Annotated in this window: 46 protein-coding genes; 34 read left to right on the top strand and 12 right to left on the bottom strand. The window is 43.7% G+C overall.

Annotation, left to right across the window (positions count from 1 at the left end):
• Nucleotides 1-177 precede the first annotated feature (177 nt).
• Nucleotides 178-1,641: a glucose-6-phosphate dehydrogenase gene (zwf, locus tag ELQ35_RS18750; protein ID WP_221884986.1), complete on the bottom strand. Its 1,464-nt coding sequence runs from the start codon at nucleotides 1,639-1,641 to the stop codon at nucleotides 178-180.
• A gap of 361 nt (nucleotides 1,642-2,002) precedes the next feature.
• Here zwf and rnz point away from each other — a divergent pair, with 361 nt between their 5' ends.
• Nucleotides 2,003-2,935: a ribonuclease Z gene (gene rnz, locus ELQ35_RS18745; protein ID WP_126866713.1), complete on the top strand. Its 933-nt coding sequence runs from the start codon at nucleotides 2,003-2,005 to the stop codon at nucleotides 2,933-2,935.
• 186 nt (nucleotides 2,936-3,121) lie between these two features.
• On the opposite strand, the gene namA is transcribed toward rnz, so the two are convergent.
• Nucleotides 3,122-4,138 (bottom strand): NADPH dehydrogenase NamA, encoded by a 1,017-nt coding sequence (namA, locus tag ELQ35_RS18740; RefSeq protein ID WP_126866712.1) that lies wholly within the window; start codon nucleotides 4,136-4,138, stop codon nucleotides 3,122-3,124.
• A gap of 93 nt (nucleotides 4,139-4,231) precedes the next feature.
• Nucleotides 4,232-5,083 carry a pyrroline-5-carboxylate reductase gene (gene proC, locus ELQ35_RS18735; RefSeq protein ID WP_126866711.1) on the bottom strand — a complete coding sequence of 284 codons (852 nt, stop codon included), beginning with the start codon at nucleotides 5,081-5,083 and terminating at the stop codon, nucleotides 4,232-4,234.
• 638 nt (nucleotides 5,084-5,721) lie between these two features.
• Between proC and ELQ35_RS18730 the strand changes: the two genes are divergently transcribed.
• Both ELQ35_RS18730 and ELQ35_RS18725 read left to right on the top strand, forming a co-directional pair.
• Entirely contained in the window at nucleotides 5,722-6,681 is a 960-nt protein-coding gene (locus ELQ35_RS18730; RefSeq protein WP_126866710.1) for an MBL fold metallo-hydrolase, read from the top strand.
• Nucleotides 6,682-6,695: 14 nt separating this feature from the next.
• On the top strand, nucleotides 6,696-7,487 hold the full coding sequence (locus ELQ35_RS18725; RefSeq protein ID WP_126866709.1) for an SDR family NAD(P)-dependent oxidoreductase: 792 nt from the start codon (nucleotides 6,696-6,698) through the stop codon (nucleotides 7,485-7,487).
• 174 nt (nucleotides 7,488-7,661) lie between these two features.
• Here ELQ35_RS18725 and ELQ35_RS18720 read toward each other — a convergent pair whose 3' ends face one another.
• Nucleotides 7,662-7,988, bottom strand: a complete 327-nt coding sequence (locus ELQ35_RS18720) for a YolD-like family protein (RefSeq protein ID WP_126866708.1) — start codon at nucleotides 7,986-7,988, stop codon at nucleotides 7,662-7,664.
• On the bottom strand, nucleotides 7,985-9,250 hold the full coding sequence (locus ELQ35_RS18715; protein ID WP_246026135.1) for a Y-family DNA polymerase: 1,266 nt from the start codon (nucleotides 9,248-9,250) through the stop codon (nucleotides 7,985-7,987). The genes ELQ35_RS18720 and ELQ35_RS18715 overlap by 4 nt, the downstream gene beginning before the upstream one ends.
• 329 nt (nucleotides 9,251-9,579) lie before the next feature.
• Here ELQ35_RS18715 and ELQ35_RS18710 point away from each other — a divergent pair, with 329 nt between their 5' ends.
• Complete coding sequence (locus ELQ35_RS18710; RefSeq protein WP_126866707.1) at nucleotides 9,580-9,924, top strand: iron-sulfur cluster biosynthesis family protein; 345 nt, start codon at nucleotides 9,580-9,582, stop codon at nucleotides 9,922-9,924.
• Between the two features lie 23 nt (nucleotides 9,925-9,947).
• Here ELQ35_RS18710 and ELQ35_RS18705 read toward each other — a convergent pair whose 3' ends face one another.
• Entirely contained in the window at nucleotides 9,948-10,880 is a 933-nt protein-coding gene (locus tag ELQ35_RS18705) for an alpha/beta hydrolase (protein ID WP_126866706.1), read from the bottom strand.
• A gap of 119 nt (nucleotides 10,881-10,999) precedes the next feature.
• Between ELQ35_RS18705 and ELQ35_RS18700 the strand changes: the two genes are divergently transcribed.
• Nucleotides 11,000-11,263 carry a YqkE family protein gene (locus tag ELQ35_RS18700; RefSeq protein WP_126866705.1) on the top strand — a complete coding sequence of 88 codons (264 nt, stop codon included), beginning with the start codon at nucleotides 11,000-11,002 and terminating at the stop codon, nucleotides 11,261-11,263.
• A 231-nt stretch (nucleotides 11,264-11,494) separates the two neighbouring features.
• Here the strand turns inward: ELQ35_RS18700 and ELQ35_RS18695 are convergent, their stop codons facing one another.
• Nucleotides 11,495-12,415, bottom strand: coding sequence for an aldo/keto reductase (locus tag ELQ35_RS18695; RefSeq protein ID WP_126866704.1), 921 nt, complete (start codon nucleotides 12,413-12,415; stop codon nucleotides 11,495-11,497).
• Nucleotides 12,416-12,536: 121 nt separating this feature from the next.
• Nucleotides 12,537-12,701, bottom strand: coding sequence for a Z-ring formation inhibitor MciZ (gene mciZ, locus ELQ35_RS18690; protein ID WP_307365122.1), 165 nt, complete (start codon nucleotides 12,699-12,701; stop codon nucleotides 12,537-12,539).
• 135 nt (nucleotides 12,702-12,836) lie between these two features.
• Here mciZ and ELQ35_RS18685 point away from each other — a divergent pair, with 135 nt between their 5' ends.
• A complete protein-coding gene (locus ELQ35_RS18685; RefSeq protein WP_126866703.1) occupies nucleotides 12,837-13,388 on the top strand; it encodes an NUDIX hydrolase in 552 nt (183 codons plus the stop codon).
• A 279-nt stretch (nucleotides 13,389-13,667) separates the two neighbouring features.
• On the top strand, nucleotides 13,668-14,840 hold the full coding sequence (locus ELQ35_RS18675) for an endonuclease Q family protein (protein ID WP_126866702.1): 1,173 nt from the start codon (nucleotides 13,668-13,670) through the stop codon (nucleotides 14,838-14,840).
• A gap of 94 nt (nucleotides 14,841-14,934) precedes the next feature.
• Here the strand turns inward: ELQ35_RS18675 and ELQ35_RS18670 are convergent, their stop codons facing one another.
• Nucleotides 14,935-15,498 (bottom strand): GNAT family N-acetyltransferase, encoded by a 564-nt coding sequence (locus ELQ35_RS18670; RefSeq protein WP_126866701.1) that lies wholly within the window; start codon nucleotides 15,496-15,498, stop codon nucleotides 14,935-14,937.
• A 150-nt stretch (nucleotides 15,499-15,648) separates the two neighbouring features.
• Here ELQ35_RS18670 and spoIIM point away from each other — a divergent pair, with 150 nt between their 5' ends.
• From spoIIM to lysA, 17 genes are all read left to right on the top strand, one after another.
• Nucleotides 15,649-16,296 (top strand): stage II sporulation protein M, encoded by a 648-nt coding sequence (gene spoIIM / locus ELQ35_RS18665; RefSeq protein ID WP_126866700.1) that lies wholly within the window; start codon nucleotides 15,649-15,651, stop codon nucleotides 16,294-16,296.
• A gap of 112 nt (nucleotides 16,297-16,408) precedes the next feature.
• Nucleotides 16,409-16,867: a ferric iron uptake transcriptional regulator gene (gene fur / locus ELQ35_RS18660; protein ID WP_126866699.1), complete on the top strand. Its 459-nt coding sequence runs from the start codon at nucleotides 16,409-16,411 to the stop codon at nucleotides 16,865-16,867.
• A 192-nt stretch (nucleotides 16,868-17,059) separates the two neighbouring features.
• A complete protein-coding gene (locus tag ELQ35_RS18655) occupies nucleotides 17,060-17,287 on the top strand; it encodes a YqzK family protein (protein ID WP_126866698.1) in 228 nt (75 codons plus the stop codon).
• A 5-nt stretch (nucleotides 17,288-17,292) separates the two neighbouring features.
• Nucleotides 17,293-18,186 carry a site-specific tyrosine recombinase XerD gene (xerD, locus tag ELQ35_RS18650; RefSeq protein WP_126866697.1) on the top strand — a complete coding sequence of 298 codons (894 nt, stop codon included), beginning with the start codon at nucleotides 17,293-17,295 and terminating at the stop codon, nucleotides 18,184-18,186.
• Nucleotides 18,187-18,450: 264 nt separating this feature from the next.
• Nucleotides 18,451-19,635 carry a phosphopentomutase gene (gene deoB, locus ELQ35_RS18645; protein ID WP_126866717.1) on the top strand — a complete coding sequence of 395 codons (1,185 nt, stop codon included), beginning with the start codon at nucleotides 18,451-18,453 and terminating at the stop codon, nucleotides 19,633-19,635.
• Between the two features lie 14 nt (nucleotides 19,636-19,649).
• Complete coding sequence (locus tag ELQ35_RS18640; protein WP_126866696.1) at nucleotides 19,650-20,462, top strand: purine-nucleoside phosphorylase; 813 nt, start codon at nucleotides 19,650-19,652, stop codon at nucleotides 20,460-20,462.
• 46 nt (nucleotides 20,463-20,508) lie between these two features.
• Complete coding sequence (locus ELQ35_RS18635) at nucleotides 20,509-21,813, top strand: pyrimidine-nucleoside phosphorylase (RefSeq protein ID WP_126866695.1); 1,305 nt, start codon at nucleotides 20,509-20,511, stop codon at nucleotides 21,811-21,813.
• A gap of 910 nt (nucleotides 21,814-22,723) precedes the next feature.
• A complete protein-coding gene (locus ELQ35_RS18630; protein WP_126866694.1) occupies nucleotides 22,724-23,890 on the top strand; it encodes a D-alanyl-D-alanine carboxypeptidase family protein in 1,167 nt (388 codons plus the stop codon).
• A 129-nt stretch (nucleotides 23,891-24,019) separates the two neighbouring features.
• On the top strand, nucleotides 24,020-24,370 hold the full coding sequence (spoIIAA, locus tag ELQ35_RS18625) for an anti-sigma F factor antagonist (protein ID WP_126866693.1): 351 nt from the start codon (nucleotides 24,020-24,022) through the stop codon (nucleotides 24,368-24,370).
• Nucleotides 24,371-24,372: 2 nt separating this feature from the next.
• Nucleotides 24,373-24,813: an anti-sigma F factor gene (gene spoIIAB, locus ELQ35_RS18620; RefSeq protein ID WP_126866692.1), complete on the top strand. Its 441-nt coding sequence runs from the start codon at nucleotides 24,373-24,375 to the stop codon at nucleotides 24,811-24,813.
• 13 nt (nucleotides 24,814-24,826) lie between these two features.
• Nucleotides 24,827-25,585 carry an RNA polymerase sporulation sigma factor SigF gene (gene sigF / locus ELQ35_RS18615; RefSeq protein WP_126866691.1) on the top strand — a complete coding sequence of 253 codons (759 nt, stop codon included), beginning with the start codon at nucleotides 24,827-24,829 and terminating at the stop codon, nucleotides 25,583-25,585.
• A gap of 256 nt (nucleotides 25,586-25,841) precedes the next feature.
• Nucleotides 25,842-27,134 (top strand): NCS2 family permease, encoded by a 1,293-nt coding sequence (locus ELQ35_RS18610; protein WP_126866690.1) that lies wholly within the window; start codon nucleotides 25,842-25,844, stop codon nucleotides 27,132-27,134.
• 448 nt (nucleotides 27,135-27,582) lie between these two features.
• A complete protein-coding gene (locus ELQ35_RS18605) occupies nucleotides 27,583-28,203 on the top strand; it encodes a stage V sporulation protein AA (protein ID WP_126866689.1) in 621 nt (206 codons plus the stop codon).
• Complete coding sequence (locus ELQ35_RS18600) at nucleotides 28,193-28,615, top strand: stage V sporulation protein AB (RefSeq protein ID WP_126866716.1); 423 nt, start codon at nucleotides 28,193-28,195, stop codon at nucleotides 28,613-28,615. Before ELQ35_RS18605 ends, ELQ35_RS18600 begins: the two co-directional genes overlap by 11 nt.
• A 93-nt stretch (nucleotides 28,616-28,708) precedes the next feature.
• Entirely contained in the window at nucleotides 28,709-29,311 is a 603-nt protein-coding gene (spoVAEA, locus tag ELQ35_RS18595; protein ID WP_126866688.1) for a stage V sporulation protein SpoVABEA, read from the top strand.
• On the top strand, nucleotides 29,271-30,749 hold the full coding sequence (locus ELQ35_RS18590) for a spore germination protein (RefSeq protein ID WP_126866687.1): 1,479 nt from the start codon (nucleotides 29,271-29,273) through the stop codon (nucleotides 30,747-30,749). Before spoVAEA ends, ELQ35_RS18590 begins: the two co-directional genes overlap by 41 nt.
• Nucleotides 30,750-30,935: 186 nt before the next feature.
• Nucleotides 30,936-32,258 (top strand): diaminopimelate decarboxylase, encoded by a 1,323-nt coding sequence (gene lysA / locus ELQ35_RS18585; RefSeq protein WP_126866686.1) that lies wholly within the window; start codon nucleotides 30,936-30,938, stop codon nucleotides 32,256-32,258.
• Nucleotides 32,259-32,309: 51 nt separating this feature from the next.
• On the opposite strand, the gene ELQ35_RS18580 is transcribed toward lysA, so the two are convergent.
• The gene (locus ELQ35_RS18580; protein ID WP_126866685.1) at nucleotides 32,310-33,188 is read right to left on the bottom strand and encodes a DUF1002 domain-containing protein; all 879 of its coding nucleotides are present in this window, start codon (nucleotides 33,186-33,188) and stop codon (nucleotides 32,310-32,312) included.
• 435 nt (nucleotides 33,189-33,623) lie between these two features.
• Between ELQ35_RS18580 and ELQ35_RS18575 the strand changes: the two genes are divergently transcribed.
• Nucleotides 33,624-33,983: a GNAT family N-acetyltransferase gene (locus ELQ35_RS18575; protein ID WP_126866684.1), complete on the top strand. Its 360-nt coding sequence runs from the start codon at nucleotides 33,624-33,626 to the stop codon at nucleotides 33,981-33,983.
• A 53-nt stretch (nucleotides 33,984-34,036) separates the two neighbouring features.
• Here ELQ35_RS18575 and ELQ35_RS18570 read toward each other — a convergent pair whose 3' ends face one another.
• Both ELQ35_RS18570 and ELQ35_RS18565 read right to left on the bottom strand, forming a co-directional pair.
• Complete coding sequence (locus ELQ35_RS18570; RefSeq protein ID WP_246026134.1) at nucleotides 34,037-34,573, bottom strand: DUF309 domain-containing protein; 537 nt, start codon at nucleotides 34,571-34,573, stop codon at nucleotides 34,037-34,039.
• A gap of 131 nt (nucleotides 34,574-34,704) precedes the next feature.
• Nucleotides 34,705-34,797 carry a YjcZ family sporulation protein gene (locus ELQ35_RS18565; RefSeq protein WP_126866682.1) on the bottom strand — a complete coding sequence of 31 codons (93 nt, stop codon included), beginning with the start codon at nucleotides 34,795-34,797 and terminating at the stop codon, nucleotides 34,705-34,707.
• 215 nt (nucleotides 34,798-35,012) lie between these two features.
• Between ELQ35_RS18565 and ELQ35_RS18560 the strand changes: the two genes are divergently transcribed.
• The 9 genes from ELQ35_RS18560 (at nucleotide 35,013) to rluB (ending at nucleotide 42,093) form a co-directional block, all read left to right on the top strand.
• Nucleotides 35,013-35,777: a segregation/condensation protein A gene (locus tag ELQ35_RS18560; protein ID WP_126866681.1), complete on the top strand. Its 765-nt coding sequence runs from the start codon at nucleotides 35,013-35,015 to the stop codon at nucleotides 35,775-35,777.
• Nucleotides 35,764-36,345 carry an SMC-Scp complex subunit ScpB gene (gene scpB / locus ELQ35_RS18555; protein WP_126866680.1) on the top strand — a complete coding sequence of 194 codons (582 nt, stop codon included), beginning with the start codon at nucleotides 35,764-35,766 and terminating at the stop codon, nucleotides 36,343-36,345. The genes ELQ35_RS18560 and scpB overlap by 14 nt, the downstream gene beginning before the upstream one ends.
• A 290-nt stretch (nucleotides 36,346-36,635) precedes the next feature.
• Entirely contained in the window at nucleotides 36,636-37,046 is a 411-nt protein-coding gene (locus tag ELQ35_RS18550; protein WP_185861828.1) for a hypothetical protein, read from the top strand.
• A gap of 31 nt (nucleotides 37,047-37,077) precedes the next feature.
• A complete protein-coding gene (locus ELQ35_RS18545; RefSeq protein ID WP_126866679.1) occupies nucleotides 37,078-37,566 on the top strand; it encodes a YpuI family protein in 489 nt (162 codons plus the stop codon).
• Between the two features lie 233 nt (nucleotides 37,567-37,799).
• A complete protein-coding gene (locus ELQ35_RS18540; RefSeq protein WP_126866678.1) occupies nucleotides 37,800-38,678 on the top strand; it encodes a superoxide dismutase in 879 nt (292 codons plus the stop codon).
• Between the two features lie 132 nt (nucleotides 38,679-38,810).
• Entirely contained in the window at nucleotides 38,811-39,971 is a 1,161-nt protein-coding gene (locus ELQ35_RS18535; RefSeq protein ID WP_126866677.1) for a D-alanyl-D-alanine carboxypeptidase family protein, read from the top strand.
• Nucleotides 39,964-40,557: a nucleoside recognition domain-containing protein gene (locus ELQ35_RS18530; RefSeq protein ID WP_126866676.1), complete on the top strand. Its 594-nt coding sequence runs from the start codon at nucleotides 39,964-39,966 to the stop codon at nucleotides 40,555-40,557. Before ELQ35_RS18535 ends, ELQ35_RS18530 begins: the two co-directional genes overlap by 8 nt.
• A gap of 10 nt (nucleotides 40,558-40,567) precedes the next feature.
• Nucleotides 40,568-41,095 (top strand): spore maturation protein, encoded by a 528-nt coding sequence (locus ELQ35_RS18525; RefSeq protein ID WP_370873448.1) that lies wholly within the window; start codon nucleotides 40,568-40,570, stop codon nucleotides 41,093-41,095.
• Nucleotides 41,096-41,361: 266 nt separating this feature from the next.
• The gene (gene rluB, locus ELQ35_RS18520; protein ID WP_126866674.1) at nucleotides 41,362-42,093 is read left to right on the top strand and encodes a 23S rRNA pseudouridine(2605) synthase RluB; all 732 of its coding nucleotides are present in this window, start codon (nucleotides 41,362-41,364) and stop codon (nucleotides 42,091-42,093) included.
• The last annotated feature ends 228 nt before the right edge of the window (nucleotides 42,094-42,321 follow it).

The following is a 42,321-nucleotide window of genomic DNA, read 5'->3' as shown; positions in this document are numbered from 1 at the left end:
ATAGTGGTCAAACGTAGTTTTTTTCAGACTTATCCCTCCATCGAAGTCAGGTTTGGTGTAAAAAAGATCACCGCTGTTAGTTTTACCGCAGAAGCAAGAAGTATGCATTAGGATGATAATTATGTTTATATTAAGAGGGAAAACCATAAGGGTCATCCCTTTTATTACTTATCAGTATTAATTTTCAAGGTCCAGGTTTTCGACAGGCCACCAGAAATGTCCGTCACTTTCCAGCAATTCGTCAGCAGGTCGTGGGCCGCTTGTACCAGCTTCATAATTAGGGAAAGAGCTTTCTTTTGTATTTTCCCAGACTTCTGAAATGCTGTCGACAAATTTCCAGGAAAGGGCAACTTCATCCCAATGTGTAAAGTTTGTGGCATCGCCGCGCATGCTGGCGAATAAAAGTTTCTCATATGCTTCAGGCGTATTGAGTTGATCGGTGCTCTTATTGGAATAAGACAGCTGAACTGGTGTCGATTTCACGTCCCCCCCTGTCTTTTTTGCATTGAGAAGAAGGGTGATGCCTTCTTCAGGCTGAATATGAATGACAAGCAGGTTAGGCTGGAGCGTTTCTTCGGTATTGTAATACAAATTCATCGGAATATCCTTGAATTGGACAACAATTTTCGTTGATTTAATATCCATCCTTTTACCGGTACGGATATAGAAAGGCACTCCTGCCCAGCGGAAATTGTCGATCATCAGCTTTCCGGCGACGAATGTTTCCGTGTTTGATTCAGGATCTACATTATGTTCCGTGCGGTATTCAGGTACATTTTCTTGATTCACTGTCCCTGCCCCATACTGGCCACGCACAAAATATTGGTTTACTTCTTCCTTAGTCATCGGACGAAGGGAACGAAGCGCACGCACTTTCTCGCTGCGGATTTCCTCGGTAGTCAAACGGATTGGCGGCTCCATGGCGAGAAGGGCGACCATTTGAAGCATATGGTTCTGGACCATGTCACGTAAAGCGCCGCTGGTTTCGTAATAACGGCCGCGTTCCTCTACACCCAGCGTTTCACTGGAAGTAACCTGGATATTGGAGATGTAACGGCTGTTCCATAGCGGTTCAAAAAGGGCATTTGCGAAACGGATTACCTCGATGTTTTGTACCATTTCCTTGCCGAGGTAATGGTCGATACGATAGACTTCATCTTCTTCAAAAGCAGTACGGATTCGCTTGTTTAGCTCCAGCGCACTTTCAAAGCTGTGCCCGAACGGTTTTTCAATAACAAGGCGTTTATATCCGTTTGTATCAGTAAGTCCTTGTTCCTTCACCTGTTCGGCAATCGTACCGAAGAATTCAGGCGCCATCGCTAGATAGAAAACCCGGTTTCCTTCAAGCTGATAATGGCTGTCCAATCGGTCAGCGATGTCTTTCAATTGTATGTACGATTCTGAACTCGAAACATCATGTGAATGATAATAAAAATGAGAAGCGAATTCGTCGACGTTCTCTTGCTCTTTAGTAAAGGTTAAGATCGATTCCTTCACATTTGCCTGGAATTCGTCATTGGACAGTTCTCTTCTTGCCACGCCGACGACGGCAAATTTATTTATTTTTTCTTTCTGGAATAGACGGTATATGGAAGGGAACAGCTTGCGTTTTGCCAGGTCCCCGGTTGCCCCGAATATCATAATTAATACGGATGGTTGATTCTCTTCAATCACAATTAAAACCTCTTTTCCTGTTTGACAGCTTCACTTGATGCTCTTAAAAAATATCTATTCCAATATATAATTTGTTGCTATTTTAAGCAAACATCTTGCATATATAGATATTCTTTTTCAAAGAAATGGATTATATTCCTCTATTCTTCATGGCTATATAAAAAACACTCCTATACTACCTGAAATCATTGTTTACGGGAATGGGATAAAGGCTAGGGTGTGGTGTTAACGCTCCTATTTTTAAACTCTGAGGCATCTTTAGCCTAGGGGATCCATCCCCGTTATGCTATATTGATTCCATACATATTTACAGTCGGAGGTAGTACACTTGGATTTTGTATTTTTAGGGACCGGTGCCGGGATGCCGGCGAAGGCCAGAAATGTTTCGGCGATTGCTTTGCAGCTCCTTGAAGAAAGAGGAACTGTGTGGCTGTTCGACTGCGGGGAAGCTACACAGCATCAGATTCTAAAGACTCCTGTTAAACCCCGCAGAATCGAGAAGATTTTTATAACCCACTTGCATGGAGATCATATCTTTGGTCTGCCTGGTTTGCTTGGGAGTCGCTCGTTTCAAGGCGGGATGGATGAGCTAACCGTCTATGGACCGATTGGAGTAGAGGATTTCATTATCACAAGCCTGCGGGTGAGCGGAACTCATTTAAAGTACTCGCTAAAAATAGTCGAAATTACTGAAGGCACTGTTTTCGAGGACGAACAGATTACGGTATCAGCCTTGCCGCTTGACCACGGTATTTTTTGCCTTGGATACCGGATTGTCGAACATGACCGCCCGGGAAGCCTGCTTATTGACAAGCTGCGAGCTGAAGGTATAAAGCCCGGTCCTGCCTTCAAAGCTCTAAAGAATGGGGAAATTGTCCGTCTTGAGGATGGAAGAGTTTTACATGGAAACGATTATTTGAGTGCCCCGCAGAAGGGTAGAATTATTACGATTCTGGGCGATACGAGGACATGCGAAAATGCCGTAATTCTCGCCCAAGATGCGGATTATCTTATTCACGAAGCGACATTTTCTCAAGGCGAGCCTGAAATGGCGCATGATTATTACCATTCGACAACCGCACAAGCTGCGGAAACGGCTAAAAGCGCTAAGGCCAAACATTTGATTTTAACTCATATCAGCTCACGTTACACCGGGGAGGATTCGGCAATGCTCGGAACGGAAAGTATGCGGATCTTCCCGGAAACCATCATTGCTGAAGACCTGCTCAGTATCAAAATACCGCTATATCCGGATAAATAGGGGAGAAATGAAATGGTTATTGAGTCTTTGATGAAGCTTTTATAGTAATCCTGACGTTTTCGAAATTCATAGTCGATCATGCACCCTCTGCTAAAAGAATTTGGGGCGAATAAACCATAAAGAAACCATCCCAGAAGTGCTATCGGGATGGTTTCTTTGTGGGCAAGGGAGCCTTTGCTTTTCTAATCACCAGGCTCTTCTGTACTGTACAGGAGCTTCTATTTCATGACGTACTTCTTTTGCAGCGCTTCGGGCCCAGTATGGATCTCTTAGCAGTGCACGGGCAAGGAAAATCAAATCTGCCCGGTTGTTTTGCAGGATTTCCTCTGCCTGGATGCCGGTGGTGATTAAGCCTAGTGCCGATGTATCAATATTTGCGCCATGTTTGATCGTTTCGCTGAACGGAACCTGATAGCCTGGATAAGCTTTGATTTGTGCGGGAACGAGGGCTCCTGAGCTGACATCAATTAAATCGACGCCATCTTCCTTCATCCAGCTAGCAATTTCCACATACAGCTCGGCTGTCATGCCTTCTTCATGATAGTCATGTGCTGATAAGCGGGTGAATAAAGGGCCGTCCCATACTTCTTTAACTGCAGCAATCGTTTCCTTTAAAATACGATAGCGGTTTTGTGCGGAGCCGCCGTATTCATCCGTGCGCTTATTGCTTAATGGTGAAAGGAATTGATTGATCAGGTAACCGTGCGCGCCATGGAGCTCAATTATATCAAAGCCTGCTTTTTTGGCGCGTTCTGCTGCTTTTTTAAACGCTTCAATCGTTTCTTGAATATCTTGCTTTGTCATTTCTCTGGGGGTTTTGTATTCTTCGTTAAATGCTAACGCCGACGGAGCAATGATTTCTTCCCTAACCTCTGACTTTCTTCCGGCATGTGCCAGTTGAATGCCGGTTTTGGAGCCCTGCTCTTTGATTAGCGAAACAAGCTCGGCCAATCCTTCTACATGCTCATCACTCCAAATCCCTAAATCCTGCGGCGAGATTCTACCCTGGGCCGTAACGGCCGTTGCTTCGGTAAAGACTAATCCAACACCGCCGACTGCGCGGCTTGGGTAATGGGTTCTATGCCAGTTTTGAACGAGCCCATCCTCTTCCATGCAGGAGTACATACACATTGGTGACATCACGATCCGGTTTTTCAAAGTTACATTTTTAACGGTATAAGCTGAAAATAGTTTTGCACTCACGTTATCCTCTCCTTGGCTTGTTAATTTTGCACACAAGGTTAGTATAACAGTGAGTGATTTACACATCCAAAAATCTGTTTGGAGTTGATTGTCCTAGGCGTTTCGATGCAGTAACGTTTCAGTTAACTCCTGGCTGATTTGCAGTCCCATTCGTTTGGATTGCTCTGCAGCTTCCTGAATACAGGAAATGAGCGCTTCCTGGACGCCGTGGGCTTCAAGCACTTTGATGCCTGCTTCGGTTGTCCCGCCCGGAGAGGTCACCTCTTTACGGAGCACAGCGGGGGTTTTGTCGGAATTGCTTAGCATTTCAGCTGCCCCGATTAACGTCTGGATGATCAATTGCTTTGCTGTTTCTCCGTCCAGCCCGATTTTCTCTGACGATTTTTCCATCGCCTCGACGAGATAATAAATATAAGCTGGACCGCTTCCGGATAGCCCGGTGACCGCATCTAATTGCTCTTCCGCAACTATTGCGACTGAACCGATTGTCTCAAAAAGCTGTCTTGCAAGCTTAAGATCATCCTGTTGGGTGTACTGGTTGATGGCCAGGGCAGTTGCTGACTTGCCGACTGCCGCTGATGTATTTGGCATTGCCCGGATGATTGGAATTTTCTTCGTAAGAATTTCTTCAAGGCTTAAGATCTGGACGCCTGCCGCTACTGAAATGAGAAGCATATGCTCAGTGACATGAGCCTTCACCGCATCCACTGCTGCAAGCACGTCCTTTGGTTTTACCGCAAGCACGACAATTTCTGCCCCTTCAAGCAGTGTTTCTATAGAACTGCAGACAGTTACACCGTAGTTATTTTGTAAATAAGCCAGCCTTTTTTCGTCAGACCTATTTGTTATATGAATTTCTTCGGGCTTTGTAACACCCCTCGTAATCAATCCTGATATGATTGCTTCAGCCATTGATCCCGCACCAATAAATGCAATTTTCCCCATGAATATCCCTCCTTATTAGAAAAGCGGAAGCGCCTTGTATAAAGGAACGTCGACTAAGATCGCCACGTCCTTATGTCTTCGTCGGCACTAGCACGTCCTGTGCGTCGAGGCTAGGCGTTGGAGCTAAACAAATAGAAAAGCGCAGCGCTACAATTGAAAATAAAAAGACCCTTCATCCAGTAAAGGACGAAAGGTCAAATTCCGTGGTACCACCTTTTTTCATCTCTCCCCTGACACAAGGCCCCGGAAAGATGCAACTCAAAATCCGTTATCGCCGGAATTACGTCAGGTTTCCCTAAAGGCTCATAAGGTAGGTTCAATAAATCGGAGGGCGATGAAGCCTTTCAGCCGTTTGGGCTTCACTCTCTTGCGCCATGCTTTATCTACTGGCCTTATTCAAATGCCGTGCCGTTATAAGTTTACTAGTGATTATGGGGGATGGATGAGTCCAGTGTCAAGCCATTTTTTGAGAATGTCTAAAAAAATCTTATCAAGTTATGCGAAAATAATGACAATTGGAAAGCATAGAGGTAAAATAGTTTATTATCGACTCTATTATTGGATTCTATATGAAAGGCTTTCCAATAGAGAAGAAAATATTTATATAAATATAATAATTCAAGGTGGAAAAAACGACCATGTGGAAAAACAACATTGCAAAAATCTCCCTGCCGACTCCTTTTCCGGTAGGGGACGTAAACGTATATATCATAAAAGGCGATACCCTGACATTGATTGATACAGGCTTACAAACAGAACAAGGAAAAGAAGCACTTGAACAGGGGCTCGAGGATATCGGATTGAGCATAAACGATATCGAACAAATCGTGCTAACGCATCATCATCCTGACCATGCTGGAGGCCTTGGTCTCTTTTCAGAGAATGTTCCGGTATACGGCCATCCTAATAACCAGAGGTTTCTTCATATGACTGATGAATTCATGGACGAACATGAGCAGTTTTATCTTGATTTTGCCTTGAAGCTTGGGGTTCCTTCTGAATATAAAAGAATGATTGCCCAGATCCGCCGCTCGGCACAGTTTATCAGCCAGCGCATGCTTCGTTCTGCTCTATTAGAAGGAGACAGCATTCCAGGACATTCGGAATGGAAAGTAATCGAAACGCCGGGACATGCCCAAAGCCATATTTCACTTTACCGCGAAAAAGACGGCGTGATGATTGGCGGGGACCATCTTCTCGAAAAAATTTCACCCAACCCATTGATGGAGCCGCCCCTACAAAAGGGGAGCGAGCGGCCGAAACCGCTGCTTCAATACAATGCTTCTTTAAAAAAATGGCTTGATATCCCCATTTCGCTGCTGTATACAGGCCATGGCAATGAAGTATTTGATGTGCCGGGACTGATTAAAAAACAGATGGGACGCCAGCATGGCAGAGCGATGAGCGTCAAAAAGATGCTTGAGGAAAAACCGTCAACCGGCTTTGAAATATGCCGGCAGCTTTTCCCTAAAGTCTATCAGAAAGAATTGGGTTTAACGCTGTCAGAAACGGTTGGACAGCTTGACTATTTAGCGAATTTAGGAGAAATTGAAACAAGAGACAACAGCGGTACAATTATCTATTCGGTCCGTCAATGATAGAGGTGAGAGATATGAGCAGACTGCAAGGCAAATGTGTCGTGATAACAGGCGCTTCAGGGGGAATCGGCAGGGAAACGGCGATCCGGGCAGCATGCGAGGGCGCGCGCGTTGTCCTCCTCGCCCGGAGCATCGATAAATTAGACGAGCTTAAACGGCATCTTATCGAACAATATCGAACAGAAGCTTACGCTTTCAGGCTGGATGTTGCTGATACCACACAAGTCAAACGTATATTTGCTGAAATTGTCGCCGTTGCCGGGGAGATTGATGTCCTGATCAACAATGCAGGCTTTGGCGTTTTTAAAGAAGCCCATGAAGCCGATCTGGAGGAAACGAAAGCGATGTTCGACGTGAATGTCCTTGGCTTGATTGCCTGCACACAGATGGTCTTACCATCAATGAAACGGCGCAAAAAGGGACATATCATCAACATTGCCTCGCAGGCCGGGAAAATAGCGACGCCAAAATCGAGTGTCTATTCGGCGACGAAGCATGCAGTATTAGGCTATTCTAACAGCCTCCGTCTCGAATCAATGAGAGACCATGTCTTTGTAACAACCGTCAATCCGGGGCCGATTTCCACAAACTTTTTTAATATCGCCGATGAATCCGGAACCTATGTGAAAAACGTCGAAAGATTCATGTTAAAACCGGACTATGTCGCTGATAAAATCGTTTCTGCGATCTTTACGAAAAGACGGGAAATCAACCTGCCAGGCTGGATGAACCTAGGGAGCATTTTCTATACACTTTTCCCAAGGATAGTGGAAACCGTAGGGAAAAATGCTTTTTTTAAGAAATAGGTGTAAAACGCCGAATATTACATCTGAGGAAATCTCTGCACGGCTGGCACTTGGTAATAAATAAAGACTTGAGTGTGATCCTTGAACGCATGCCTGCGGATACTTCAGAGGTAAGGCATTAAAAAATAAAATATAGCGCTAAAGCCCCTGACGATGTGCCAGGGGCTTTGGCGTTTAATCGATCTCTATATTGACTATATCTTCAAACGGCACGCGATGCTCGGCGGATGAATCATCGATGATTCGAACGATTTTATGAAGCTCGTCAATTTTGGCCACTTGCCCCTTCACGGAATAAAAAGCCTGATGCCGATAAAAGGTAACTTTCACATCCAACGTGTGACCGAGGGCTACTCGGACAATGTCGTTTAATTCTTCTAATTTTTGCTCGTCAAGTGTTGGTTTCGTGAAGTGCTTTTGTTCCTCATAAAGATCGGCAAGCATCTTCTTGTGTTCGGGTAACATCATTGACGTCCACTTAATCGAACCTCTATCCCTCATGCGCGGTGTCCTCCGATCTTTTTGCTGCGGTCAAGCGCGACTCCGGCATCCGTATAGCTGCGTGCCCAAAGAATCGCTGTCGGGCCGTATTTAGCGCGGATGCTGTCCATCACATAGCCAAGCCGATGCTTTTTCTCATTGTTTTCGAATAGGTTGAGCTGGGTGCCGTCATCCGGGCTGAGGTTATTGAGTGAAAGGTGGACGGACCGGATAATTCCTCCGTTATAATTCTCGCGAAACAGATCCATGCAGATTTTATAGACGTCGAGGGTGACGTTTGTCGGGACGTCAATACTTCGTGAACGGCTGAATCCGCCTCCGCCCTCGTAGTTAGAATAACCGATCCCGAAATGAATGGTGCGGCCGCACATGTTAGCGGTGCGGGTGCGCCGGCACACTTCTTCCGCCAGATCGAGCAAGACTGCCCCTACCTCGTCACCGGTATAGTCCCGCAAGAGGGTAATGCCGTGCCCGTATCCTTTTTGTGTGCTGTGGGTGTTGTCATACGGTTGCCCGAGGACTGGGGAAAGGTCAACGCCCCACGCATGATACCACATTTGCTCGCCCATGATACCAAAGCGTTTCTTCAGCATCGAAAGAGGATACCGTGCGAGATCGCCGAGCGTTACAATTCCCTGACGATTCAGGTTTCTTTTCATCCGGCGCCCAATACCCCAGATCTCTTCAACTGGCAACGGCCAAAGTTTTTGTTGAACATCTTCGTACTGGCATTCCGCGATCCCCTTCTTTTTAGCCTCGGTGTCAAGGATAACCTTTGAAAGAAAACGGTTCGGACCGATGCCGATACAGCTTGGCAGACGAAATTCGTCATAAATCACTTGCTGAATCTGTCGGGCCAATTCCCATCGGTCACCAAATAAACCCTCAATGCCATCAGCAGTGATCCAAAATTCATCAATTGAATACTGGTGAATGGCCTCCATAGGAACAAACTTATTCATTAGTTTTGTAATCTCGATCGATGTTTGTAAGTATTGGCCCATGTTCGCTTCGACCACGTGAATGCGAGGGTCGCCGGTCGGGATTTCATATAAACGGCTGCCTGTTTTAATCCGATATTCTTTTTTCATCATCGGTGAGGCTGCCAGGACGATGCTTCCGGATCGTTTTTTATCCCCAATGACTGCAATATAAGCGGTCAGAGGATCGACTGTAAGATTGTAGGCTTCAACGGAAGCAAAAAATGATTTTATGTCCACGCAAAGGACATTATGGCGGGGAAGTGCTGAATAGTCGATCATAGTGCTGCACCAACTCTTTTTACGTGCTGTTGAGATAAACAATCGGATTGACTTATGTAAATGATTTTGATGGTATGCTTATCTCTGTTGAAATTCATGATCATTCACCCCTAAACGGAACTTTTGTTCTTATTATATGCGAACAAATGATCTTTATTCAAGATTTAAAACATGGAAAATAGAACAAATGTTTCATTTGCTGTTTAGTCGTGGGTATATTGGAATGGGCAAATCGAAGTTGCATGTAAATCAGATTGATTAACAGAATCCTTTTCTTTCGGTATAATGGTCATTAGATTTCCCGAGCAAAAGAGAAAGGGGATGTAACGATGAACATAGAGTGGACTGAAAGCGCGATAAAAAAAGTCTCCGAGAAAATAGGCGAAAAAAAGGGCCATATTACATTAAAGTACGACACGGACGGATGCGGCTGTGCCGTTAATGGAGTGACCGCCCTCTGGTTTGCTGATGAGTATGAGAAGGATGCTGAAAAAATCGACACAAATTATCTGCCGGTCTATATGGAGAAGTCCAAACAGATTTTTATGGATGATAGAATGAAAATTGATTTCCTTCCCGAGGTAAACAGCTTTCAATTAAGAAGCGCAAACGGAATTCTTAATCCACGCATGAGCTTTTTTGAAAGGAAGAAAAGCGGAAGCGCCTTTTATTAAATAAATCGAGCTGACCTTTTGCTTCAGGTCAGCTCGATTTTATTCTCTTCAGGAAAAACCAGATCGTTTAGGAACCGGTCAATCACTTCTTCATATTCCTTGTTGTTTTCATTATAGGATTGGGCATGTGCCCCGATTTTGGCGATATAAAGCTGTTTTGGTCCTTCTTTTTCCTTGTAGAGCTCTTTTGTCATCGAGGCGGGAATGAAATCGTCCGGCTCGCTATGAATAAACAACACCGGTTTTTTTATGTTTTTCACAGACGCAATTGGTGATATGTCCTTGACCCGGTAGCCGCCGCGAAGATGAATGAAAGCATTTCCGATCGGCAGCACCATCCAGGCCGGAAGCGGAACCTCTTTTTTTAACTGATGCTTCAACTGCGCTTCAAAATCAGAAAACGGACAATCTGCGATATAAAAATCAGCACCATCCTCGATGGTACCTGCATATAACAAAAGCGTGGCGGCTCCCATTGATTCGCCGTGGATGCCAAGTGTGATATCGCTGCCCTTTTTCCGCTTTAATTCATCCACTACCGCTTTCAAATCAAATTTCTCATAATGGCCATAGCTGCTTGTGCGGCCACCGGATCCGCCATGCCGGCGGTGATCATAAATGACGGCATTAAACCCGTGCTTTATAAAGATATTCATATATTTAATTGAATTGATTTTATTCTCCGTTACCCCGTGGCAGATAATCACCCATTTTTTAGTCTCATGCGGCTCGATGAAAACGCACTTCAATTTATAACCGGACAGTGAGGAAACCCAGTTTTCTTCTTTCGGCAACAGATCAAAATCAGAAACGATAAATCGTCTGGCAGTGATTTCCCTGTTCCGGATAAACTCATCTTCCTTCTTTCTCATATAAAGAACCCTGTGTGAAAAATACATACCTATGCCGATTATGTAAGCGAAAATGCTTCCAAAGATAACAAACCATTTCTTCATGGAAATCCTCCCGTTCTTCTGCAATGACTTCTTTATTTTACCATTACTTTGAGGAGAATATGCTATTTTGGAAAGCATCCATGATATAATGGATCCATGAACACAGGGAGGATATACCGATGAAAAAGAAGCAACCCAAGCATAACAAACAACATCATCAGGACAAGAACAAGCAAGATGATTCATTGAAGCTTGGAGACCGGATTAATGGAGATATAATGGCCCAGCTTCGTGAAAAACAAAAACAGCTTTCAGAGGCGGAAGCGGCAAAAAAAGAAGCAGAGGAAACCAGAAAGAAAGAAGCGCGCAGACAGAAGGAGAAAAATAAATCGTTTGAAGAACTGTTTAATGAAAGCGGGATGGACTGGAAGAACTTTAAGTAAGGGAGAAAAATAAAAAAAAACTCAAAGAGAAAAGGTTTCCTACTAAATAATGGCTTGTCCCCACATTTGCACCCAGGCATTAATGAAATCTTGTCCGGGTGCTTGTTTATTTTTTTCCCTGCTAACGGGTCATTAAAATATTACATAATATTGGTCAAAACCAGTAACGGTTACTATGTAATATCAGATTCCGTCTTCGCTGGAAGTTTCAACATGCTGCATATTAAAACCCTATTCCCTGTGTACCTTATAAATGCTTTCCTTCGTAAGCTCTTTAAGAAGTGTGATTTCCTCCTCTGAAAGCGGGGCAGCATTAAGTGCCCGACAATTTTCACGGAGCTGTCCAATCGAGCTTGCCCCGGGAATCACCGCACCGACAGCATGATGCGATAATACATACTGAAGCGCGATTTCATTCATATATCTAGGTGAAAGCTTGTCTTTTAAAGCAGGCAGCAATTCTTTCAGTTCTGTATAGCTGTAGTCTAAATATCCCTGTTCTTTCACATTCATTGAAGCCTTGTCGAGCATTTTATCGCTTAAGAGCCCTTTGGCAACCGGGCCTCTGGCAACAATTGAAATATTGTTTTCTGTTAAAAGCGGCATCCATTCCTCAGGACGCCTGTCAAGGAGACTGTATTGCATCATAACCGAAACAATTGAAGCTTTTTTTACATATGGTTTAATGACATTCGGGCGTATTGAAGAGATCCCGTAATAACGGATGTAACCTTCGTTCTTCAGCCCTTCAAACGCCGCGATGGTTTCCTCAATATTGTCCTCTGTTGTGCCGCCATGAAGCTGGTAAAGGTCGATATAGTCAGTGCAAAGGCGCTTCAAGCTGTCTTTGACTGCGGTTTTTATGTAAGCAGCCGATGGATCCCAGCTCCAGCTGTCCTTGTTTTCATTCCAGCGGTTGCCGACCTTTGTGGCGATGATGACCCTGTCACGGACGGATTTCAAGGTTTTGCCGACCATTTCTTCATTACCGCCAAAGTCGTATAAATCCGCGGTGTCAAAGTAGTTGATCCCGGCATCTAAAGCCGCTTTAATAATGCTTGCTGCCTCTCTTTGATTCGTTCCAAGCGACATACAGCCAAGTCCCATTTCCGAAACGGACAAATCGGAATTTCCCAGTTTTCTTTTTTTCAATCCATTCACTCCTTTGTTGCTATGTGTTTATATTGTATAGCAGGGAATGGTCGATTACCAAAGATCCAGGTCTCAAGTATAAAATTTGGATTTCGGGGCATAAATCCAAAAGCAGTTAAATTCACTTGACCCGTTTTAATGCTGGCAATGAGCCCTGACCCTGCACATCCTGAATCCAATCGTTTACATATACATACCGGTCCTGATATTCCTTCAGCTTTTGTTTGATCTCCCAGCCTTTTCCGGCCAGCACGACTCCTTTATCCAATACATATATCTTCATCATCACAACCTCCAATATTTATCCGAAATTTACGGTAAAATGGCAAATATTCACCTAATGCTCCCAAGAGTGCAGTTTCACTGTATTATGGTAAAATGTATGAACAATTATCCTTACCTTAGAACAGGGAGTGTAAAAATGAAGAAATTTGAAGAGAAAACAGTATCGACCGAAAAGATATTCGAAGGAAAAGTGATAAGCCTGCAGGTGGATGTAGTCGAGCTCCCTGACGGAAACAAAAGCAAAAGAGAAATTATTAAGCATCCCGGTGCGGTTGCAATCATTGCGATTACGGCCGAAAATAAAATCATCATGGTTGAGCAGTACAGGAAGGCAATGGATCGCAGCATCGTCGAGATACCTGCCGGGAAACTTGAAAAAGGGGAAGAGCCGGTTCATACAGCTGTTCGTGAGCTTGAGGAAGAAACCGGGTATGAGTCTGAATGGATGGAGCATATCACTTCCTTTTATACGTCTCCCGGATTTGCCGATGAAATTGTCCACCTGTATTTCGCCCACAATCTTCGCAAGAAGGAAAATGCCGCTCCGTGTGACGAAGATGAATTTGTGGAAGTGTATGAACTTTCGCTTGAAGAAGCAGAACTATATATGAAGGAAGGCAGAATTTGCGATGCAAAAACGGCTTACGCTGTTCAATATTTGCAGCTGAGAAAGGCGCTGGAACTATAAGTCAATAACCCGCCCACTTAGCCTCTAATGTGGCTTGAAGTGGGTTTCAGTTATTTGACAAAGTGCTTTACAAAGGACAGGAGTGCTTTATATTTGGCAGACGAACGAGTGGCTATTTTGATGTACGATTACTGGATGGCACAAAAATTCACGCATCCTCAAGCTACAAAAAGCTGAAACGAGTCGAATACGCAAGTACACTGCTAATCGAAAGGAGAGAAGGCGATTCCTCCCCGACTTACGCTTTCGCTTAGAAGTCGGGGTTCCTCGCCTAAATTGATGAATTCTTATTATGTCGATCTCCACATCCATATCGGCAGAACCAAGACGGGAAAAGCAGTAAAAATTACAGGTGCAAGAACATTAACACTCGAAAATGTCCTGAACATATCACGTGAACGAAAAGGACTTGATATGATTGGGATCATTGATTGCCATTCACCGGAAGTGCTGGCAGAAATTGATGATCTGATGACGAAAGGAGACATATACGAGAATCCGGAAGGCGGCCTCCAATATGGCAAAACCGCGTTCATTCCCGGCTCTGAAATTGAAATTTATGATGAGAATTGCAAAGGGCCGATTCATGCGCTCGCTTATTTTCCATCGCTAGCAACCATGAAGGAATTTTCAGCCTGGATGAGCGGCTACGTCAAAAACATTACCCTGAGTTCGCAAAGAATATACTGTGACGCAAAGACGCTGCAGCAGACAGTCAAAGCGCTGGGCGGCCTGTTTATCCCGGCCCACGTCTTCACCCCTTTTAAGAGCCTTTACGGAAAAGGCGTAAACAAAAGCCTCGAGGAAGTGCTTGATCCTGCACTAATAGATGGAATCGAGCTTGGGCTCAGTTCGGACACGGCCATGGCTGAGGGGATAAGCGAGTTGAATCAGTTTGTATTCCTCACCGATTCCGATGCCCATTCACTCGGAAAAATTGCCAGGGAGTATCAGGAAATGAGACTTGAAAGCCCTAATTTTACCGAGCTTGAAAAGGCATTGAAAGAGAGGGACGGGAGAAGAATTTCAGCCAATTACGGGCTAAATCCCCGGCTTGGCAAGTACCATCGTACCGTTTGCCAGATATGCTTACACCCAGCGGAGATTGAGGACAGCATTTGTCCGCATTGCGGCAGCAAAAAACTCATTAAAGGCGTATCCACCCGGATTCAGGAACTCTCGGCAGTATCGGTACATTCCGACCGAAGAGAGCGCCCCCCGTACGTTCATCAGGTACCGCTTGAGTTTATCCCCGGACTCGGGCCGAAATCGATGGATCGTTTGCTTCAGGCGCTGGGGACGGAAATGGATATTTTGCACCGGGCGAGCATCGAGAAAATAAAAGAAATCGTCCCGGACAAAATCGCCGCGTATATCGATTTAGCAAGAAAAGGGGAGATGGACATTGAAGCCGGCGGCGGGGGGAAATACGGGAAAGTGAAAACGAATTAGGTGTTTGGATAGTAAACGAAGTGATTTGACGTGGATATTTGTTTGCATGGCTTAAGCAAGCCCGTCCCTATAGATAGGGGACGGGCTTTTCTGCTTACTTCTCAACTTTAGCAAATACACAAGTATTCCTGATATCGTTGCCGTCCGCGCTCATACTGCTATTCTGCAGAACACCTTCCAGCGTAAATCCTAATTTTTCTGGAATGCGCCGGCTGTTTTCGTTGGCAGGATCGCAGCGGATTTCAACCCTTTTCGCTTCGTAATAGTCGAATGCAAACTCGGTAAGAGTCTCAACAGCTTCGGTGATATATCCTTTTTTGCTGTATCTTGTATCTACCCAGTAGCCAATCTCGAATTTTGGGAGACCCCAATCGATTCTGTGAAGACCTGTCGAGCCCACAAGAATATCATCTTCCTTCCGGTAAATATGCAAGCGGAAATTCTCTCTTTCGATGAATTTTGCATATGATTTCCGGACTCCCGCTTCTGTTTCCTCTTCGGTTGAATCCTGATTGGCAAAAGGGAGCCACTTTTTTAATTCTTCCTTTGAATATGTAATCGCCTCATGGACAGCTTTGCCATCGCCTGGCTGGCAAGCCCTAATATAAAGCCTCTCCGATTCGATACGATCAGGGAATTCCTTTAATATGGGATTCAACTCATTACCCCCTTAGTAAATATTTGTGGAGAATCATAACACATTTTGAATGAAAGAGGATGATTTTTTCATCGGGGACATAAGTTTTTTACAGTCATAAAATACTCTCGCAAACATAGACTCTAGTAACGATAATTGGGAGGATATAAGATGAAAAAAAGATCTGTCATCCAAAACGCAGCAATAAACCATATTAGCGAACATTCCTCATTGTATGGATTCATAACCGTATTGTTTTTAATGGGCGTCATTTTTGGTGCTATCCTTGTGAATTCCTTGAGCTTTACTCAAAAAGAGGATTTGTTTTATTATCTATCCCAATTTTTTGGACAGGTTTCACAGGGTAAGATTATATCCGATCATGACATGTTCACACAGAGTGTGGCCCATAATGTAAAATATATTGGCCTCATATGGATTCTCGGCATTTCGATCATCGGCCTGCCGGTTATTCTGATTCTACTATTCTTAAAAGGAATGGTAGTCGGATTTACAGTCGGTTTTTTAGTGAATCAGATGGGCTGGAACGGCTTTTTGCTGTCCTTTGTATCCATTTTGCCGCAAAATATCTTTATTGTTCCCATTTTTATCGTCATTGCAGCGCTTTCCGTATCGCTGTCGATGAAAATGATCCGCAGGGTGTTTTTAAAGCAGGATCGCGAACCGCTGAAGCCGATCATCTCCCGTTATATATTTTCCTTGGCACTTTCCATCGTCTTTCTGGCAGCAGCCGGGGCGATTGAGGCATATATATCGCCTTCCCTGATGAAGGGTGTGATAAGTTTCCTTGGAAAATAAAAAACCTTCCCTGACTCCGCAATATTTTTTTCCCGCGCTGCTTTAAATGTATTTTGACACTTTTCCTGCATTTGATATAATAGTAAAGATAGCGGCGCGGGAGGGAAAAGGGATGGAAACCAGAATTGATAGAATAAAAAAGCAGTTGCACTCGTCAAGCTATAAACTTACACCTCAGCGTGAGGCAACCGTCCGCGTATTACTTGAACATGAAGAGGATCATTTAAGCGCCGAAGACGTTTACCTCCTTGTCAAAGAAAAGTCGCCGGAAATAGGTTTGGCAACTGTATATCGTACGCTGGAATTGCTTACCGAATTGAAGATAGTAGACAAAATTAATTTCGGTGATGGAGTTTCCCGCTATGATTTAAGGCAGGAAGGCGCGGCCCACTTTCACCACCACCTTGTGTGCATTGAATGCGGCGCGGTGGATGAAATCCAGGATGACTTGCTTGAAGACGTGGAGGCTATCGTGGAACGGGACTGGAATTTTAAAATAAAAGACCATAGATTAACCTTCCATGGCATTTGCCATAGATGCCATGATAAATTAAAGGATGAAACTGAGTGATGACACTGCCTTTTCCATGTTGGAAGAGGTTTTTTTATCGTTGTATATATAGCTTTGATGGTCAATCTTATAATATTAACCTTTCTCTTCGTTATTATGTATAAAACTTGTCCTGTCTGGCATAGATTGAAATAGGCAGAAGAGTGATCCTTGCGCTTTTCTTGGAGCAAGGTGTAAAACGGAGGGAAAGACATGAAACCATCAATTAGGCTTGTTTTGCATACAGGAAAAGTTTTCATTCTATTTGTGAGCTTTACTGTTCTTTTTTATTTCGGAATGATATGGTTAAATCAGGAGTATGAGAGTTATCATCGTTATGACGAACCAAAGGGAGCGGCAATCAAGGTTACAAAAGCTGTGGAGTCTCCTAATGATTCCTGGTTTGACCGGTTAATGCTTTTGTATTTAAACGGGGAGTAATGCAAATGGAAGACCGACTAAGAGACTTTATTCATTTTTTAACAGTGGAAAAAGGATTAGCGAAAAATACGCTTATTTCCTATGAGCGGGATTTGAAATCTTATATGGCTTATTTGAAGAATGTGGAGCAGCTGTCCGACTGGAATAAAGCCCGGAGAGTCAGCATCATCCATTTTTTATCTCATTTAAAAGATCAGGGGAAATCCTCAAAAACGCTAGCGCGGCATATCGCATCGATCCGGTCCTTTCATCAATTCCTGATCCGCGAAAAGGTATGTGACCAGGACCCATCGGTACATATTGAAACACCCCAGGCAGAGAGGAGTCTGCCGAAGGTGCTAAGTCTGGAGGAAGTCGAGGCCTTGCTTGAAGCTCCCAAATCGAATGATGGATATGGCCTTCGGGATAAAGCGATGCTTGAGCTGCTTTATGCAACGGGCATGCGTGTGAGTGAGCTGATTAACCTGGATGTGAGCGACATCCATGCGACGATGGGATTTGTCCGCTGTCTCGGAAAAGGGAGCAAGGAACGGATCATTCCTATTGGAAAAACAGCACTCGCTGCGATTGAACAATATTTGAATCGGGGCCGGAGGAAATTTGCTACCAGTAAGAACAAGACAGAGTCGCTTTTTTTGAACCATCATGGAAACCGGCTGACTCGCCAAGGCTTTTGGAAAATCCTCAAAAAGCTTGCAAAAGAAGCAAATATCGAAAAAGAGCTTACCCCGCATACATTAAGGCACTCGTTTGCTACACATCTATTAATGAACGGAGCGGACCTTCGGGCTGTACAGGAAATGCTGGGCCACGCCGACATCTCCACAACACAAATCTATACGCACGTAACCAACGTCCGTTTAAAAGATGTCTATTCCAAGTTTCATCCGCGCGCCTGATTATACTAGATTCCCAGATTAGAAGCTGACTGAACTTAAAAGGCCGAATCCGCATAGGGTTGGCTTATTTTAGTCAGCTTTTTTATCAACAGAAATGCAATTAATATTTGTCATCATGGAAATAAATCGTTTACAATATAGATGTCAGACATCTGACATCAAAAGTGGCTACATGAGAGTAAAGATTATTTGGTTATTTTGAGGGTAAAATGAAATATTATAGAGCTTTACAGAGTTTTCATTATCATAGGAGGGAAAAGTGTGATGAAAAAATCTGATTTTAAACGGGTCTTTTTGCTTGTGATGGACTCTGTCGGAATAGGGGAAGCGCCCGATGCCGAACTATTTGGTGACGAGGGAGCCGACACACTTGGACATATCGCGGAAAAAATGAATGGATTAAACATGCCCACGCTTGGAAAATTGGGGCTAAGTAATATCCATGAAGTGAAAGGCATCGAAAAGGCTGATCAACCGAACGCCTATTATACAAAAATGAAAGAAGCTTCAAAGGGCAAGGATACGATGACAGGGCACTGGGAAATCATGGGCTTGAACATCAGCACTCCGTTCCGGGTATTTCCGGATGGCTTTCCGGAGCTATTAATCCAGGAACTTCAAGCTAAAACAGGCCGCAGCATCATTGGCAACAAACCGGCAAGCGGAACGGAGATTATCGAGGAGCTTGGCGAAACGCATATGAAAACAGGCGCCTTGATCGTCTATACCTCCGCTGACTCCGTGCTTCAGATTGCTGCACATGAAGAGGTCATCTCTTTGGAGGAGTTATATAAAATTTGTGAAGTGGCACGGGAGATTACGATGGCTGATGAATTTAAGGTTGGCCGTGTGATAGCCCGTCCGTTTGTTGGAGAACCGGGAGGCTTCAAAAGAACGCCAAACCGCCACGATTACGCTTTAAAGCCATTTGACAGAACCGTTATGAGTGAATTAAAGGATGGTGGGTTTGACGTACTGGCCATCGGAAAGATCGCCGATATTTTTGATGGTGAGGGAGTGACCAAATCATTACGGACGGTATCCAATATGGATGGCATGGACAAATTGCTGGAAACGATCGAGATCGACTTTACCGGTTTAAGCTTCCTTAATCTTGTTGATTTCGATGCTTTGTACGGGCATCGCCGTGATCCGGAAGGCTATGGCAGGGCACTGGAGGAATTTGATGCCCGCATGCCGGAAGTGCTTGAAAAGTTGACAGAGGATGATTTGTTGATCATAACAGCAGACCACGGAAACGACCCTGTCCACCACGGTACAGACCATACTCGTGAATATGTGCCGCTGCTTGTCTATTCCAAGCGTTTTGAAACTGGAAAAGAGCTTCCGGTACGGGATACTTTCGCTGATATCGGCGCTGCCGTGGCTGCTAATTTTCATGTAAAAATGCCTTCTTTTGGCAAAAACTTTTTAGGAGATATTAAATAAGGAGAGCTATTGACATGTTTGAAAAACTAGAAAAAGCAGCCGGATTTATTGAGGAAAAGCTTAACGGAAGACCGGAAATCGGATTAATTCTAGGATCAGGCCTCGGGGTGCTTGCTGATGAAATCGAAAATCCTGTAAAAATCCCTTATCAGGATATCCCTGAATTCCCAGTCTCGACTGTGGAAGGCCACGCCGGCCAGTTGGTGCTAGGTTCGTTAAGCGGCAAGAAAGTGGTGGCCATGCAGGGGAGATTCCATTTCTATGAAGGTTACTCGATGGATAAAGTGACGATTCCGGTCCGTGTTATGAAACTTTTAGGTGTCGGAACGTTGATTGTCACGAACGCAGCCGGGGGTGTCAATGAAAGCTTTCAAGCGGGCGATTTAATGCTGATAACCGATCATATCAATAATACGGGGACAAATCCGCTGATCGGTGCGAATGATAAGCGTTTCGGTCCCCGTTTCCCCGATATGTCAGAAGCCTATAGCAGAGAGTTGCAGACTGTTGCCAAAGCTATCGCCGGAAAGCTGAACATTGGCTTGAAAGAAGGCGTTTATGTCGGGAACTCCGGTCCGACTTATGAAACACCTGCAGAAGTCAAGCTTGCACGAGTGCTTGGCGGCGATGCCGTCGGGATGTCCACCGTTCCGGAAGTGATTGTTGCCAGGCACTGTAGCATGAAGGTTCTCGGAATTTCCTGCATCACAAACATGGCAGCCGGAATTCTTGATCAGCCGCTTTCCCATGAAGAAGTAATCGAAACAACTGAAAAGGTGAAAAGTAGTTTTCTAAGCTTAATTAAAGAAATCGTTAAAGCAATATAAAAGCAAACAATCCTCTATTCAAAACCTTAAAGAGTGGTGAATCGAAATGAGAATGGTAGATTTAATCGAGAAAAAACGGGACGGCCTGGCATTAACAACTGATGAAATTCAATATATTATTAGCGGATTTACAAACGGCTCGATTCCTGATTATCAAATGAGTGCACTATCGATGGCAATTTATTTTCAGGGGATGACGGAACAGGAACGTGCGGATCTAACGATGGCAATGGTTAACTCCGGTGATCAAATTGACCTTTCCGGGATTGAAGGCATTAAAGTCGATAAACACAGTACAGGCGGCGTTGGTGACACGACTACTCTCGTGCTCGGTCCTCTTGTGGCGGCAGTCGGTGTCCCAGTGGCAAAGATGTCTGGCCGCGGCCTTGGCCATACCGGGGGAACGATTGATAAATTGGAATCAGTGGCCGGATTTCACGCTGAAATTGAAAGTGAACAATTCATTGAGTTAGTTAATAAAAATAAACTTGCAGTCATCGGCCAGAGCGGAAACTTGACGCCTGCCGATAAAAAGCTTTATGCGCTGCGCGACGTAACAGCGACTGTTAATAGCATTGCCATGATTGCAAGCTCAATCATGAGCAAAAAGATTGCCGCCGGTGCAGATGCAATCGTGCTTGATGTTAAAACGGGTGCAGGAGCTTTCATGAAAACCCTTGCAGATTCAGAGGACCTGGCGAGGGCGATGGTGGACATCGGCAACAATGTCGGCCGAAATACGATGGCTGTCATCTCGGATATGAGCCAGCCGCTTGGCTTTGCGATCGGAAATGCACTGGAAGTGAAGGAAGCCATCGACACGCTGAAAGGAGAAGGCCCTGAAGATTTAACCGAGCTTTCGCTTACGCTTGGAAGCCATATGGTGTATCTCGCTAAAAAGGCGGACACACTCAAGGAGGCTCGTGGATTGCTTGAGAATGCGATAAAAGACGGGTCTGCCCTCCATGCTTTCAAGGTGTTTCTCGAGGCACAGGGTGGAGACGCTTCTGTTGTTGATGAACCAGCGAAACTTCCGCAGGCCCAATATTCATTCGAGCTCGAAGCGAAGGCAGAAGGTTATGTGTCTGAAATCGTAGCCGATGAAATCGGGACCGCGGCAATGCTGCTCGGAGCAGGCCGCGCAACAAAGGATTCCGTCATCGACTTAAGCGTAGGTCTTGTGCTGCGCAAAAAAATTGGCGATCAAGTGAAAAAAGGTGAATCGCTTGTCACGATTCACAGCCATTTTGAAAATGTCGCCGAAGTGAAAGAAAAGCTATATGCAAACATTAAAATCTCCATAGACAAAGTCGAAAAGCCAACCCTGGTTTATAAAGAAATCACTAAGTAATGAATGCTTCGGACAGTTGCTCCCTGCATGTTTAGGGGGCCGCTGTCCGAGAGCTTAGGAAATGGAAGGTTATTGATCTTTTAGCCAACGCTCATAAAAGTCATCCATCGCTCTTAAAATCAGAGTAACGCTCATAAATATCGGTAATGGCTCACAAATCTGAATCATAGCTCTTAAAGTTCGACTAATGGCTCATGTTGCAAAAAGGAGCCGCTAAGCAGTCGAGATGATAGTAATAGAATCCATGAAAGGCTCCTCTTTTACAGCTAAAGCTCATAAAAATCAGCCATCGCTCTTAAAATCAGAGTAACACTCATAAATATCGGTAATGGCTCATAAATCGGAATAAAAGCTCTTAAGGTTCGACTAATGGGCTCATAAGTGCAAAAAGGAGCCGCTAAGCAGTCGAGATGATAGCAAAGAATCCATGAAAGGCTCCTCTTTTACAGCTAAAGCTCATAAAAGTCATCCATCGCTCTTAAAATCAGAGTAACGCTCATAAATATCGGTAATGGCTCATAAATCTGAATGCTAGCTGAGAGTTGTTTCGTACCAAAGTCAATGCAAAGAAGAACCCTCCATAATTTCTGTGTCAGTTTTCACTTATTTGTGATTTTTCGACAATGAAAAAGCTGGTCCATCAGGATGAAAATCCTTTGGATCGGCTTTTTTTTCGTATCCTTTGATTCCATGAACCTCCGTTTTATTACATTTTTTGTCAGCATTAAAAATATTTCTTTTTATTCTTCTTTTTTTAAAAACATATCTGTATAAATATGGTTTGGTTGGAAATGCTGTAGCAATATAGTAAAACTTTCGGCATTTGAAAAGATAAGAAAGTACAACATTTTCAATGTTATCGGTAATTATGATTACCAGGTGCGTTATTAAGATTAGGAGGGGTTTGGGAATGAAGCGATTTCTGTTTCTTTGCTTTGCGTTATTGTTAGCAGCAAGTGTAGTTGTTCCAAATGCTTATGCTGAAGGGGAAAAGGGTGTCAATTTGGCTGATAATTCGAAATCGGCCATCTTGATAGAAAGAGATACGGGAGCTGTTTTGTATGAAAAAAACTCAAATGAAAAACTCCCTCCTGCAAGCATGACAAAGATCATGACCATGGTTTTGATCATGGATTCCCTTGACAAAGGTGAGCTTACACTCAAGGAGAAAATCCGCACAAGCGAATATGCTGCGTCGATGGGCGGCTCGCAAATCTTTCTTGAGGCGGGGGAAGAAATGACCGTTGAACACATGCTTCAAGGTATCGCAATCGGTTCCGGAAACGATGCGTCTGTGGCGATGGCCGAACGACTGGCTGGCTCTGAAGAGGAATTTGTGAAGAAGATGAACGAGAAAGCCGCGGAACTTGGCTTGAAACATACGAAATTCCAAAATGCAACCGGTTTGCCTGTCGAAGATCATTACAGCACTTCCCATGATATGGCCATCATGGCAAAAGAGCTGCTCAAATACGATATGATCACCAAATTTACAGGCACCTACGAGGCTTATTTGCGTGAAGATACCGACAAAAAGTTCTGGCTTGTTAATACAAACAGACTGGTTAAATTTTATCCAGGCGTAGATGGACTGAAAACCGGTTTTACAAACGAGGCAAAATATTGTCTCACCGCTACCGGGAAAAAAGGGAACATGAGGGTCATTGCAGTTGTCATGGGAGCGCCTTCTCCTAAAGAGCGAAATGCAGAGGTGACGAAAATGCTTGATTATGCCTTCTCTCAATTTACCACACACCCTATTTATAAACGCGGTGTCGCGTTAAAGTCTGTTCCAGTCAGCAAAGGAAGCAAAAAAACGATAATCGGTGTAACCAGCGAACCGATTTCCGTCCTGACGAAAAAAAGCGGCAGCTCCAAAGATTTTACCCAAAAAATCAGCATGCACCAAAATCTGAAAGCCCCGATAAAGCAGGGCGATAAGATCGGAATGTTAAAGGTTATCAAGGATGGAAAGACCGTGGTCGATTCACCGATTGTTGCAAAGGATGACATGGAGAAGGCCAGCTGGTGGGAAATGTATAAACGCGCATTTGGAAAGATTACCCAATCAAAATAATTCCTTCTGTCAAAAAAAAGCAAATAGCAACTACTTTCGGCGAATCGGCACTAGTTTTGTCACCAAGAAGGAAATCGCATCACAAAAATAGAATTTGACTCACTATACGGCAGATAAGGAGGCTATATAGTGAGTCTTGTCATTGATATGGAAGCAAGGAATGCTGTTCTTTGCATCCGATTAAAAGGAGAGCTGGATCATCACGCATCGGAAGAACTGAAAAATCGCGCGAGCGCGGCTATTGAAAATGATGGCATCAAGCATATTGTATTGAACCTGGAGGAGCTTTCCTTTATGGACAGCTCAGGACTTGGAGTGATTCTGGGACGCTATAAACAGATCAAACACAATCATGGTGAAATGGTAGTCTGCGCAATCTCGCCTTCAGTGAAGCGGTTATTTGAAATGTCAGGATTGTTTAAGATCATTAAACTGGAACTTTCCGAGGAAAACGCTTTACAAAGATTGGGGGTTGCGTAGTTATGAAAAATAAGATGGAAATTCAATTTTCAGCGTTGAGCCAGAATGAATCTTTTGCCCGTATTACGGTGGCTGCTTTTATCGCCCAGCTTGACCCCACCCTGGATGAATTGACTGAGCTGAAAACAGTTGTGTCAGAAGCTGTCACTAACTCAATTATTCATGGCTATGAAAATGATCCGGATGGGATTATCTATATTTCCGTGATGATTGACGGTGACATTGTTGAGATGACAATCAGAGATGAAGGCATGGGAATTGAAGATGTGGATGAGGCCGTTCAGCCATTGTATACAACAAAACCGGAATGGGAGCGTTCCGGAATGGGATTCACAATCATGGAAAATTTCATGGATGAAATGAAAGTCATTTCCCATAAAGGCGAGGGAACGATCATTCGATTAAAAAAGCACTTAACAAAAAGTAAAGCTTTGGCGAATTAAGGGAGTTTTGCATATGGATGTGGAGGTAAAAAAGAAGAAAAACCAGGTCCATTTAAAAGATGATGAATTACGGGATTTAATCCGGCGCAGCCAGAGTGGGGACCAGGAAGCAAGAGACAAAATTGTCAGCAGCAATTTAAGACTGGTATGGTCAGTCGTCCAGCGTTTCTTAAACCGCGGGTATGAGCCTGATGACCTTTATCAAATCGGGTGTATCGGACTGTTGAAATCAGTTGATAAATTTGACCTGTCATTTGAAGTGAAGTTTTCAACCTATGCTGTCCCGATGATCATCGGCGAAATCCAGCGATTTATCCGCGATGACGGAACAGTCAAGGTGAGCCGTTCATTAAAGGAAATGGCGAATAAGATCAGGCGGGCGAAGGAAGAATTATCGAAAACACTGGGAAGGGTGCCAACCGTGAATGAGCTTGCCGAATATCTGCAGCTTTCGCCGGAGGAAATCATCATGGCCCAGGATGCAAGCAGAAGCCCCTCGTCCATTCATGAAACCGTATATGAGAATGATGGCGATCCGATTACCCTTCTTGACCAGATTGCCGATACAAATGAGTCCAAATGGTTTGATAAAATAACGCTGAAAGAAGCCATCTCAGATTTAGATGAACGCGAAAGGCTTATTGTCTATCTGCGGTATTATAAGGATCAGACCCAATCCGAAGTGGCCGTGCGTCTGGGTATATCACAAGTACAGGTGTCAAGGCTTGAAAAAAAAATACTTCTGCAAATGAAGGACCACATGAATCAATGATTCGTGTGGTTTTTTGTGTCTAAAAAAAGTCAACAAGTGGAAAAGAGATTATTGCTTTTAAAAATGAATGAACCGCCAACTATGGATGGCGATAACTCAATAAAAGAGATTTAGTAAACAACTATTTTTGAAACAGGCACATTTTTCAATGAAGGAATGTGTTGACTATTGTTGATTTATGTCTTAAAAACGAATATTATAATAAATGGCTTTTAATTTATTCGGCTTTTACACGAATTTGGAGGTTTTTCAGATCATGTTTGAACGATATTTTTCACTGCAAAAGAACGGCACTTCAGTGCGCACGGAAGTGTTTGCCGGTATTACGACCTTTCTGACAATGGTCTATATCATCATTGTAAACCCTGCCATCCTGAGTTCAATCGGGATTCCATTTGAACAGGTATTCATGGCTACGATCATCTCAGTCATCACTGGGACGTTAATCATGGGGATTTTTGCGAAGCTGCCAATTGCGATTGCACCGGGCATGGGCTTGAATGCCTATTTTGCAAGTGTTGTCGGAGCACAGGGCCTATCTTATCAAACGATATTTGGCACGGTATTCATCGCAGGTTTGTTGTTTATTCTGCTAAGTGTGACTAAATTTCGTGAAACGATCATTACGTCTATCCCAGCTTCTTTAAAATATGGAATCACCTCTGGGATCGGTTTATTTATTGCCTTTCTTGGCTTAAAGCAAAGCGGGATAGTCGTGCCAAATAATTCGACGATGATCACGCTTGGCGATCTGCATGAGCCGGTTACTGTTTTATCGATCATCGGACTATTTTTGACACTGATTTTAATGGCCAGAAACGTTAAAGGCGCTTTATTTTTTGGGATGTTGTTAACCGCTGTTATCGGTTATTTCATGGATTTGCTAATATTCAAGGATATCATCTCAAGCCCGCCGATTCCGGTTTTTTACGATATTGACATTGCTGGTGTTTTTTCAAACAGCTTATACGCAGTTGTTTTCGCTTTTTTGCTTGTCACACTCTTTGATACAACCGGGACGATGATTGCGGTCACCGAACAGGCTGGGCTAATGAAAGATGGGAAGTTTCCAAGAGCGAAAATGGCTTTTCTTGGCGATGCGATTGCGACTACAGTTGGTGCACTATTCGGGACAAGCCCGTCATCAGCGTATGTGGAATCAAGTACAGGGGTTGCAGTCGGGGGAAGAACTGGATTGACGGCGGTGGTTACCGCGATTTTATTTGCGGTTTCGATGTTCTTTTCACCGCTGATTTCAGCGATTTCCTCCCTTCCCGCGATAACAGCACCGGTTTTAATCATAGTTGGCTGTTTTATGATGGAAGGATTGGCAAGAATTGATTGGAAGCAATTTGATGAGGCGTTTCCGGCATTTGTGATCATCCTTACCATGCCTTTGACCTCAAGTATTTCCACCGGGATAGCGATTGGCTTTATCACTTATCCATTAATGAAAGTCTTTAGCGGAAAAGCGAAACAAGTCCACCCGCTCATCTACTTTTTTGGTGTCGTCTTCCTAATTCAAATGATTTTCTTCCCAACACACTGAAAAGCGGAAGCGCCTTGTAAAAAGGAACATCGACTAAGATCCGCCACGTCCTGTGGCGAACGTCGATGTCAGCGCATCCTGCGCAAGTCCGACAAGCATAAGACAGATCCCGAAAGAAGGCGCTTTTTGCCTTCTGTAGAGAAGAGGCTTATGACTCGAGGCCGACTAAGTACGCCACGTCCTTATGTCTTCGTCGGCACTAGCACGTCCTGTGCCTCGGGGCTAGGCTGCTGGAGCTAGACACCACTGAAAAGCGGAAGCGCTAAGTTATACTTTCTGGCTTATCTTTTTAAAAAACGTATCACTGTACCACTGCCTCTTTGGGCTGTGGTACTTTTTTTTACAAAAAATCCTGGAAGTTTATGGTCTTTTTGTTTGATTTGTATGTTAATGGCCAACAAATACATACTACACATAAAAGGAAATTGACGTACGAGGTGTGTGAGTGATGGACAATCTGGTGTATGTAAGAATGCGTCACCGCGTGCAGGTAAGGTCAAATCAAATAGTGAAAATCAAGGATATTGCCAAATTACTGGGACAGCCGGTCCTGGTCAAGGAGCTTGAGGAGACGGTTTTATTAAAAGTCACCAATGAAGATAATAACATTATTATCGTTGACTTGGTCCAACTGGTTAAAGAAATTCTGGACCAAAATGCTGATATTGAAATTCAGGCAATCGGGCCTTCCCAGACGATCATAGAGGTGGTCTACGAGAAGAAAAAGGTTTCTTGGCCGCTGTTTATTGCAGTCTGGATTCTGTTGTTTGTCGGGGCCGCGATTACGATTATGAATTTTCATGTAGATGTCAGCATGCAAACCGTTCATCAAAAGCTGTTTAAAATCATTACCGGCAAAGAGGACAGCAAGCCGCTGCTCATCCAAATACCGTACAGCTTCGGGCTCGGGCTGGGGATGATCTTATTCTTTAACCACTTTTTTCGAAAGCGATTTAATGAAGAACCGAGCCCGCTAGAAGTCGAGATGTTTAACTACCAGCAGGATTTAGATCAATATGTCATCATGAATGAAAATAAAGAGAGCATAAAAAAAATTGATGACAATTAAAATTATTTTTACTGTGTTTGTCGGATTTGCTGGTGGTCTGGCAGTCGGGGCCGGGTTTGTAGCTTTCCTGACGGTACTCAAGGTCATTCCGAGGCTGACCCAGCTCACAAAAACGATGAAGATGATTCAGCACTATGAATGGGCGATTGTGCTGGGGGTAATTACCGGAGCCTGGTTAGGCCTTCAAAATAATATTCTCTCACTGAATAAAGCTTTCCTCGTTCCGATTGGATTAGCGGACGGGATCTTCAACGGATTGCTGGCCGCTGCATTGACAGAGGTTTTGAATGTCTTTCCGCTCATTTCAAAACGGATCGGCATTCAGGAAAAGATCGTTTATTTGATTATGGCGATCGTGTTTGGGAAAATTGCCGGCTCTTTATTCCAATGGATTTACTTTGTGGATATATGAGGCCTGTACCTGCTTTTTTGCAAGACGATAATCGAGTGGCCTCCTAAATCGTGCGTAAAACGCAGGCTGTTCCTCGAAAGGAAAATGATGATTATGGCAGAAAAACGGAAAGTCATTTTTATAACGGATGGTGACGAATATGCAAGGCGTGCCGTGGAAATCACAGCCAAAGAAATCGGGGGCAGGTGCATTTCAATGTCACAGGGGAATCCATCCGTTCTTTCAGGGGCAGAGATCGTATCATTGATAAAACAATCCCCATACGACCCGGTCCTGGTGATGTTTGATGACAGCGGTTATATGGGGGAAGGATCCGGGGAAATGGCGATGCGCTACGTTGCAAACGATCGCGATATTGAGGTTTTGGGAGTGATTGCAGTTGCTTCCAAGAGCAGACATGAAGAATGGACAAAAGTAGATGTAAGCATTGATCGGGACGGCGAGCTTACACCTTACGGGGTGGACAAATATGGCGCTGTGGAATACGAATTGGGCCGGATTACCGGAGATACCGTTTATTGTGTGAATGAACTACATGCGCCAATCGTAGTCGGAATCGGCGATATTGGAAAAATGGCAAGAAAAGATGATTATAAAAAAGGTGCACCGATCACCAAATTGGCGGTGGAAATCATTCTTGAAAGGAGCGGGAATCATGACATCAGAAAGCAAGGAAGAAATGAAACCGATTCCTAACCGTGTATTTGAAGTTGAATCTTACATGAAGGAAAGAGTAGGCCTGGGCATAAGCTTTGACCTGGGTGTCCGAAAAATAACAGCCTTAAAAAAGGAAATCCATTTTTATTATGTAACCGGACTTGTAGATACATCATTCCTCATTGAAATACTCGAAGGCATTGTCGGTTTGAACGAAAGGGAACGAAGTACTTCCAAAGTTTATGAAATCGTACATAACAGAATCGTACATCAGCAGGTTAAGGAAGTAGAAACGCTGGATGAAATGGTAGTCGAGGTGCTATCCGGCCTGATTGCAATTGTGGTGGACGGCACCGGCAAAGCTTTAATCGTTGACGTGAGGAGCTATCCGGGAAGAATGCCGCAAGAACCCGATACTGAAAAAACTGTCCGCGGTTCGCGTGATGGTTACGTTGAAAACATCATCATCAATACAGCGTTAACGAGACGGAGAATCCGGGATGAAAGATTGCGGATTGAAATCATGAAAGTAGGCGAACGCTCAAAAACCGATATTTCCATCTGTTATATCAATGGGATTGTCGACCCTGACATGGTTGATATCATCCGTAAAGAATTGAAGAACATTTCATTAGATGGACTGACAATGGCCGATAAAACAGTAGAAGAGTATATTGTAAAACAAGGATATAATCCATATCCGCTTGTGCGCTATACGGAGAGGGCAGATGTCGCAGCCACTCATTTATTCGAGGGCCACGTGATTATTATTGTAGATAATTCTCCCAGTGTCATAATTACACCGACGACGATTTTCCACCATATGCAGCATGCCGAAGAATACAGGCAGTCACCTGCAGTAGGAACCCTGATCCGCTTGGTGCGTTTTTTGGGAGTATTTTCCTCGTTATTCCTGCTGCCATTTTGGCTCCTATTTACATTAGACCCTTCCTTGCTGCCAGAATCTCTTGCATTTATCGGACCGAATAAAGAAACGAATATTCCAATCGTGATCCAGATCTTCATTGCGGATTTCGGGTTAGAATTTTTGCGGATGGCCGCTATCCACACCCCGACGCCTTTATCAACGGCCATGGGGCTGATCGCCGCTGTTTTAATTGGCCAAATTGCCATAGATGTCGGTTTGTTTGTTCCTGAAGTAATCCTGTATGTTTCGGTAGCGGCGATTGGGACATATGCTACGCCAAGCCTTGAACTAAGCTTGGCCAACAAGATTTCGCGGCTGTTCCTGATGATCGTTACTGCCATCTTTCATATTCCTGGATTTATGATTGGCACAACAGTCTATTTTATTCTTTTGGCAAGCATCAAGACATTGAATACGCCCTATTTATGGCCGCTGGTGCCATTCTATCCGAAGGCGCTTTCATATATCCTGCTAAGGCGGCCTGTCCCGGGTTCAAGGATCAGGCCAAGCATCGTCCATCCTCGAGATAAATATAGGCAGCCGCGGTAAACAAAAGTATTGAAGTTGTCAGAGACATATGCTATTTTTGTTTTAACTATTAAAGCGTTAAAATAGTAATGAATATGAGGCTGACTCACGTAAATAGGGATGTTGCTGTTGCAGACAGTGTTCCTATATGGGTCTGCCTCATTTGTTTAGGGCGATGAGCTCCTTAGTCCGGAAGGGGAAATAGATATGCATGTATATGGAACTGCAAGTGTTAATGAAGAAGGAAACCTTGAAATTGGCGGTGTCGATACGTTAGAACTGGCATCCCACTTTGGGACACCGCTTTATGTGTATGATGTCGAATTGATCCGCGAACGGGCAAAAGGCTTTAAGAAAACATTTGAAAAATTGGGGGTACAGGCACAGGTTGCTTATGCCAGCAAGGCTTTTTCCTCGATTGCGATGATCCAGCTTGCGAAAGAGGAAGGATTGTCGCTTGATGTTGTATCAGGCGGTGAATTGTATACGGCATTAAAGGCTGATTTTCCAAAGGAACGGATCCATTTTCATGGCAATAATAAAAGTGTAGAAGAATTGGAAATGGCCCTGGACCATGAAATTGGCTGCATTGTGGTCGATAACTTTTCTGAATTGTCGCTGCTGGAAGAGCTATGTTCAAGCAGAGGACAAAAAATCGCTATTTTGCTGCGGGTGACTCCGGGAATCGAGGCGCATACTCATGATTATATCCTGACAGGTCAGGAGGATTCGAAGTTTGGATTCGACTTGTTGAACGGCCAGGCAGAAAGAGCCCTCGAACAATCCTTGAACAGTGACTGGATCGAAGTGCTTGGATTGCATTGCCATATCGGTTCACAGATTTTTGAAACGACCGGTTTTATCCTTGCGGCGAGAAAAATAATCGGGCAATTAAAAAATTGGCACCAGTCCCTTGGATTCGATTCAAAGGTACTTAACCTTGGCGGTGGATTCGGGATCCGGTACACAAAAGAGGATACACCGCTCCCTGCTTCTGTATACGTAGAAGAAATTGTAACAGAAGTAAAGAAACAGCTTCAGGATTCGGAATTGAACATGCCGGAAATTTGGATAGAACCGGGTCGCTCCCTCGTGGGGGACGCAGGAACTACCCTCTATAAGGTAGGCTCTGAAAAGGATGTACCGGATATCAGGAAGTATCTGGCCGTTGATGGCGGAATGAGTGACAATATTCGTCCTGCCTTGTATGATGCCAAGTATGAAGCTGTTTTAGCCAATCGGCCTTTAGAAGATCCTGAGGAGACGGTTTCAATTGCCGGAAAGTGCTGTGAAAGCGGTGATATGCTGATCTGGGATCTGCCGCTTCCAAAGGCGGGCCGGGGTGATATTTTGGCTGTTTTCTGTACCGGAGCTTACGGCTATTCGATGTCGAATAATTATAACCGGATTCCGAGACCTGCTGTTGTATTTGCAGAAAAAGGTGAGGCAAGGCTTGTGATCAGGCGCGAGACGTATCAGGATCTAGTCCAATTTGACGTTCCATTGCAGGAAGCCATCAAGAATAAATAAGAAAAAAGCGGAACCCGGCAAGAGAAGTCCGGGTTCCGCTTTTATTATCAATTAAGAAAAGAGTGCCTTGATCGCGTCGATCAGGCTGCCGAAGAATTCTTTCAGCTTGTCGAGGAAGGATTGCCCTTCTTCTGATTTTAGGAAAGTAGTCAGCTTTTCTTTTGCTTTGTCCAATTGGCCGCCGACTTGGTTCCAATCGATGTTCAAATCTTTTAACTTGTTGAATAAGTCAACCAGACTCTGGATTTGTTCATCTGTAAGCGTAATCCCAAGCTCTTTTGCGGAAGATTCAACGGTATCACGTACTTCTGCTTCCGTTTGAGGTGGATTTTCGGCCATGTTTTCTTTAATTTTTGTTATAAGGGCCGCAGCTTTATCTGAACCAACTTCATCGCCCAGCTTGGCGGTCTTAACCATTTCCTCATTTGCAGCCTGCTTAACATCCTCTGGAATAACCTTATCTGATGAAATCTCATAAGCTTTAATAATACCAGTCAATGCAGCTGTACCGGAAACAGGGATCGGGGCTGTAATATAGATCGATGCATCTTTAACGCCGGCCGTGGCCAGCGCATTGATATACATTTCCTCCGTAACCCAGTTGATATTTTTCGATTGGACTTTAAGGCCCGTTCCTGCCTTTTCAAGTGTGATTGCTGACGAAGAAATAGCCTTTGTCCCAATCAACCGTTTAGGAATATATTCTCCTAGATACTGATGTTCCTCTTCGTTCGTGATTGTCAGGATTTCTACTCCTTCAGGGGCATTCATTTCTGAAAGGAGCTCACTTTTTTGTTCGTCTGTCAGGTTTTGGCCGAGTGTAACGGTCATATCCCCGACAGCGGCATCGGCAAATGCCTTAAAAGGGAGCAACAAACAAAAGAGAAGAGACAATATCAGCCATTTTTTCATCATTTTATTTTTCATCATTTTCCTCCTCATAACACTAGGCGAAATAGAAACTTCTAGAACAGTATAATCACAAAATGGCATAGTTTCAAAATTTTAATTGCGTGGTACTATGATTATAATGTACTTTTAGGAGAAAAATTCCAGATTTGCAGGTGGGATTGTCAGGGGTGTGGCTCTATAGTAGAATAAGGACATTGTTTTATCTTTTTTTAAAAGGAAACATGGGAAAAGAGGCAACTTGTATGAGAAAGAGCAACATTACGCTGTTTAGTGCGATCGCTTTGATCTCGATAGTCTGGGGAGCCATTTACTGGTTTTTCATTGTTTGATGCCGGGCCGTGAATAAGCAAGCGCTTAAAGCGCTATTGAAACCGATAGCATACTTATGTATGATAGTAAGGATTACAAACAATCATTAAAAATACTACGTTCTTTAGTAACGAGGGATATTATATGTTAATCAAATATAAAAAAAGCTATGAAAAATTTGCAATGGGCCTGTTATCCTTTATGCCAACTGAAAAGGATATCAAAAAGCTCCGGCAAACAATGAAATCATATGAGACCGAAGAAAATATGCACCTTTTTCTTTGGAAGGATGACGAAATCATCGGCCTTATTGGCGTCAATGCAGCAGATGATCAGGAGTTCGTCATTCAGCATGTTTCGGTCAACCCATCATTCCGCCATCAGGGAATTGGAAAACGCATGGTCAAGGCGTTAAAGGACATGTACCCTTATAAAGACTTGCGGCCGAATGAGTTTACTGCTTCGTTTTTGGAAAAATGCGACCTGGAAAATAATCCGGATTAATAAGTATATAGAAAAACTAAAACCTTATTCCTTCAATAAAGGAATAAGGTTTTTCATATACTGCGTGTTTGGGTTCCATCTTTACATGTTAGCTGGCGTTTTCTTTCCTGGGTCACTTTGGTTCGGTCACGCAAAGCGTGTCTGTTTACCAGTTTTACATTAGCAAGGTCGCTTTCAGCGCACCAATTGTACCCATGCAGCTTGCAGCTATCCTCACATTGCTTGATTAACCCGGGATCTGTAATTGGAAGGTTAATGCTGTGGTACACACGATGAGACTCGATCCCATCCTTTGTTTTATTTAACAAAATAAGCATTTTTAGATGATCAATTCCTAGTTCGTTTATCTCTTCAGATTTCTTTTCCAGGATAGAAATTGCTTTTTTCATGGTCTTAAGGGCGCCTATGAAATTCCCCCTTCTATAATGATAGAAAGAAACGGCGATTTGAATGAGTCCTACCCAACGGGACCCTCGTTCCCCTGGAGCAACTTCCTTCCAATATTCCTCTAACACCTCGTGGCATTCAAAATAGTCCCGTTCACCATGAAAATGGATTAAATAAGAAACATATGGTTCAGGATAATGCAAGTGCCCCACTCCTTTTCTTATGTACATTGTAACACAATTAGGGCGTAGTTCCGATGATTATCTCCTCTTGTTCTGTATACAGAAATGGGACTGGCATTTGTAACAGCGCAGTCCCACAGAGATCTTGTGAATTAAAACCAGGATGCACCAACGATAATCAATAATATAAAGAGTACTACGATTAAAGCAAAGCCGCCGCCGTAGCCGGATCCTTTTTCACTCATGAAATGTACCTCCTTCTAAAATCCTTAATAACTCATTTCCTCCACATAATATGAAACTTCATCGAAAATGTTTGGGCACAGACAAATTTTATGAAATTTTTCGAATTAATGAAAAAGGGAGATACCTATTGGATAAGTGCCGCCAATCTACTATACTATGTATAGCAGGTAAAAGTGCCGCATGGGCAATTATGAATTATAGCGGGGTTTTATAAATGTATAATATAAAAATTGGCGCATTTGAGGGACCGATGGACCTGCTCCTTCATTTGATCAATGGACTTGAAATAGATATATATGATATCCCGATGGCTGAAATTACCGAGCAATACCTCGGGTATATTCACACTATGAAAGAGTTGGAGCTTGATGGAGCCAGTGAGTATCTGGTTATGGCTGCCACATTATTGGCGATAAAAAGCAAAATGCTGCTGCCCAAGCATGAAGAGGAATTCCTGGAGGATGGGGAAGGATTCGGATATGAGGAAGATCCGCGTGACGAGCTGGTTGAAAAACTGCTTGAGTATCGCAAGTTTAAAAATGCAGCTACTGAATTTAAAGCACTGGAAGAAGAGCGAAACCTCGTGTTTACAAAGCCGCCCAGTAATTTATCGGAATTCTCAAAGGTTGCAGAGCCTGATAAGCTGGATTTGAACGTAAGCTTGTATGATATGCTCGGCGCATTTCAAAAGCTGCTCCGCCGCCAGAAATTGCAAAAACCGCTTTATACAAAAGTGACCCGCCAGGAAATATCGATTGAAAAGCGCATGGATGAGATTCTCGCAGACCTTCATTCTTTCAGTGGAAGAAAAGGATTCTTTGATTTGTTTCCCAAGCCGGATAAGGAGCATATTGTCGTGACATTTATGGCTGTTCTTGAATTGATGAAGCTCAATGAAATTTTCGTTGAACAGGAGAGTAACTTCTCAGACATATTTGTGGCAACTAAGAAAGGTGTAGAAACAGTTGGAAACCATTAATTGGAAAGGCGTTATCGAAGCTTTGCTTTTTGCAGCTGGCGATGAAGGCCTGTCTTTGGCTCAGATATCCACCGTGCTCGAGATTACAGACAAACAGACCCTAGATATGGTCGAGTCATTAAAAGCTGATTATGAGAATGAAACAAGAGGGATCCAGATTATTGAAATGGCCGGAGCTTACTTGCTTGCTACGAAAAGAGAGCATTCCGATTATTTAAAGCGGCTTGTCGAAGCACCTAGCTCTCAAGGCCTGTCACAGGCGGCGCTTGAAACGCTGGCCATCATCGCCTACAAACAGCCGATCACGAGAGCGGAAATAGAAGATATAAGGGGCGTAAAGACTGAGCGGCCGCTGTCAACACTTGTTTCAAAAGCCTTAATTAAGGAAGTAGGCCGTGCAGAGGGATCAGGCCGAGCGTATTTGTACGGGACAACGAAAGAATTTTTGGATTATTTCGGTCTCAAATCCATCGAAGAGCTCCCGCCTCTTGCAGAGAATGAGGACGACGGATTTGAGCAGGATGGTGCCGATCTCTTTTTTGAAAAATTTCAGGAAACAATCGAATAACACTTTTTTCTGAATTATGATAATATACTTACTAATAATGAATACGCTTTTAAAGGCTAGAGGATAGTCTCATGAATTTTGACAGGTGTCTAGCGCAAGCAGCCTAGCCCCTCGAGGTCATAAGGCCCGGCTCCCTACAGAAGGCAAAAAGCGCCTTCTTTCGGGATCTGTCTTATGCTTGTCGGACTTGCGCAGGGATGCGCTGACGTCGGCGTTCGCCACAGGACGTGGCGGCTCTTAGCTGACGTTCCTTGAACAAGGCGCTTATGCTTTTCTTGGGAGGTGTTGGGTTGATTATCAAAGAATGCAGGGGGTATGAGCTGGAGAAAGGGCAGTCCAATACCTTTGAGGACTTTTTTAACCAGTCTGAAGTTACATACATAGAAGATGGAGAAGTGAAATCATTCTATGTTTTATATGTCCGTTATTTCGATGAATCGGTACATGAATTTACTCCTTATTCCGAAAACCCGCTGTTTTCTGCAGGGGAAAGAGACATTTATCTTTATGACATCACGGCGCTTGTCTGCTTGTTAAAAAATCCCGATTTTCGAGCCAGGAAAAGGGTGTATATCAATTCAATTAAGGAATTCGCTTCTTACTTCAACGGATTCAATCTGGAAAAGCTACCTGAAGTTTTCCAGGCACTTCAGCAAGAAAAAGAGTATAAGCTTAGCACAAATTCACTATTCACCATTTAGCAAAACTTTATCTAACTAGGAGGGTTTACGGTTGGGGAACACGATTGTTAAATCTCAGCTTGAGGATGTACGTGACTTTTTAGGGAATACGGTTGACAAGCTTGAACAGTTTTTGAATGAGATGACTTATTCAGAACTCCAGCAGGAAAAAAGCGGAGATGAAGCTTATTATAAGGGGCTTTTATCCGGCATAAGAAGATTGCTAGTGTATTGTGAGGAAGGTCTGGAAACATGTCAAATCGTCCTTAAAAATGAGGTCTTTCATAAAGCAGCAGCCGAAAAAACCTTATATAGAATTTACCATCAGTGTATTGAGGAATATTTCTCTCCTAAGTCGGACCGTTGGTATGAAGACAGCCGCTCCGCCTACACCGGGAAAAACTCGATTAAATTCCACTCCGAGGTTCCCGAAAGCATTACTTCCATTTTGAAAGAATTAGAAGCTGGTTTTCAGTCTGTGCGCGAAGAACTTGACTTCTATGAAACTGATTACCGTACAAAAATGATGCAATCCAAATAAAAGATACCTTTCGAAAGACGGCTGATAAGCCGTCTTTTCTTCTGTGAGGAAATAAAAAAAGATAATCTTTTTCAGTATGTACTGTTGTCTAGCTCCACGTACAGGATGTTAGTTGACGTTCTTTTTTATAAGGCGCTTCCGCTTTTTTAATAAAAGATATGGGCAACGGGCACCCATGTATCCAGATTTCATATGATACTTTGACACTTATGCAAAGTTTGGAGGCAAGAGAAATGAATGAATATATGGAATATGGTATACATGTGAAGGAGTGGACAAAAGGAATCTCTGAATTACTGGATCAAGCTGGACTGCGTGAAAATCTTTCAGGCAGCATGGACGAAGTTCTTGCTTTAGCCACTCCTCTCGAAGAAGGAAACGTTAGAGAAGCAGATATCAATTCTTTGCACCATGCTGTGGAATCACTTTATCGTGAAGCAGGTGAGTTGATGGATGGATCTAGTCATAGGCCAAAATCAGAAAAAACAATAGCGCCCGGTAAGCACACCCTTCCACCGCTTCCTTATCGATACGACGCGTTAGAACCTGTCATTTCAGAAAAAATCATGCAGCTTCATCATGATGTACACCATCAGTCCTATGTGGATGGTCTGAACAAGGCTGAACTAATGATGAAAAAGGCCAGAGAAACGAACAATTATGATTTATTGAAACATTGGGAAAGAGAAGCAGCCTTTCATGGGTCGGGCCATTATTTGCATACCATTTTTTGGGAAGTGATGACTCCACGAGGAGAAGGCAAGCCAAAAGGAGATTTGCTTAGAGAGCTGGAAAGGGACTTTGGAAGCTTTGATGCATTCAAAAAGCAATTCAGCGAGGCCGCCAAAAAGGTGGAAGGAGTAGGCTGGGCACTGCTTGTTTGGTCACCGCGCGCAAGGAGGCTGGAAATCCTGCAATCGGAACGGCATATGATCCTGACACAGTGGGATACGATTCCTCTGCTTGTGCTTGACGTTTGGGAACACGCCTATTACCTGCAATATACGACGAATAGAAATGCCTATGTCGATAATTGGTGGAATATTGTCAACTGGCCGAGTGTTACCGAAAGATTTGAAAAAGCCCGGAAGCTTGTCTGGAAGGCTTATTAACGAAGTTTACTAGTAGATCGATTGGCGCACGCGCCGGTCGATCTTCTTTAATTTAACTAAAAGAAAGATTTATTCATAACCCTTGTCCTGATGCATAAACTTGTACAAAACATAAAGGGACGTGGGGCATACATGCATTTTTTATATAGAAATATTCCGATTTTAATAGCCATCTTTTTATTTATTTCTTTAAATCCCGCTGGAACGAAGGCTGCAATGCCGGTCAGCGCCCATAACGCTATATTGATGGAAGAAGGCAGCGGCCGGGTTATTTATCAGGAAAATGCCCATCAAAAAAGTAAAATTGCCAGCATAACGAAAATAATGACTGCCCTGCTTGCTGTGGAGTCGGGCAAGCTTGATAAAACTGTAACAATCAGTGGTCATGCTGTTGGGACGGAAGGGTCTTCCCTCTTTTTGAAAAATGGGGAAAAAATGAAGCTGGAGGATTTAACATATGGCTTGATGCTAAGATCCGGCAATGATGCAGCTGTAGCGATTGCGGAATATGTGGGCGGAAGCCTCGATGGCTTTGTATGGATGATGAACCGGAAAGCCGAGGAGATCGGCATGAAAAACACCCACTTTTCAAATCCGCATGGCCTTGATAATACGAAGGATCATTATTCGACGGCTTATGATATGGCATTGCTCACACGCTATGCCATGAACAACGATACATACAGGAAAATTTCAGGGACAAAGGTCCATCGCGCCCCTAATACAATGGAAAACTGGGATTATGTATGGAGGAATAAAAATCGGCTGCTTACCCAGTTATATGAATACTGTACCGGCGGCAAAACAGGATTCACGAAATTGGCGAAAAGGACACTGGTGACGACGGCTTCAAAGAATGATCTTGATTTAATTGCTGTGACTTTGAATGGCCCCGATGATTGGAACGATCATATCTATATGTACGAATCGGCGTTTAAGGAGTATCAAAATACGGAAATCTTAGCGCCTGGCCCGCTTAAAGAAGTAAAAGAAAAGCCCTATAAAGGCAATATTTATATTAAAAACAGTTTTTACTATCCTCTCAATGAGGATGAAAAGGATGATATAAAAATAGAACTAAAGCTGCTTAAGCCGGAAAAGTCATGGAAAAAGCAAGCGGATTTCCCCGATAAAGTCGGCCTTGCAGAGGTTTACAAGGATGGGGACGAAATAGGTCAGAGAACGATTTTTTACGGGAAAGTAAAAGAAACGTTCAGTCTGGATCAGGTATCATGGCGTTCTGCATGGAAAGCTGCGTTTAATATGGTATTGGGGATCAAGCAAAATGGTTAATTATATATGGGTTGGCATGACGGTTATCGGTGTGGTGTTTGCGATGATCAACGGAACAATGGATCAAGTAAATGCCGCTCTTTTCAAAAGTGCAACAGAGGCTGTCACGCTTTGTTTGGGATTAATGAGCATCCTTGTTTTCTGGCTAGGCTTGATGAAAATTGCCCAGGATTCCGGACTGCTTGATAAGCTGTCCGGTTTATTCAGGCCGATTATCGGGCGCCTTTTCCCCGAGGTCCCGCCCAATCATCCGGCAATGGGCTATATCTTATCAAACATGATGGCCAATCTGTTCGGGCTTGGGAATGCGGCAACACCGCTCGGAATCAAGGCGATGGAACAGTTAAAGGAACTGAACGGCGGAAAAACTTCGGTGAGCCGATCGATGATTACTTTCCTGGCCATCAATACGTCCAGTATTACCCTGATCCCAACCACAGTGATTGCGATCAGGATGACGTACGAGTCTAAGGCACCGACGGACATCGTTTTCCCGACAATCATAGCGACCGCGATTTCAGCTGTCGCAGCTGTTGCAATTGACCGGTATTTCTACTTTAAACGAACCCGGAACGGGGTGAAATAGCTTGCAATGGATGACGACCATCTCAGTCTGGATGATTCCTTTAATAATCTGTTTTATTCTCATTTATGGTACTTTGAAAAAAATTCCTACGTATGAAGCATTCGTTGAGGGCGGAAAAGAGGGTATTTCGATGTCTTTCTCGATCATTCCTTTTTTGGTAGGTATGCTTGTCGCCATTTCCATTTTTCGTGCTTCAGGGGCACTCGATTTTATCGTCCAATTTTTGAAGCCGCTGCTGGAAATGTTTCATGTTCCGGCAGAAATTTTGCCGCTTGCCATCATCAGGCCGATATCAGGCACGGCCGCGCTGGGCATGACGAGCGATTTAATCTCCGTTCATGGTCCTGATTCTTTTATCGGCCGGCTGGCAGCGACAATTCAGGGTAGCACCGACACTACCTTTTATGTCTTGACCGTCTATTTCGGCGCAGTAGGAATCAAAAAGATGGGCGACGCAGTCAAGGTTGGCCTGCTCGCAGATCTGGTCGGGATTATCGCGGCAATTATAGTCGTCACACTTGTATTTGGAACAAAATAGAACCTTGAAAAAGGGCAGCCGCGGGCTGTCCTTTTTACTTTCAGAAAATATTAAATTTTGGTGACCGAAATAATCGTATGGTAAACTCATTATGGAAGTAGGAAAGGGCTCTATTGCTGAAAGTTTCCAGCCATCTATGTCAAGAATGATAGAACACGGCTGAGAAAACGAAAAGCATTTGTTTTTTCATTGTAATGTGCCATAATTGTATGATTGTATCATGGAAGAAATGAAATCCAGGCAGTTAGATGTAAGAGGTGAAGATAATGGAGCGTTTACAAAAGGTTATTGCCCATTCCGGGCTTGCCTCTAGACGTAAGGCGGAAGAATTAATTGTCGAAGGAAGAGTGAAAGTTAACGGAAAGGTCGTAAAAGAGCTCGGTGTAAAAATAGGTCCGAACGATAAGGTAGAGGTGAATGAAGTTCCGCTCACAAAGGAAGTTCCGGTTTACTTCCTGCTCTATAAACCGCGCGGGGTGATTTCGGCTGCTACCGATGATAAGAATAGAAAAGTGGTGACTGATTTCTTTCCTGAAATTAATGAAAGAATATACCCGGTAGGACGGCTGGACTATGATACTTCCGGATTGCTGCTCCTCACAAATGACGGTGAATTTGCCAATATCCTGATGCATCCGAAGCATGAGGTGGACAAGGTCTATGTTGCAAAACTAAAAGGAATTCCTTTGCGGGAAAATTTACGAAAGCTCGAAAAGGGAATAGTCCTTGAGGATGGCAAAACAGCGCCTGCCAAAACAAAGGTACTTTCCATCGATAAGAAAAAGCAGACGGCAATCGTTGAAATTGCCATTCATGAAGGGAAGAATCGCCAGGTCAGAAGGATGCTGGAGGCAATCGGCCATCCAGTGTTAAAGCTGAAACGGGAGCGATACGGCTTCTTGACGCTCAATGGGCTTTCTGCAGGGGAATCAAGAGAATTGACACCCCATGAAGTGAAGCAGCTGAGGGCCCTTGCTGCCACAGGACAGAAAAAGTAAGATTGTCACATAACCTTCAAAAATTGAAATAATGGACCCGTGTTGGTAAATGTTATAATGATAGAAAAGCGCAAGCGCCTTGAAAAGAACGTCGACTAAGAGCCGCCACGTCCTGTGGCGAACGTCGACGTCAGCACACCCTCGAAAAGCTATCGCTTTCCTTCGTGCGAAGTAATGCTGACGAAGCGTTCCTTGTCCTGTGCAAGTCCGACAAGCATAAGACGAGCA

The sequence above is a fragment of the Peribacillus cavernae genome, assembly GCF_003989135.1.
Lineage (GTDB): Bacteria > Bacillota > Bacilli > Bacillales > DSM-1321 > Peribacillus > Peribacillus cavernae.
The sequence above is the reverse complement of the archived record's forward strand: the minus strand, read 5'-3'. Positions and strand labels throughout refer to the sequence as shown.

Coding starts and splice junctions, on each gene's coding strand:
- zwf (WP_221884986.1), bottom strand. CDS start 1,641: ATGATATTCGGGGCAACCGGGGACCTGGCAAAACGCAAGCTGTTCCCT.
- proC (WP_126866711.1), bottom strand. CDS start 5,083: ATGGGGAAAATTGCATTTATTGGTGCGGGATCAATGGCTGAAGCAATC.
- ELQ35_RS18730 (WP_126866710.1), top strand. CDS start 5,722: ATGTGGAAAAACAACATTGCAAAAATCTCCCTGCCGACTCCTTTTCCG.
- ELQ35_RS18725 (WP_126866709.1), top strand. CDS start 6,696: ATGAGCAGACTGCAAGGCAAATGTGTCGTGATAACAGGCGCTTCAGGG.
- ELQ35_RS18720 (WP_126866708.1), bottom strand. CDS start 7,988: ATGAGGGATAGAGGTTCGATTAAGTGGACGTCAATGATGTTACCCGAA.
- ELQ35_RS18715 (WP_246026135.1), bottom strand. CDS start 9,250: ATGATCGACTATTCAGCACTTCCCCGCCATAATGTCCTTTGCGTGGAC.
- ELQ35_RS18710 (WP_126866707.1), top strand. CDS start 9,580: ATGAACATAGAGTGGACTGAAAGCGCGATAAAAAAAGTCTCCGAGAAA.
- ELQ35_RS18705 (WP_126866706.1), bottom strand. CDS start 10,880: ATGAAGAAATGGTTTGTTATCTTTGGAAGCATTTTCGCTTACATAATC.
- ELQ35_RS18700 (WP_126866705.1), top strand. CDS start 11,000: ATGAAAAAGAAGCAACCCAAGCATAACAAACAACATCATCAGGACAAG.
- mciZ (WP_307365122.1), bottom strand. CDS start 12,701: ATGATGAAGATATATGTATTGGATAAAGGAGTCGTGCTGGCCGGAAAA.
- ELQ35_RS18685 (WP_126866703.1), top strand. CDS start 12,837: ATGAAGAAATTTGAAGAGAAAACAGTATCGACCGAAAAGATATTCGAA.
- ELQ35_RS18675 (WP_126866702.1), top strand. CDS start 13,668: ATGAATTCTTATTATGTCGATCTCCACATCCATATCGGCAGAACCAAG.
- spoIIM (WP_126866700.1), top strand. CDS start 15,649: ATGAAAAAAAGATCTGTCATCCAAAACGCAGCAATAAACCATATTAGC.
- fur (WP_126866699.1), top strand. CDS start 16,409: ATGGAAACCAGAATTGATAGAATAAAAAAGCAGTTGCACTCGTCAAGC.
- ELQ35_RS18655 (WP_126866698.1), top strand. CDS start 17,060: ATGAAACCATCAATTAGGCTTGTTTTGCATACAGGAAAAGTTTTCATT.
- xerD (WP_126866697.1), top strand. CDS start 17,293: ATGGAAGACCGACTAAGAGACTTTATTCATTTTTTAACAGTGGAAAAA.
- deoB (WP_126866717.1), top strand. CDS start 18,451: ATGAAAAAATCTGATTTTAAACGGGTCTTTTTGCTTGTGATGGACTCT.
- ELQ35_RS18640 (WP_126866696.1), top strand. CDS start 19,650: ATGTTTGAAAAACTAGAAAAAGCAGCCGGATTTATTGAGGAAAAGCTT.
- ELQ35_RS18635 (WP_126866695.1), top strand. CDS start 20,509: ATGAGAATGGTAGATTTAATCGAGAAAAAACGGGACGGCCTGGCATTA.
- ELQ35_RS18630 (WP_126866694.1), top strand. CDS start 22,724: ATGAAGCGATTTCTGTTTCTTTGCTTTGCGTTATTGTTAGCAGCAAGT.
- spoIIAB (WP_126866692.1), top strand. CDS start 24,373: ATGAAAAATAAGATGGAAATTCAATTTTCAGCGTTGAGCCAGAATGAA.
- sigF (WP_126866691.1), top strand. CDS start 24,827: ATGGATGTGGAGGTAAAAAAGAAGAAAAACCAGGTCCATTTAAAAGAT.
- ELQ35_RS18610 (WP_126866690.1), top strand. CDS start 25,842: ATGTTTGAACGATATTTTTCACTGCAAAAGAACGGCACTTCAGTGCGC.
- ELQ35_RS18605 (WP_126866689.1), top strand. CDS start 27,583: ATGGACAATCTGGTGTATGTAAGAATGCGTCACCGCGTGCAGGTAAGG.
- ELQ35_RS18600 (WP_126866716.1), top strand. CDS start 28,193: ATGACAATTAAAATTATTTTTACTGTGTTTGTCGGATTTGCTGGTGGT.
- spoVAEA (WP_126866688.1), top strand. CDS start 28,709: ATGGCAGAAAAACGGAAAGTCATTTTTATAACGGATGGTGACGAATAT.
- ELQ35_RS18590 (WP_126866687.1), top strand. CDS start 29,271: ATGACATCAGAAAGCAAGGAAGAAATGAAACCGATTCCTAACCGTGTA.
- lysA (WP_126866686.1), top strand. CDS start 30,936: ATGCATGTATATGGAACTGCAAGTGTTAATGAAGAAGGAAACCTTGAA.
- ELQ35_RS18580 (WP_126866685.1), bottom strand. CDS start 33,188: ATGATGAAAAATAAAATGATGAAAAAATGGCTGATATTGTCTCTTCTC.
- ELQ35_RS18575 (WP_126866684.1), top strand. CDS start 33,624: ATGTTAATCAAATATAAAAAAAGCTATGAAAAATTTGCAATGGGCCTG.
- ELQ35_RS18565 (WP_126866682.1), bottom strand. CDS start 34,797: ATGAGTGAAAAAGGATCCGGCTACGGCGGCGGCTTTGCTTTAATCGTA.
- ELQ35_RS18560 (WP_126866681.1), top strand. CDS start 35,013: ATGTATAATATAAAAATTGGCGCATTTGAGGGACCGATGGACCTGCTC.
- ELQ35_RS18540 (WP_126866678.1), top strand. CDS start 37,800: ATGAATGAATATATGGAATATGGTATACATGTGAAGGAGTGGACAAAA.
- ELQ35_RS18535 (WP_126866677.1), top strand. CDS start 38,811: ATGCATTTTTTATATAGAAATATTCCGATTTTAATAGCCATCTTTTTA.
- ELQ35_RS18530 (WP_126866676.1), top strand. CDS start 39,964: ATGGTTAATTATATATGGGTTGGCATGACGGTTATCGGTGTGGTGTTT.
- ELQ35_RS18525 (WP_370873448.1), top strand. CDS start 40,568: ATGACGACCATCTCAGTCTGGATGATTCCTTTAATAATCTGTTTTATT.
- rluB (WP_126866674.1), top strand. CDS start 41,362: ATGGAGCGTTTACAAAAGGTTATTGCCCATTCCGGGCTTGCCTCTAGA.